General features: G+C 72.4%; 47 protein-coding genes, 2 tRNA genes and 1 pseudogene (2 of these 50 running past the window's edge). 20 read left to right on the top strand and 30 right to left on the bottom strand.

What is annotated here, in order from left to right:
• Nucleotides 1-739, top strand: the 3' portion of a protein-coding gene (locus ACIQU3_RS05585) for a sulfite exporter TauE/SafE family protein (protein ID WP_403727289.1). The gene continues 35 nt to the left of window position 1, outside the view; only the last 739 of its 774 coding nucleotides appear in the window; its start codon lies off the left edge, out of view; the stop codon is at nucleotides 737-739.
• On the opposite strand, the gene ACIQU3_RS05580 is transcribed toward ACIQU3_RS05585, so the two are convergent.
• A complete protein-coding gene (locus tag ACIQU3_RS05580) occupies nucleotides 725-1,525 on the bottom strand; it encodes an HAD-IIA family hydrolase (RefSeq protein ID WP_403727291.1) in 801 nt (266 codons plus the stop codon). The two genes, ACIQU3_RS05585 and ACIQU3_RS05580, sit on opposite strands and share 15 nt — an antisense overlap.
• 255 nt (nucleotides 1,526-1,780) lie before the next feature.
• On the opposite strand from ACIQU3_RS05580, the gene ACIQU3_RS05575 reads away from it, so the two are divergent.
• Entirely contained in the window at nucleotides 1,781-2,521 is a 741-nt protein-coding gene (locus ACIQU3_RS05575; protein ID WP_403727293.1) for a cobalt-precorrin-6A reductase, read from the top strand.
• A 5-nt stretch (nucleotides 2,522-2,526) separates the two neighbouring features.
• Here ACIQU3_RS05575 and ACIQU3_RS05570 read toward each other — a convergent pair whose 3' ends face one another.
• The 3 genes from ACIQU3_RS05570 to ACIQU3_RS05560 form a co-directional block, all read right to left on the bottom strand.
• Nucleotides 2,527-4,602 (bottom strand): MDR family MFS transporter, encoded by a 2,076-nt coding sequence (locus ACIQU3_RS05570; protein ID WP_403923453.1) that lies wholly within the window; start codon nucleotides 4,600-4,602, stop codon nucleotides 2,527-2,529.
• 81 nt (nucleotides 4,603-4,683) lie between these two features.
• Nucleotides 4,684-5,454, bottom strand: coding sequence for a precorrin-6A synthase (deacetylating) (gene cobF / locus ACIQU3_RS05565; protein ID WP_403923451.1), 771 nt, complete (start codon nucleotides 5,452-5,454; stop codon nucleotides 4,684-4,686).
• Between the two features lie 197 nt (nucleotides 5,455-5,651).
• Nucleotides 5,652-6,191, bottom strand: a complete 540-nt coding sequence (locus tag ACIQU3_RS05560) for a DUF309 domain-containing protein (protein ID WP_403727299.1) — start codon at nucleotides 6,189-6,191, stop codon at nucleotides 5,652-5,654.
• Between the two features lie 98 nt (nucleotides 6,192-6,289).
• Here ACIQU3_RS05560 and ACIQU3_RS05555 point away from each other — a divergent pair.
• The 3 genes from ACIQU3_RS05555 (at nucleotide 6,290) to ACIQU3_RS05545 (ending at nucleotide 8,394) form a co-directional block, all read left to right on the top strand.
• Nucleotides 6,290-6,363, top strand: a tRNA-Pro gene (locus tag ACIQU3_RS05555).
• Nucleotides 6,364-6,530: 167 nt separating this feature from the next.
• Nucleotides 6,531-7,514, top strand: a complete 984-nt coding sequence (locus ACIQU3_RS05550) for an aldo/keto reductase (RefSeq protein WP_403727302.1) — start codon at nucleotides 6,531-6,533, stop codon at nucleotides 7,512-7,514.
• 55 nt (nucleotides 7,515-7,569) lie between these two features.
• On the top strand, nucleotides 7,570-8,394 hold the full coding sequence (locus tag ACIQU3_RS05545; RefSeq protein WP_403727304.1) for a DUF427 domain-containing protein: 825 nt from the start codon (nucleotides 7,570-7,572) through the stop codon (nucleotides 8,392-8,394).
• On the opposite strand, the gene ACIQU3_RS05540 is transcribed toward ACIQU3_RS05545, so the two are convergent.
• The 10 genes from ACIQU3_RS05540 to ACIQU3_RS05495 all read right to left on the bottom strand — a co-directional run bounded on the left by ACIQU3_RS05540 (nucleotide 8,360) and on the right by ACIQU3_RS05495 (nucleotide 21,594).
• On the bottom strand, nucleotides 8,360-9,118 hold the full coding sequence (locus tag ACIQU3_RS05540) for a TetR/AcrR family transcriptional regulator (protein WP_403727307.1): 759 nt from the start codon (nucleotides 9,116-9,118) through the stop codon (nucleotides 8,360-8,362). The genes ACIQU3_RS05545 and ACIQU3_RS05540 overlap by 35 nt on opposite strands.
• Nucleotides 9,119-9,250: 132 nt before the next feature.
• Complete coding sequence (locus ACIQU3_RS05535; protein WP_403727309.1) at nucleotides 9,251-10,318, bottom strand: GNAT family N-acetyltransferase; 1,068 nt, start codon at nucleotides 10,316-10,318, stop codon at nucleotides 9,251-9,253.
• A 36-nt stretch (nucleotides 10,319-10,354) separates the two neighbouring features.
• Nucleotides 10,355-11,671, bottom strand: coding sequence for a beta-galactosidase (locus tag ACIQU3_RS05530; RefSeq protein ID WP_403923449.1), 1,317 nt, complete (start codon nucleotides 11,669-11,671; stop codon nucleotides 10,355-10,357).
• A complete protein-coding gene (locus ACIQU3_RS05525; RefSeq protein ID WP_403923447.1) occupies nucleotides 11,668-12,762 on the bottom strand; it encodes a glycosyltransferase family 4 protein in 1,095 nt (364 codons plus the stop codon). The genes ACIQU3_RS05530 and ACIQU3_RS05525 overlap by 4 nt, the downstream gene beginning before the upstream one ends.
• A complete protein-coding gene (locus ACIQU3_RS05520) occupies nucleotides 12,755-14,326 on the bottom strand; it encodes an ArnT family glycosyltransferase (protein ID WP_403727317.1) in 1,572 nt (523 codons plus the stop codon). Before ACIQU3_RS05520 ends, ACIQU3_RS05525 begins: the two co-directional genes overlap by 8 nt.
• A gap of 8 nt (nucleotides 14,327-14,334) precedes the next feature.
• Complete coding sequence (locus tag ACIQU3_RS05515) at nucleotides 14,335-15,159, bottom strand: PIG-L deacetylase family protein (protein ID WP_403923445.1); 825 nt, start codon at nucleotides 15,157-15,159, stop codon at nucleotides 14,335-14,337.
• Nucleotides 15,141-16,946 (bottom strand): glycosyltransferase, encoded by a 1,806-nt coding sequence (locus ACIQU3_RS05510; RefSeq protein ID WP_403727322.1) that lies wholly within the window; start codon nucleotides 16,944-16,946, stop codon nucleotides 15,141-15,143. The genes ACIQU3_RS05515 and ACIQU3_RS05510 overlap by 19 nt, the downstream gene beginning before the upstream one ends.
• The gene (locus ACIQU3_RS05505) at nucleotides 16,943-19,375 is read right to left on the bottom strand and encodes a lipopolysaccharide biosynthesis protein (protein WP_403923443.1); all 2,433 of its coding nucleotides are present in this window, start codon (nucleotides 19,373-19,375) and stop codon (nucleotides 16,943-16,945) included. The genes ACIQU3_RS05510 and ACIQU3_RS05505 overlap by 4 nt, the downstream gene beginning before the upstream one ends.
• Nucleotides 19,372-20,847 (bottom strand): glycosyltransferase family 4 protein, encoded by a 1,476-nt coding sequence (locus ACIQU3_RS05500; protein ID WP_403727326.1) that lies wholly within the window; start codon nucleotides 20,845-20,847, stop codon nucleotides 19,372-19,374. The genes ACIQU3_RS05505 and ACIQU3_RS05500 overlap by 4 nt, the downstream gene beginning before the upstream one ends.
• 6 nt (nucleotides 20,848-20,853) lie before the next feature.
• Entirely contained in the window at nucleotides 20,854-21,594 is a 741-nt protein-coding gene (locus tag ACIQU3_RS05495) for a glycosyltransferase (protein WP_398729408.1), read from the bottom strand.
• Between the two features lie 142 nt (nucleotides 21,595-21,736).
• On the opposite strand from ACIQU3_RS05495, the gene ACIQU3_RS05490 reads away from it, so the two are divergent.
• On the top strand, nucleotides 21,737-23,611 hold the full coding sequence (locus ACIQU3_RS05490) for a glycoside hydrolase family 15 protein (RefSeq protein WP_403727328.1): 1,875 nt from the start codon (nucleotides 21,737-21,739) through the stop codon (nucleotides 23,609-23,611).
• Between the two features lie 121 nt (nucleotides 23,612-23,732).
• Here the strand turns inward: ACIQU3_RS05490 and ACIQU3_RS05485 are convergent, their stop codons facing one another.
• From ACIQU3_RS05485 to iolC, 8 genes are all read right to left on the bottom strand, one after another.
• Complete coding sequence (locus ACIQU3_RS05485) at nucleotides 23,733-26,903, bottom strand: putative bifunctional diguanylate cyclase/phosphodiesterase (RefSeq protein ID WP_403923441.1); 3,171 nt, start codon at nucleotides 26,901-26,903, stop codon at nucleotides 23,733-23,735.
• 127 nt (nucleotides 26,904-27,030) lie between these two features.
• The gene (gene galE, locus ACIQU3_RS05480; protein WP_403727333.1) at nucleotides 27,031-28,089 is read right to left on the bottom strand and encodes a UDP-glucose 4-epimerase GalE; all 1,059 of its coding nucleotides are present in this window, start codon (nucleotides 28,087-28,089) and stop codon (nucleotides 27,031-27,033) included.
• A 92-nt stretch (nucleotides 28,090-28,181) separates the two neighbouring features.
• A complete protein-coding gene (locus tag ACIQU3_RS05475) occupies nucleotides 28,182-28,970 on the bottom strand; it encodes a GntR family transcriptional regulator (RefSeq protein ID WP_403923440.1) in 789 nt (262 codons plus the stop codon).
• Nucleotides 28,971-28,990: 20 nt separating this feature from the next.
• Nucleotides 28,991-30,484, bottom strand: a complete 1,494-nt coding sequence (locus tag ACIQU3_RS05470; protein WP_403728251.1) for a CoA-acylating methylmalonate-semialdehyde dehydrogenase — start codon at nucleotides 30,482-30,484, stop codon at nucleotides 28,991-28,993.
• Nucleotides 30,485-30,526: 42 nt separating this feature from the next.
• On the bottom strand, nucleotides 30,527-32,398 hold the full coding sequence (gene iolD, locus ACIQU3_RS05465; RefSeq protein WP_403727337.1) for a 3D-(3,5/4)-trihydroxycyclohexane-1,2-dione acylhydrolase (decyclizing): 1,872 nt from the start codon (nucleotides 32,396-32,398) through the stop codon (nucleotides 30,527-30,529).
• Nucleotides 32,395-33,288: a 5-deoxy-glucuronate isomerase gene (gene iolB, locus ACIQU3_RS05460; RefSeq protein ID WP_403727340.1), complete on the bottom strand. Its 894-nt coding sequence runs from the start codon at nucleotides 33,286-33,288 to the stop codon at nucleotides 32,395-32,397. The genes iolD and iolB overlap by 4 nt, the downstream gene beginning before the upstream one ends.
• Nucleotides 33,289-33,301: 13 nt before the next feature.
• On the bottom strand, nucleotides 33,302-34,180 hold the full coding sequence (locus ACIQU3_RS05455) for a deoxyribose-phosphate aldolase (protein WP_403727342.1): 879 nt from the start codon (nucleotides 34,178-34,180) through the stop codon (nucleotides 33,302-33,304).
• Nucleotides 34,181-34,193: 13 nt separating this feature from the next.
• A complete protein-coding gene (gene iolC, locus ACIQU3_RS05450) occupies nucleotides 34,194-35,171 on the bottom strand; it encodes a 5-dehydro-2-deoxygluconokinase (protein WP_403727344.1) in 978 nt (325 codons plus the stop codon).
• Nucleotides 35,172-35,492: 321 nt separating this feature from the next.
• Here iolC and ACIQU3_RS05445 point away from each other — a divergent pair, with 321 nt between their 5' ends.
• The 7 genes from ACIQU3_RS05445 (at nucleotide 35,493) to ACIQU3_RS05415 (ending at nucleotide 42,345) form a co-directional block, all read left to right on the top strand.
• Nucleotides 35,493-36,512, top strand: coding sequence for a sugar ABC transporter substrate-binding protein (locus tag ACIQU3_RS05445; RefSeq protein ID WP_403727346.1), 1,020 nt, complete (start codon nucleotides 35,493-35,495; stop codon nucleotides 36,510-36,512).
• Nucleotides 36,512-37,588: an ABC transporter permease gene (locus ACIQU3_RS05440; RefSeq protein WP_403727348.1), complete on the top strand. Its 1,077-nt coding sequence runs from the start codon at nucleotides 36,512-36,514 to the stop codon at nucleotides 37,586-37,588. Before ACIQU3_RS05445 ends, ACIQU3_RS05440 begins: the two co-directional genes overlap by 1 nt.
• Nucleotides 37,589-37,593: 5 nt before the next feature.
• Complete coding sequence (locus ACIQU3_RS05435; protein WP_403727350.1) at nucleotides 37,594-38,505, top strand: ATP-binding cassette domain-containing protein; 912 nt, start codon at nucleotides 37,594-37,596, stop codon at nucleotides 38,503-38,505.
• A gap of 1 nt (nucleotide 38,506) precedes the next feature.
• Nucleotides 38,507-39,409: a sugar phosphate isomerase/epimerase family protein gene (locus ACIQU3_RS05430; RefSeq protein ID WP_403727354.1), complete on the top strand. Its 903-nt coding sequence runs from the start codon at nucleotides 38,507-38,509 to the stop codon at nucleotides 39,407-39,409.
• A gap of 18 nt (nucleotides 39,410-39,427) precedes the next feature.
• Nucleotides 39,428-40,447 (top strand): Gfo/Idh/MocA family protein, encoded by a 1,020-nt coding sequence (locus tag ACIQU3_RS05425; protein WP_403727357.1) that lies wholly within the window; start codon nucleotides 39,428-39,430, stop codon nucleotides 40,445-40,447.
• Between the two features lie 108 nt (nucleotides 40,448-40,555).
• The gene (locus ACIQU3_RS05420; RefSeq protein WP_403727359.1) at nucleotides 40,556-41,191 is read left to right on the top strand and encodes a hypothetical protein; all 636 of its coding nucleotides are present in this window, start codon (nucleotides 40,556-40,558) and stop codon (nucleotides 41,189-41,191) included.
• 350 nt (nucleotides 41,192-41,541) lie between these two features.
• Entirely contained in the window at nucleotides 41,542-42,345 is an 804-nt protein-coding gene (locus ACIQU3_RS05415) for a hypothetical protein (protein WP_403728254.1), read from the top strand.
• A gap of 197 nt (nucleotides 42,346-42,542) precedes the next feature.
• On the opposite strand, the pseudogene ACIQU3_RS05410 reads toward ACIQU3_RS05415, so the two are convergent.
• The 4 genes and pseudogenes from ACIQU3_RS05410 to ACIQU3_RS05395 all read right to left on the bottom strand — a co-directional run.
• Nucleotides 42,543-42,737: pseudogene (locus tag ACIQU3_RS05410) on the bottom strand (gfo/Idh/MocA family oxidoreductase); the annotation flags it as partial.
• Complete coding sequence (locus ACIQU3_RS05405; RefSeq protein WP_403727363.1) at nucleotides 42,734-43,738, bottom strand: Gfo/Idh/MocA family oxidoreductase; 1,005 nt, start codon at nucleotides 43,736-43,738, stop codon at nucleotides 42,734-42,736. The gene ACIQU3_RS05405 and the pseudogene ACIQU3_RS05410, both read right to left, overlap by 4 nt.
• A gap of 118 nt (nucleotides 43,739-43,856) precedes the next feature.
• Nucleotides 43,857-44,633, bottom strand: coding sequence for an SDR family oxidoreductase (locus ACIQU3_RS05400; RefSeq protein ID WP_403727365.1), 777 nt, complete (start codon nucleotides 44,631-44,633; stop codon nucleotides 43,857-43,859).
• Nucleotides 44,634-44,641: 8 nt separating this feature from the next.
• Nucleotides 44,642-45,799, bottom strand: coding sequence for a phytanoyl-CoA dioxygenase family protein (locus tag ACIQU3_RS05395; RefSeq protein ID WP_403923438.1), 1,158 nt, complete (start codon nucleotides 45,797-45,799; stop codon nucleotides 44,642-44,644).
• Between the two features lie 108 nt (nucleotides 45,800-45,907).
• Here ACIQU3_RS05395 and ACIQU3_RS05390 point away from each other — a divergent pair, with 108 nt between their 5' ends.
• Nucleotides 45,908-46,939: a LacI family DNA-binding transcriptional regulator gene (locus tag ACIQU3_RS05390; RefSeq protein WP_403727369.1), complete on the top strand. Its 1,032-nt coding sequence runs from the start codon at nucleotides 45,908-45,910 to the stop codon at nucleotides 46,937-46,939.
• A gap of 63 nt (nucleotides 46,940-47,002) precedes the next feature.
• Nucleotides 47,003-47,614 carry a TMEM175 family protein gene (locus ACIQU3_RS05385; RefSeq protein ID WP_403727371.1) on the top strand — a complete coding sequence of 204 codons (612 nt, stop codon included), beginning with the start codon at nucleotides 47,003-47,005 and terminating at the stop codon, nucleotides 47,612-47,614.
• 9 nt (nucleotides 47,615-47,623) lie between these two features.
• Here ACIQU3_RS05385 and ACIQU3_RS05380 read toward each other — a convergent pair whose 3' ends face one another.
• Entirely contained in the window at nucleotides 47,624-48,787 is a 1,164-nt protein-coding gene (locus ACIQU3_RS05380; RefSeq protein WP_403727373.1) for a Gfo/Idh/MocA family protein, read from the bottom strand.
• A 133-nt stretch (nucleotides 48,788-48,920) separates the two neighbouring features.
• Here ACIQU3_RS05380 and ACIQU3_RS05375 point away from each other — a divergent pair, with 133 nt between their 5' ends.
• Entirely contained in the window at nucleotides 48,921-49,925 is a 1,005-nt protein-coding gene (locus ACIQU3_RS05375) for a LacI family DNA-binding transcriptional regulator (RefSeq protein ID WP_403727375.1), read from the top strand.
• Nucleotides 49,926-50,155: 230 nt separating this feature from the next.
• Here ACIQU3_RS05375 and ACIQU3_RS05370 read toward each other — a convergent pair whose 3' ends face one another.
• A complete protein-coding gene (locus ACIQU3_RS05370; RefSeq protein WP_030840645.1) occupies nucleotides 50,156-50,500 on the bottom strand; it encodes a cupin domain-containing protein in 345 nt (114 codons plus the stop codon).
• 652 nt (nucleotides 50,501-51,152) lie between these two features.
• Between ACIQU3_RS05370 and ACIQU3_RS05365 the strand changes: the two genes are divergently transcribed.
• A tRNA-Pro gene (locus ACIQU3_RS05365) sits at nucleotides 51,153-51,226 on the top strand.
• Nucleotides 51,227-51,480: 254 nt separating this feature from the next.
• Nucleotides 51,481-51,558 carry a 50S ribosomal protein bL37 gene (locus tag ACIQU3_RS05360; RefSeq protein WP_370443954.1) on the top strand — a complete coding sequence of 26 codons (78 nt, stop codon included), beginning with the start codon at nucleotides 51,481-51,483 and terminating at the stop codon, nucleotides 51,556-51,558.
• Nucleotides 51,559-51,640: 82 nt separating this feature from the next.
• Here ACIQU3_RS05360 and ACIQU3_RS05355 read toward each other — a convergent pair whose 3' ends face one another.
• Complete coding sequence (locus tag ACIQU3_RS05355; RefSeq protein ID WP_403923436.1) at nucleotides 51,641-53,008, bottom strand: HEXXH motif domain-containing protein; 1,368 nt, start codon at nucleotides 53,006-53,008, stop codon at nucleotides 51,641-51,643.
• Complete coding sequence (locus tag ACIQU3_RS05350) at nucleotides 53,005-54,228, bottom strand: FxsB family cyclophane-forming radical SAM/SPASM peptide maturase (protein ID WP_403727382.1); 1,224 nt, start codon at nucleotides 54,226-54,228, stop codon at nucleotides 53,005-53,007. The genes ACIQU3_RS05355 and ACIQU3_RS05350 overlap by 4 nt, the downstream gene beginning before the upstream one ends.
• A gap of 257 nt (nucleotides 54,229-54,485) precedes the next feature.
• Between ACIQU3_RS05350 and fxsA the strand changes: the two genes are divergently transcribed.
• Both fxsA and fxsT read left to right on the top strand, forming a co-directional pair.
• Complete coding sequence (gene fxsA, locus ACIQU3_RS05345; protein WP_403727384.1) at nucleotides 54,486-54,680, top strand: FxSxx-COOH cyclophane-containing RiPP peptide; 195 nt, start codon at nucleotides 54,486-54,488, stop codon at nucleotides 54,678-54,680.
• A gap of 123 nt (nucleotides 54,681-54,803) precedes the next feature.
• Nucleotides 54,804-56,340 carry the start of an FxSxx-COOH system tetratricopeptide repeat protein gene (gene fxsT, locus ACIQU3_RS05340; protein ID WP_403923434.1) on the top strand. Its footprint extends 2,090 nt past the window's final position, so the window shows 1,537 of its 3,627 coding nt (coding positions 1-1,537); its start codon is at nucleotides 54,804-54,806; its stop codon lies off the right edge, out of view.

Below are 56,340 nucleotides of genomic sequence, written 5' to 3'. Positions count from 1 at the left end.
GGAATTCGCCGCCCTCGCCCTCGCGGCCCTGCTCGTCGGCTTCTCGAAGACCGCGGTGAGCGGGGCCAACACGGTCAGCCTCGCCATCTTCGCGGCGGTGCTGCCGGCCCGCGCCTCCACCGGCGTGCTGCTGCCCGTCCTGATCGCCGGCGACCTCCTGGCCGTCGCCACCTACCGGCGGCACGCCCACTGGCCCACACTGTGGCGGCTGTTCCCCGCGGTCGCGGCGGGCGTCGTCGTCGGCACGGTGTTCCTCCTCTGGGCCGACGACGCGATCGTACGGACCTCGATCGGCGCGATCCTGCTGCTGATGGCGGCCGTGACGGTGTGGCGTCGGCGCACCGCCGACCGGGAGGAGGAGCCGGAGTCGGTCACCACCCGGTCGGGCCGGCTCAAGGCCCGCTCCTACGGTGTTCTCGGCGGCTTCACCACCATGGTCGCCAACGCGGGCGGCCCCGTGATGTCGATGTACCTGCTCTCCGCGGGCTTCCGCAAGCTCGGCTTCCTCGGCACCTCGGCCTTCTTCTTCCTGATCGTCAACGTCTCCAAGCTGCCCTTCAGCGCGGGGCTCGGCCTGATCGACGGCCGCTCGCTCCTGCTCGACCTCGCGCTCGTGGCGTTCGTCGTGCCCGGCGCGCTGTTCGGCAAGTGGGCGGTGCACCGGATCAACCAGCGGTTGTTCGAGCAGCTCGTCATCGCGGCGACGGTCGTGGGCGGTCTGCAACTACTGCTGCGCTGACCCCCGCAGCAACGCCGGGAGGTCCGCGAAGGAGTCGATCACGTGGTCGGGAGTGCCGTCGGCGGCCCGCAGCGTCTCCTCCTGGAACTTCCCGGTCCGCACGAGCACCCCGGTGAGCCCGGCCCGCTGTGCCGCCAGCACATCGGACTCGACGTCGTCGCCGACCATCACCGCCTCGTCCGCGCCGACACCCAGCCGCGCGAGCGCCGAGTCGAAGAACGCCCGCGCGGGCTTGCCGGTGATCTCGGCCTCCACTCGCGCGGCCCGCTCCAGCCCCGCCAGGAACGCCCCGGAGTCCAGCCGCAGTCCCTCGGCCGTGCGCCAGTACAGGTTGCGGTGCATCGCCACCAGCCGGGCCCCGCGCTGCAGATGCCCGAAGGCGCGGTCGAGCGCCGCGTAGCCGAACTCGGGACCGGCCCCGCCGACCAGGACGACATCCGGCACGGTCTCCGTGTCGCCCGCCTCGACGATGCCGACCCCCTCGAGGTCCTCCGCGATGTCGCCGCTGTTCAGCAGCGCGCAGCGGGCGCCGGGACAGTGCTCGGCGAGGTGCGCGGCGGTGGCGGCGGGCGCGGTCAGGATGTCCTCGGCCGACACGGGGAACCCCGCCTTGGCCAGCGTCCCGGCGATCGACGCCCGGGTGCGGGAGGTGGTGTTGGTGACCAGCAGAACGCCGAACCCTGCCTCCCGGACCTCCCGCAACGCCGCGACGGCACCGGGCAGGGGCCGCCACGAGACGGTGAGCACCCCGTCGATGTCCACGAGCACGGCACGCACGGACTCCATGCGAGGACGATAGCCACCGCGCGCCGGGCGCGCCGCTCGAACCCGTCGCGCAGCCGTCGGCGGCAACCGCCGAGCCCGACCCATCACCACCCCGCTGCCGCTCCCCGCCGACACCTGCCCTGGCGCCTGTGCGGTACCTGCCCTGGCGCCCGTCGGCACCAGCCGCGGCGCCCGCCCCGGCGTTTCCCCGCCCCCGCCCCGCCCCACCGGCACCCGCCCCTGCCCCGCCGCAGCGGACCTCGTACGCTCGACGCCGTGTCCCCTCACGTCCTGATCCTCGGCGGCACCACCGAGGCCCGCGCCCTGGCCGCGGCACTGTCCACCCGTCGCGGCGTCCGCGTGACGACGTCCCTCGCCGGGCGCGTGACCAGGCCCGGGGCACTGGACGGGGACGTGCGCGTCGGGGGCTTCGGCGGGGCCCGGGGACTGGCCCGGTGGCTGCGGGAGGAAGGCGTGGACGCGCTCGTCGACGCCACGCACCCCTTCGCCGAGGCGATCACGGCCAACGCCGCCGACGCCGCGCGCGAGACCGGCGTACCGGCGGTGGTGCTGCGCCGCCCCGGGTGGCGGCCCGGCCCCGGGGACCACTGGCACCCGGTCCCGTCCCTGGACGCCGCCGCGGACCTGCTCCCGCGTCTCGGCCGCCGGGTGTTCCTCACCACCGGGCGTCTCGGCCTGGCCTCCTTCGCCCACCTGACGCGCCTCCGATTCGTCGTACGGTCGGTGGACCCCCCCGAGCCGCCGATGCCGCCCGACACCCGTGTGCTGCTCGCCCGCGGCCCGTTCACCGTCCCCGGCGAGACGGCCCTGCTGCGTGAGCACCGCGTCGACGTCCTGGTGACCAAGGACAGCGGGGGAGCGGCCACGGCGGCCAAACTGACAGCGGCCCGGGACCTCGGGCTGCCGGTGGTCGTCGTACGGCGGCCGTCCCTGCCGGACGGTGTGACGGCCGTACCCGATGTGGACGGCGTGCTGGAACGGCTGGCTCTCGGGTAGGGCGCTCACACCGAGCCGGCCGCGAGTGACCTCTCCCCGCTGCGCGGCAGCCCATGGCTCAGGTCCTCCACCAGGAGCCGTTTGGCGATGGCATCCACCGCCACGCGCAGATCGCTGTCCGAGGGACGTCCGATGTCCCGCCCCAGCCGGTCCTCAAGCCAGTCGGCCCAGGCCCGGGTGAGGACCGCGGCCTCGCGGGCGCCCGCCTCGGTGTGCGACAAGACGGAGCCGGCACGGGTCAGGAAGCCCTCCTCGACCATCCGCTCGAAGACCGGCAGCAGCACCTCCGGAGGCAGCCTGCGCCGCGCGGCGATCAGCCCCAGGCTCGCGTGGCCGACCATCCGCGTGAACAGCTCGACCTGCATCACCGCCCACGCTCCCGCGACGTCGAGCCGGGTGTCGGACTCCTGGACGATCCGGCGCGCGGTGTCCAGATCCGTACCGCCGATGATCTTGCCGACGGCGGCCTCCAGCACCCGCCGGGAGTCCGCACCGCTCGGCGAGCCGAACCCCTCGCCCATGTCGGTCGAGCCCGTCCGCGCGGTGTCGCGCAGCCGGACCTGCTTGAGGAACAGGGCGACCAGGAAACCCAGGGCGGCGACCGGCACCGTCCACAGGAACACGGTCTGGAGCGTGTCGGCGTAGGCGTCGACGATCGGGGCGGCCACGGCCGACGGCAGCTCGTGCACGCCTTCCGGGCTCGTCGCCGCCCGGCCGAGGGTGTCCGGGTCCACCTCACCGGTCCGGGCCGCCCGCGCCACACCGTCACGGAGGTTGGGCGCCAGCGCGTTGGTGTAGATCGTGCCGAACACGGCCGTGCCGAACGAACTGCCCAGCGTGCGGAAGAAGGTCACGCCGGAGGTCGCGGTGCCCAGGTCGGCGTAGTCGACGGTGTTCTGCACCGCGATCGTCAGCACCTGCATGCACAGGCCGATGCCGCTGCCCAGCACGAACATGTACAGCGACTCCAGCCACGAGCCGGTGTCCGGCCCCATGAGCGACATCAGGAACAGGCCGGCCGCCATCACCAGCGCGCCGACGATCGGGAAGATCCGGTACCGCCCGGTCCTACTGACCACGTTGCCGCTGAAGACCGACGCGATGAGCAGCCCCGCCACCAACGGCAGCGTCCGCACACCCGAGATCGTGGCCGAGTCGCCGTCGACGTATTGGAGATAGGTCGGCAGGTACGTCATCGCGCCGAGCATCGCGAAGCCGACGATGAAGCTCAGCACCGAGCAGACCGTGAACACCGGGTTGGCGAACAGCCGCATGGGCAGCATCGGTTCGCGCGCCCGGGTCTCCACCCGGCAGAACAGGGCGAGCGCCAGGACGCCGCCCACGAACAGCCCGATGATCACCCCCGAGCTCCACGCGTACTCGTTGCCGCCCCAACTCGTCGCCAGGATCAGGGCGCTGGCGCCGACCGCGACGAGCGCGATGCCCAGGTAGTCGATGACCGGCCGGGTCACCGACTTCACCACCGGAATGGTACGGGCCGCCGTCACGACGACCACGATCGCGATGGGCACGTTGACGTAGAACGCCCACCGCCACGTCAAATGGTCGGTGAACAGCCCGCCCAGCAGCGGCCCGATGACGGTGGCCACCCCGAACACCGCGCCGATCGCGCCCTGGTACTTGCCGCGCTCGCGCAGCGGGATCACATCGGCGATCAGCGCCATCGAGGTGACCATCAGCCCGCCCGCGCCGATGCCCTGCATCGCCCGCCAGGCGATCAGCAGCGACATGTTCGTCGCCAGACCGCACAGGAACGAACCCGTGATGAACACGACCGCCGAGACCTGGAAGACCGCCTTGCGGCCGAACAGGTCGCCGAACTTGCCGACCAGCACGGTCGCGACGGTCTCCGCGAGGAGGTACGACGTGACCACCCACGACATGTGGTCCGCCCCGCCCAGGTCCGACACGATGGTCGGCAGCGCCGTGCCGACGATGGTCTGGTCGAGGGCCGCGAGCAGCATCCCCAGCATGATCGTCACGAAGACGACGTTGCGGCGACGCGGGTCCAGCACCGGCGGCTGGGAGGCGGGCAGGGCGGTTTCCTCCACGACGGTCACGTCGTCACCTTCACACCTGTGGGCTACGTGCGCATGCCAGAACGTCCGCACGGGTGCCCGGTGATGGACCCGCCAGTCCCGTCAGTCGCGGGGGTGCCGTCGCAGCAGATACGTGTCCATGATCCAGCCCTTGCGCTCACGGGCCTCGGCCCGCAACCGCTCGATGCGGGGGGCGGCCTCGGCGATCGGGCCGGAGACGAGGATCTCGTCCGGGGTGCCGATGTAGGCGCCCCAGTAGATGTCGACGTCCTCCTGCGCGTACTGCCGGAAGGTCTGGTGGGCGTCGAGCATGACCACCACGTCGTCCACGCCCTCCGGGAAGCCCTCCGCCAGCCGCCGGCCGGTGGTGATCTGCACCGGCCGGGCGACGCGGTTGAGACCCGTGCGGTGCCGGGCGACGAGCGCCGAGACGCTGCTGATGCCGGGCACGACGTCGTATGCGAACTCCACGGCGCCCCGCTCCAGCACCTCCTCCAGGATCCCCAGCGTGCTGTCGTAGAGCGACGGGTCGCCCCACACCAGGAACGCGCCGGTCTGCTCCTCGTCGAGCTCCTCGGCGATCAGCCGCTCGTAGATGTCGGCGCGGGCGCTGCGCCAGTCCCCGACGGCGGGGGAGTAGGCCGACCCGCCGGCGCTCCGGTCCCGCTCTGGGTCACGCGCCTCGACGACGCGGTACGTCCCCTCGGGCACGTGCGCGTCGAGCATGTCCCGGCGGAGCCCGGTGAGGTCCGCCTTCACCTCGCCCTTCTCCAGGATGAAGAACACGTCCGTGCTCCGCAGCGCCCGGACCGCCTGGAGGGTGAGCTGGTCGGGGTCGCCCGCGCCGATACCGATGACATGAATCTTTCGCACGCCCCGAGTCTGCCGCACGGGGGTGAGGCCGCTTCCACCGCGGTCCTTCCACCGGTCCCGGGGGCCGGGTACAGCGCCCGGCACCGGCTGCCGCGGCCCGGCGGCCACCCGGCGGCCAGCCGGATGGCCCGGCTGCCCCGCCCGGGCCGCCCGGCCGCCCCGCCCGCAGGCGCGGCGCCGATGTTCCGGGCTCGGGCTCAGGACTCAGCTGCCCCGGTCCGCAGCCGTGGGGCTCGTGCAGCGGCGTCCACCGGGCGGCCGTTCCGTTCCACCTCTCCGGCCAGCTGCCGTGCCCACGCCGCCACGCTCGCGACGTCGATGCCGTGCGGCTGTGCCTGCCCCGCGCCGTACGCCCAGGCCTCGGCCGCCCCCGCCCCGCGCCGCAGCAGCCGGGCCCCGCCGGTCGGATTGCCCCGGGCGGCGTGCGTGAGGCCCACGGCGAGCTGGGCGAGGCCGCGCCACAACTCCCGCTCCTGGTCGGGCCCCGACTTCCACGCGTCCTCGAAGACCTCGTGCGCGTGGAACGGTTTGCCCTCGTCGAGCAGCCGCTGCGCCTCAGCGACGGTCTCCTCCGGGGTGCGGACGACGCCCTCGGGCTGCCGGGGCACACCGCCCGAACCGTACGGCAGGGGCCGCCCGAGTCCGTCCCGGGGCCGGGCGTTGCGCGCCCGCCCCTCGCTGTCACGGTCCCGTGCGTCACCCGGCCCGCCCGGGGAGGTCTCTCCTGTGCTGCCCATACGCCGATTGTCCCGCCCGGCCTGTTTTCGGCGCGGCCAGGGGTGTGGGGTAAGGTGCTGTTCGCGCGATCACGCGGCTCACCGCGGGTGGCGCGCACCGGGACGTGGCGCAGCTTGGTAGCGCACTTGACTGGGGGTCAAGGGGTCGCAGGTTCAAATCCTGTCGTCCCGACGGTGCGAAGGGTCCCGCAGGCCGAAGCCTGCGGGACCCTTCTTTTGCGTGCGTGCGTGCGTGCGTGCGTGCGGGTGCGGGTGCGCAAGCCCTTGACCTCGAGAGCACTCCAAGTTGAAGACTCCCCTGCGTGCCCGAGACCCGGTGCACCGGAGGGAGCGACGCCCATGAAGTACCGCACGATCGGCACGGACCCCACGACCCGCCGCGAGGTGAGTGTCCTCGCGCTCGGCGCGATGCTGTTCGGCTCGGTGACGGACGAGGCGACGTCCTTCGCCCTGCTCGACCGCTACGTCGAAGCCGGCGGGAACTTCATCGACACGTCCGACAACTACGCCTTCTGGGCCGACGGCGGTCAGGGCGGTCAGAGCGAGGAACTCCTGGGCCGCTGGCGGCGCAGCCGCGGCACGGGCGACGAGATCGTCATCGCGACCAAGCTCGGCGCCCGCCCCCTGGCCCCGGGCACCGGCTACGTGGACAATCCCGAGGGCCTGTCCGCGAAGGTGATCCGCGAATCCGCCGAGCGCAGCCGCGAACGGCTCGGCCTCGGGCGGCTCGATCTGCTGTACGCGCACATCGAGGACCACACCGTCGAGCCGCAGGAAACCGTCGAGGCCTTCGCCGCCCTGGTCGCCGAGGGCACCGTCGGCCTGCTCGGTGTCAGCAACCACGCCGTGTGGCGCGTGGAGCGGGCCCGGGCCCTCGCCGCCGCGGCCGGACTCCCCGGCTACGAGGTCCTCCAGTACGCACACACCCACCTTCGCCCCCGCGCCGACGTCCCCGACGGCCTCTTCCCGGACGGCAGTCTCGGCTACGCCGGACCCGACCTGCTCGGCTACCTCAGGGCCGAGCCCGGTCTGACCCTGGTCGCGTACTCGCCGCTGCTGAAGGGCGCCTACACTCGCCCGGAACGGCTGCCCGCCGACTACGACCACCCCGGCACCCCGGCCCGGCTCGCGGCCCTGCGGGAGGTGGCGCGGGAGACCGGCGCCACGGTCAACCAGGTGGTGCTCGCCTGGCAGATCGGCGGCGAACTGCCCGTCGTGCCGCTGGCCGGGGTGTCCTCGGTCGCCCAGCTGGAGGAGAACCTGGCCGCGGTGGACCTGGAGCTGACCCCGGAGCAGCGGGCGCGGCTGGACGCGGCGCACTGAGACCGTGGGACCGTGGAGGGGAACGGCATCCGGACCTCCGGAAGGAGCACCGGCCATGACCACCCACCCGGCCCACCCCGGCGCCCGCTCGATCCGCACCACCCCGGAAGGCCTCATGTGGGAACCCAGCGAGCGCTGGGTGCGCGGCCGCAAGGGCGACGTCACCGTCGTCGACAGCCGGCACCCGGTGCTCGTGTGGGAGCCCCACCTGCCCGTGCCGCAGTACGCCTTCCCGGCGCGGGACGTCCGCACCGACCTCCTCCGCCCCGCCACGAGCCCGCCCACGGGCGCCCACACCGGCTCCCGGGTCTTCTACGACCTCGACGCCGACGGCGAGGTGCGCGAGAACGCGGCCTGGACGTTCCCCGCGGACGACCTGGCCGGCCACATCGCCTTCGAATGGTTCCTGCGCACCGACACGGGCCTCGACCACTGGTACGAGGAGGACGAGGAGATCTTCATCCACCCCCGTGACCCGCACAAACGCGTCGACGCGCTGCCCAGCAGCCGGCACGTGCGGATCGAGGTCGACGGGCAGGTCGTCGCCGACAGCCGCGCCCCGGTCCTGCTCTTCGAGACGTCACTGCCCACGCGGTACTACCTCCCCCGCGAGGACGTCCGCCTCGATCTGTTCGACGCCACCGGGCACCACACCGGATGCCCCTACAAGGGCACCGCCTCCTACTGGTCCTGGCGCGGCGGGGCCGACGTGCCGCCCAACCTGGTGTGGACCTACCCGGAGCCGTTGCCCGCCGTGGCGGCGATCCGGGGGCGTGTCGCCTTCTTCAACGAGGTCGTCGACATCACGCTGGACGGCGAGCGCCTGGAGCGGCCGGAGACGCCGTTCAGCCGGATGCTGCGGAAGGGGCGTCGCTCGTGAAGCCTTCGAGCAGGGCGTCGAGACCGGCCGCGAGGCCCTGAGGACCGCCCTGCTCGACGAGGGCGGCCGCCGTCTCCCGCAACGTCGGCAGCTCCTTCGCCGACAGCCGGTGCAGCCCCAGACGGAAGGCCGGGTCGGTCTCGTCGGGGTTGTCGACCATCGGACGCAGCTCCACGGAGACGTAGCCCAGCAGCCAGGCCGTGAAGGCGCGGAACGCATCGGCCGTCGTCGCCTCGTCGAACCCGGCGCCCCGCAGGATGGCCAGCACCCTTTCGTGATCACGCAGGACCGCGGCGGGCCGCCGGGCCAGGGGGACCGCCAGCAGACGCGTGGCCAGCAGCGGCACCGCCTGCGGGTGCGTGAGACACACGTCGTAGGTCGCCCGGGCGATCCGGTGCAGCCCGGCCCGCCAGTCGAGGTCCTCGTCCGCGTCGGCGGCCAGCCGTTCCTCCAGCTCCAGGTACAAGGCCTCGACCAGCCCGTCCAGCAGGGAGTCCTTGCTCGACGCGTACCGGTAGAGCGCCATGGCCTCCACGCCGAGCTCGGTGCCCAGGCGGCGCATGCTGAGGGCGGAGAGTCCTTCCCGGTCCACCAGCGCCAGGGCGCTGGCCAGCACCCGCTCCCGGCTCAGCCGGCCGTACCGGCCGCGGTCGCTGGCGCGGCGGGCGGGGGCCGGCGCGGCCGCACCGCCCTTGCCGCGGCCTCGGGCTCGCTGCTCGGTCATGGCGGCCTCCTCGTCTCCGGACGGGACTCCCGGTGTGGCCCGGCATCCGCGGGCCCGGCGCGTACACGTGCATCGTAGGTCGCGCGGCCCTGGCCGGCGGGGAGGCCGGACCAGGACGGGGCAGGTCGCGGGTCAGCGCAGACGGTCCACCGCGCCGACGGCCCTAACCACCGCGCGGTGGACCCGCGGGTCGGCGTTGATCGCCGTGTGGGCGGTGCGGCTCGACGCCCTGCGCAGTCGGCCGAGGACCGCCCCGGGGGTGCGCCGGCCGATGTAGCCCTCGGTGACGGTGAGGTCCGCCGTCTTCAGTGCGTCCTTGTAGCGGGAGGTGCCCTTGCCCATGTCGATGTGGGCGATGCCGCGTTCCGCCGCGGCCTCGGCGCACTTGAGATGGAGGAGGATCCCGGGCGAGTACTTGGCGAACCGCGTGTCGTACGCGGGGAACCAGGAGGCGTACACCTCCCGTGAGCACAGTCCGTAGAGCATGGCGACGGGGGTCCCGCCCGCGCGGAGCACGGTCAGCGTGCCCGAGCAGGATTCGGACGGCAGGTCGAACAGCTCCCGGAGGATCGCCAGGAACCAGCCCTGGGCGAGCGGGTCGCGCTGTCCTCGGGCCCGCAGCTGGGCGGACTTCCAGCGGCAAAGCGTGTCCAGCAGGGCGGGGTCTGGTGCATGGAAGTCCAGGCGCAGCGGGCCCACGTCACGGGCCAGCCGGCGTTCGTGGTTCCGCGCGGTGCGCAGCACCGAGGGCCGCAGCCGTTCGAGGTAGGTGTGCGAACCGCCGTTCAGTTCCATCACGGGGGACGCGGCCCGGGCACCGGGCGTGCCCGCCGTCTCGAAGGGCGTCTGGCCCGCGGCCAGATGGTCGTACTCCCACAGCGCGAGACCGCACGCCCTGAGCAGCTCGGCCGGGTCCCAGTCGAAGCCCGGCAGGTGGATCAGGCCCTGGCAGTCGCAGAATCCGGAGCCGATCGGCTTGCCGGCTCCCAGGGCGTGCCGTTCGAAGGGGAAGAACCCCACGGTGCGGCCGCCCTCGCACAGGCGTGCCACCCGGGCGGCGGCGCGCCGGTGGCCCACGGCCCGGGCGAACTCGGGTGCGAGGAAGGGGTTGGCCAGGGTCAGGTCCGCGCGTTGCATGGCCTGCCACACGCCGAGGTCGGCGGCGGTCAGCTCGTCGGGGCGCAGAACCGTGACGTCCATCGGACTCACCTCAGTCGTGCCGGTCAGTGGTGCCGGTCAGTTGTACCGCGAGATCACCGCGGCGTAGTCCGCCAGTGACGAACCCGGGGTGCCGTCGTAGAGGTTGGGGTCGAACGCCCACATCAGGCCCTGCAGTCCACAGGTCTTCATCTGGTGCGCCGCGTCGTTCATGACTCCGGGATAGTAGGGACTCACCTGGTTTCCGGCGCTTTCACCGCTCAGCAGGGAGAAGTGGTAGTACCGCGCGACACGGCTGATCCAGCGCATCGACGACCATGTCTCCGGAACGCGCAGGGGCGGGTCCAGCACGTTCACCCGGCGGTCGTCGGGGTCGCAGCCGTTGTTCTTCGGCTTTCCCGTGCCGTCCACGAGCGAGGTCGGCACGATCTGTACGTTCCGGCGGTGGTGGATCTGGCCCAGGAGTCTGTAGTAACCCACTCCGAGGGCGATCAGCCGGTTCTCGTCCGTCTGGGCCAGACGGCTGGAGACGGCACGGTGGTACTCCTGCGGAAAATAGCCGCGGCCCGGTATCAGGATTTTCAGGAACCCGTGGTAACGCAGCGATTTATAGGCGCCGATCTGCCAGTTCACGGCATCGGACAGGGCCCGTAGATACCAGTCGTACCACTGCCGGACCTGGGCTTCGGTGAATTCCTTTCCCCGGTAGTCGTGCTCTCCCGGTTTCCAGCCCGGGAACGGGTTCGCGGGGACGGTGGACGGTCGTCCCGCCCTGGCTTGCCTCTGGGCATTCACGTCGTACGCCCAGTAGTAGGTGTGACCGGGGCGGTCGGTGTCCCCGGCGGGATAGCTGAACTCGCCGGTGTCGTTCACGACGACCCGGATCCCCCAGAAGTGCTCCAGCCCGATGTCCCGCGCCACCGCGTTGATATAACGCTGAGCCTTCTCGCGCACGGTCTGACTGAAGACCATGTTGGGGGTTTCCGTGAGGTGGTCTCCGTGCTGATTCACATAGGCGGCTTCGGGATACTTCTCGAAGAGCCAGCTCGGCGCGTGGTTGAGGCCGAGGCTCACCTCCACGAGCGACCCCGACCGCTGGAACCGGCCCAGAGCGCGTTTGACGCTGTCGACGTAACGGTAGGAATAGACCCCTTCCCGGGGCTCGTACTTGTTCCAGTAGATCTGCAGATGGGCGACCGCGATGCCCTTGCTCCGTTCCACGCTCGCGCGGTGCGGGTTGGTCTGCAAGGTCCCGAAGTAGTGGCCCTTGTCGTCCTGGGGGACCCGGACGCACGCCATGATGAGGAGAGCGGCCGCGACGACGCCGATGTGCTTCCGGTAGAGGGCTGCCTGACGGAGCGCGCGGCGGACTGCTCCCCGCCGTGACGTTGTCATGCCACGACCTCCTGGTACAGACGCTCGTACTGCGCTCGGAAGCCATCGGGCCCGAACCGCTCTTCAACCGTGGCACGTCCACGCCGCGCGAGCATCTCCCAGCGCTGCGGTTCCGCGAGGAGCCGGGTCAGCAGCTCGCCCGTCCGCAACCGGTCCCCGACGGGAGCACGCAGCCCCGCGTCACCCAGCGCGGCGAACTGCGGAAGGTCGCTGAGGATCACGGGGCGGCCCACGGCCAGCGCCTCCAGGACGATGAAGGGGACGTCCGCCTTTCCGCAGAGCGCCCGCGGCGGAAAAAGCAGAACATCCGTCGCCGACACCAGCCCCGGCATGTCGGGGACATGGCCGCGGATCTCGACCTCCGGAAGCCCTTCCGCGGTGGCCAGGGCCCGCAGCTCCGCCTCCATCGCTTGCACGTCCTGCCCCGGCCGGCCCCGCATGGCCAGCACCAGACGGAACCGCGCCCCCGAGCGGTGTGCCTCCGCGGCGGCGGCGATCGCCTCGCGCGCGCCGCCCCGCGCGTCATGGTGCCCGGCGAACAGCACGACGGGGATGCCCCGGGCGCGCGGCTGCCACGGCCAGCGATCCAGCGGGATCGTCGGCGGAATCACCCGGACGTCTCCGAATCCGGCCCCCCGCAGCTGCCCGGCCGTCGCCTCCGACAGGGCGACCGTCGGGCCCAGCGGCCGCGCCCGCTCCAGCAGACGGTCGTCCATCACCCCGGGAACCGTGTGGATGACCGGAACACCACCGAGCAGGCCCCGCCGCAGCCGGGAGAACAACGGGTACGTCCCTCCGATCGTCAGGACCGCGTGCACCAGATCCGTACGGCGCGCGAGGACGCCGCCGGCGAGGGCCGCCTGAAGCCGCTCCGGAACGTGCGGGGCGCCGTCCCGCGACACGATGGGGATGCCCCTGCCACGTGCCACCCCGGGCGGTCCGTGCGACGGCCACCGCGTGAACCAGAGGAAGTCCCGGTCCGGCATGCTGTCGGCGATCGACGCGGCCAGCTGGGTGTCGGCCCCCGCCCCGCCCTCGCAGGGACCGCTGGTGAAGAGCAGCACCCGGCGCCGCGCCGGCCGGCTAGCCACCGCCACCCCCCGCGTTCCCGGCCCCCAACGGTTGCGAGGGCGGCACCGGCAGCAGGTACACCGCGACCGTGCCGTACGTGCGGCCGTTGAAGGAGAAGAGCAGCGCACCCTGCCGGGTGAGGCTGTGCACCTGTCGCGGGGTGAACCAGGAGTAGCCCTGCTCGACCAACCGCCACGGCACCACCAGGTACGACACCTTCGCCCTTGCCCGGTCCTGGGGCTTGAGCCACTGGCCGATGCGATAGCGGTCGTCCAGGATCAGGTCCACCGAGCTGCTCGTCGAGATGACCGGACTGCCCGCGGGCAGGTGTTCGATCATGTAATGCCGCATCTGCGCGTAACCGTCGTCCGGCTGCGCCCTGCTCCGTGCGTATGCGACCGACGACCATGTCAGGGCCAGCACCAGCGTCAGGACCATTCCGGCGACGGGGAAGGAGACGGCCCGGCGCCGCTTGGTCAAGGTCCGCCGTTCGTGCAGCTGTACGGCCGCCATCGCCACGATCACCATCGTCGGGACGAGCAGCAAGTACGTCACCTGCTCCTCCAGCGTGCCCTTCAGGACGGCGTACGCGGTGGCGAAACCTGCCGACAGATACCAGAGCGCCATGAGACGCTGCGCCGGACCACCGCGGCGCAGCAGCACCACCAGAGCCGGAATGCCGAGGGCGAGCAGCACGTACGTGCTTCCGAAGTTGGTCAGTTCCTCGACGATGCGCTGAGAGAGGGGTGGTGAGCCCCGCGCGTTGAAACCGGTCGCCTGGACCTGGCCCAGCAGCCGTTTGACGCCCAGGGTCTTCACCGTCCAGAAGACGTCGAAATGGCCCGCCGCCGCCACGACGCCGACGTAGATCGCGTACGGCAGGGTGGCGCAGCCCGCGGCGAGCAAGGACAGGGACCGCCGCCGCAGTGGCCAGGCGAACACGGACACGACGAGCAGCGGCAGCACGGTGATGAGGGCAGCCACGTCCTTCGTCAGGATGGCCAGGCCGAAGAGGAGGCCGCCTGCGGCGGCGCGCCGGTACCCTCTGGCCGGCGGATGCCGTTCCGCCAACGGCAGCAGTACCAGGTAGCCCAGCAGCAGCCAGAGCATCATCGACGTCTCAATGAGGACGCGCTGGTTGAGCCGCAGGACGAACGGATCGAGGGCGAAGACCAGGCCCACCGCGGCCGCGGCCCACGTGGACTTGGTGAGTCGCGCCACCAGCAGCACCAGGACCACGACGGTGACACTGGCCAGCAGCGCGTTGAGCAGACGCATCTCGTACACCCCGGAGATCACGTCCGGACGCCAGCCGAAGAGCTGCTCCCAGGTGCCTTCGAGGTAGAAGAAGCCGGGCGGGTGCAGGAAGAACAGGTCACCTTGGTACCGGGGGAAGCCCCCGGCCTCGACGGAGTGACCGATGTGCCAGTAGTAGACCTCGTCGACCCACACGTCCGCCGAACGGCCGAACCCGAGCACGCGAACAAGGCCGGTGAGCAGGGCGGCCGAGCCGGCCGCCATCCAGAGCCTGCCCACGCGCCACGCCCGAAGCCGCGCCACCGACACCGGGATCGCCTTGCTCATGGTGGTCATCATCGGGCATCTCCTACTGGGCCGTAGCTCGCCCGGGCGCTGTCCGGGAACAGATAGATCTCCGGCACCACGGGGAGGGCGCCTTTCGGGAAGAGCGCGTCCGCCTGCGAGCGGTACCCGCGCACCAGCTCCACCTTGGCGGCGAGCTGCCGTGACCACTCCACCTCCACCAGCGCATTGCGCTCGACGAAGCCGAGGTCGGGGCGGTGCTGCTGGTTGTAGGGGAAGTCGCTGTAGTAGACCACCGGCCGGCCACTGAGTTCTGCGGCGGTCCGCACCAGTACGTGGTCCACGTGTCCGCCCACGCCGGAGGGGGCCAGCAGGACCGTATGCGCAGGCGACGCCAGCTGTTCCAGCGACGCCCGTACCCGGCCCAGCGTGTAGGTGTCGTGCGGGGAGATCCGGCCTGCGGCGATGTGCAGCCGGTAGGTGGGATAGATGTACGAGGACTCGGGCAGCACATGACTCACCCAGCCGTTTCGCCCGCCGGACGCTCCGGGCTTACGGCGGAACAGGCAGTCGCTCAGTCCGAGGTGATGCCAGTCCACCCCGAGCCGTTCCATCACCTCGCGGTCCTCCGCACGCCGTTCCCGGTACAGGCGATCGGCGTTGCGCCGGCCGACCTGCCGCAGGTACCGCCGCCCGGAGAGGGTGTAGGGCGGGGCGTCGGCCTCGGTGAAGAACGTCACGACCCGCACCTGGGTGCGCCCGGCGGCGTGCGACATCAACCCACCGCAGGACAGGACCGCGTCGTCGAGGTGCGGGGAGAGCACGACGAGCGGTGTGCCCGCGTCGACCGCGGTGGTCAGTGGATCCGCTGCCATGACCCTGCCCCTTCCCGCTTCGCCTCCCGGGCGGCCGCCCCGGTACCGGTGGACGGACCGGGCGTGTCCAGCAGCCGCTGGACGAGTGCCAGGTACTGACCCGTCGTCCGCTCCCACGAGAAGCACTGCGCGGTCCGGTACGCCATGCGTCCCAGCCGGCGGCGTGTCGGCTCGTCCGCGGCGAGATCCCGCATCTGCCGTGCCAGGGCGTCCACGTCGAAGGCGGGGACGGCGATGGCACCGCCGTCCATCCACCGCAGAGTGGGCAGATCGAAGTGCAGCACCGGCTTGCCGTACGCCATGGCCTCCAGCGCCACGAGTCCGAAGGACTCGCTGCGGGACGGCAGCACCAGGAAGGCGCAGTCCTCCAGGAACCGCTGCTTCCCGGCCCCCGACACCTCGCCCACCCGGCGGGCGTCGGCGCCGGTCGCGGCGATCAGCGCGGCCAGCCCGGCCTCCTCACCACGCGTGCCCGCGCCGGCCAGCAGCAGCGGCATCGACGGCGCGCCGGCGGCGTGGGCGGCCAGCAGGAGGTCCAGCCCCTTCCCCTGGACCTCCACCCGCCCCAGGAAGGCGATGTAGTCGCCCTCGCCGATGCGCCGGGGAGTGACGGGAGGCTGGTCGACGCCGTTGTGGATGACGTGCGTGGCGGCCCGGGGGGAGTGGCGCCGCACGGTCGCGTGGTCGGCCTCGTTCAGCACGACGATGTCCTCGTAGAACCGCAGTCCGAACCGCTCGACGAGGGCGAACGGCAGGTGGTAGCGGCGTGACATCGCCGCCCCGCTGAGCGACTGGGCCAGCCCCACCACCCGGCCGCGGGAGAACAACGGCAGGAACCCCGTGGAGAACGGCGGTGTGAAGCTCTCCAGCCACACATCGTGCGGCAGCCTGCGGGCCATGACCGGCAGTACCGCGTGGTACAGGAGCTGTCCGAGGCGTGGTCCGGCCCAGCCGAGCGGCAGCCGGTGGTAACGCACGCCGTCACGGATCTCCGCGCCGCCGCGCGCCGCCACCGTGACGACCGTGACCCGGTGGTCCTCGGCGAGACGCCGGGCGACCTTGTCCACGAGCAGCGCCCCGCCGCCGTGGTAGTGCGGATTGCGCAGATCGTCGAAGGTCGAGATCACCACGTTCCGCCCGCCGCCGGGAGGCGAAGGAGGCACCCGCGACGCCGGCACCCACGTCAGGGCCTCGGCCGTGACCGCGTCGGGCGACGCGGCGGCGTCCACGAGGCGCACGGCCGGCAGCCGGGCGGCCCACTCGCGGTAGCGGTCCCGGCAGTTCGCCAGCGCGCCGCTCGGGTACTCGCCGTCGCGCTCCGCCAGCACCTCCGGCTCCGCGTCCAGAACCAGGTTGACCTGGTACGTCCTCGCCAGCCGTGCGAAGGCGCCGACCAGCCGCGAGCCGGGAGCGGGGTCGATCTTGACGAGCCCGTCGAGCGGACCACGGTCGGTCACCACGGCGGCCGGCCGCCCCCGGGCGGCAAGACGCGCCCGGCCCCTCGCCCGCGCGAGACCCGCGGCGAGTGCCGCCGCGTCCACCCAGCCGTGCATCCGGCCCACCCACGCACCGATGCCCGAGGAAGCCGACCCGGGCTTCCCGGGGGACGCGGTGAACCGCGACCGCATGCGCTGGGGCAGGCGCCGGCAGACGACGCAGCCGTAGCAGTACTGGGTCGTCACCGCGTACCCGCGTGCGCGCAGGTCCGTCGTCATCCGCGAGACCAGCGACGACTTCCCGGCGCCGTCCGGTCCGGACACACAGACCAGCAGGGGGCGCTGTGTCATGACTGGAGCATCCTTCGCCTCTTGGCGACCACCAGCGGTACCCGCAGGGCGGCCTCCCGCGCCGCGACCCGGGCCCGTCCGTGCCGCAGCAGGTGCAGCGCGTGCACCGTGCCCACGCGCAGGGACGCGCCCACCGGGATCGGCACCGGCAGTCTGACCGGCGCGCCCTCGTCCAGCCGGCGCATCGCCCCGACCGCCACGGACAGGGCCCGGTCGCCGCCGACGGCCCATCCCTCGCCGGCCGCCTCGCGCCGGGCCTCCGCGACGACGCCCGGCGCCAGCAGTTTCCGCACCGCGAACAACTCCGACAGATCGAAGGTGAGGTTCTGGAACAGGCCGTGCGCCAGCCAGATGCGCAGTTCGTCCGCCGGGCACGGCACCAGCCACGGACCTCCGGACGGGACGGCCCGCTCGAAGAGCCGCGCCGTGGACATCACCGGCACGCCGAACCACGACACGGCGGTGTGCAGATGGGCCGCCGGGCCGCTGCGCGGTTCCAGCAGCACCTTCGTCGAACGCTCCAGCCAGTACGTGTCGCGGTCGACGTACCAGCCGCCGAGGACGTCGCACGCCGCTTCCCAGCGTCCCTCGGGCACCACCAGGTCGAAGTTGCCGTAGACGTAGTCGCCGGCCAGGTCCGCCTTGATGAGCACGGTGGGAATGCCGGCCGCGTACAGACGGCCGGTCACCTCCGTCAGGTTCTCCCGGAACAGCTCGTTCGCGGTGTCCACCTCGGCCACCACGTCCGCCAGTTGCCCCGGGTAGGCGCGTGCGAGGCGGCCCTCCACCTGGTTGTCGCGGGCGAGCCGCAGCGCGTGACGCAGCGCGGTGTCGCCGGCCGGAAGGGCGTTGCCCCGCCAGACGGCCTCCACGAGCAGACGGTCGGGCCGCTCCTGTGTGCCGGCGTCGTCAGGGTGGGTTCTCAGATGCGTCATGACTCCGCCCGGTTGCTCGGTGGTCGTCTGTTCGAGGCCGGCGGACCGATCCGCCGACGAGGGCTCGCTGGTGACCTCGTTCTGGTCCTCCGCCGGATCCGGCGCTCCCGGCCGCCGCAGGAACCGCTCCACGGCCCGGATCCCGATGACCGTCGCGGCGATCAGCCACACCAGCGGGAACGGGCGCAGCAGCACGAGCAGCGCCGTGAGCAGCAGCGGTTCCACCAGCGGCGTGTGCCGCAGGAAGGCCGTTCCCTGGCGGCGCACGAGCCGGCCCAGCAGCAGGGCGAGCGCGGCGGTGGCGCCCGCGGCCCCGCCGATGGCGATGCCCTGCACGCCGCCGATGCGCCAGCCCGCCAGCAGCGCGAGCGTGTAGACCACCAGCCCGGCGATCTGCCAGCGCGCGCACGCGTAGTCGTCCACGGCCTGGGAGAAGGTGACGGCGAGGTTGACCGCTCCGAGGGCGAACCCGGTGAGGGCGGTGAAGACCATCAGGGTGCTCATCGAGCTGTAGTCGGCCGGGAAGACCATGCCGAGGACGGGGCCCGGCACGGTGGCCAGTGTCGCCGTGAGCGGCAGGGACCCCAGGACGTACATCCGTACGGCGCTGGCGCTGAGCCGGCTGCCGGCCCGCCGTCGGGACAGGGCGGGGAAGAACGCCAGGGACACCGCGCTGGCCACGAACAGGGGCACGCGCGAGAGGGTGACGCTCGCCTGGTAACTCGCGGCCTGGGCGGGTTCGGTGGGCAGCATCGTCACCAGCACCACGTCGACCGCCGCCATGAGTGCCACCAGCCCCTGCAACCGGGCGATGCCGAGCGCCCGCCGCCACAGGTCCCGGTTGGCCGAAGCGCTGCGCCAGGGCCGTCCGCTGCCGCTGGGCAGCGACGGCCACCACAGCAGGAACGGCAGGGCGCCGATCCCGAAGGCCGCCAGTGCGCCGGTGTCGCCCAGTCCGAGGGCCACGACCAGGAACACCCCGACCGCCATCTTCACCAGCACCTCGGCCACGTGCAGCAGGGACAGCGTCCGCATCCGCTCCACGCCCTGGAGCCAGCCCGCGGTCACCGTCGTCATGTAGATCAGGAAGGTGCTCAGGGCCAGCGCCAGCGTCGTGGCGGGCCCGGCGAACCGGGTGGCCACGGCGGCGACGACACTGCCCATGACGAGTCCGCCGCCGATGCTCGTGATGACCGCGAAGCGGCCGGCGTCGCCGCGTTCGGCATCCGACCGGGCGCGGGCCAGGGCCTGCGCCAGCACCCACGGCACCGTCACCGTCGCCACGGTGGCCGCGCTCAGCAGCAGCCACTGCCCGGCGACGAACCGCGCGTAGGAGCCGACGTCCAGCAGCCTGGTCAGGACAAGGGCGTACCCGTAGTTCACGGCGCCCACGGCGAGGGCGGCCGCGGTGAACCAGCGGGCGCCGTGCACGGCCTTCACCACGTCCGGGCGGCTGGCCGGGCGGTGCATCGTCGCGGAACGGGGGGCGCTCATGCGGGCTCCCGCCGGTTCCGGGCAGCGGGCTCGTCGGTGGCCGGCCACGGCATGGGCTCCTCACCGGGGCCGTCCGTCTCCGGCGCGACGAGTTCCTCGCGCCGGTGCGCCAGCCGGAAGGCCGCGTCGGGCACCCCGAGCCGTCGCAGCGCCTGGAACGCGCGCAACTCGTCGCAGCCGTGCAGCAGCAACTGGAAGGCGTCGCCCTCGCGGGTCCACCGGTCGGTCTCCCGCAGCAGGGTCTTCAGGGCGCGTTCGACGTGGTCGCCGTTCGGGGACCGGAACCGGGTGAGGACCGTCAGGTCGCTGGCCCGCCGGCGCGACCTGCGGTGCCGGCGCACCCGCCCGGCTTCTTCGAGGAGCACCTGGGCGAGCCGCTCGGCGCTGTCGTCCCACGAGAACCGCGCGCTCCAGGCACGGCAGCGACGGTCGGCCCGGTCGCGGGCATCGGGGTCGGACAGTTCGGTGAGGGCCGTGGCGAGCGCGTCGGACAGCGGCCCGCCGTCGGGGACCAGCCAGCCGTTGTGGCCCTCGCGGACGGCGTCGCGCAGTCCGGGGACGTCGAAGGCGACCGCCGGGGTGCCCATGGAATTGGCCTCGATCACGGTCAGCCCCCAGCCCTCGGCGACGGAGGGCACCACGGTCAGCCACGCGCCGCCGAGCAGGGCCCGCTTGCGCTCCTCGGTGACATGGCCGTGGAAGGTGACGGTGGAGTCGAGACCGAGCCGGTGGGCGAGTGCGCGCAGGCCGGGCAGTTCACCGCCGTCGCCCGCGAGATCCACCCGCAGGCCGGGCCACCGTTCGCGGAGTGCGGGCAGGGCCCGCAGCAGCAGGTCGACGCGCTTTTGCGGTGTCATCCGGGTGACGGCGGCGATGGTCGGCGTGGCGGCCCGGGCGACCGGGACGGCGGACGGGCCCGGGCTGCCGTTGGGCACCAGATAGACGGGGTTGCGGAAGCCGAGTTCGGCGCGGACCCCCGCACGGGTGGAGGGGGAGACGGCGACGATGGCGTGCCCGCGGTACACGACGCGGCTGATCTGCTTCTCCAGCAGCCGGCCGACGGAGTTCATGGGCCACCGGAAGAAGAGGTCGAACTGTTTCTGGTGGATGTGGTGGATGACGCACACGTCCGCGGTCCAGCGGGGTGTGAACAGGGGGGAGAAGAACGGTATGCCGTTCTGGAAGTCGACCACGGCGTCGTAGGTGTGCCGGTTCCCGAGCAGGTGCCGGGCCGCGGCGGGGTAGACGCCGTAGGTGCCGCCCTCGCGGAGCACGCGCACACCGTCGCTCCACTCGACGGGGCGGGAGCCCGCAAAGCGCGCGGCGAAGAGGGTCACCCGTGAGCCGGACCGGGCCAGCCGCCTGGCGATCTCGAAGCAGTACGCCTCCGCTCCGCCGGCCTGGGGGTGGGCCGGGTCACGCCAGTTGAGGAACAGGACGTTGGTCCGGGCGAGGTGCTCGAGTGCAGTCATGAAGTGTCACCGTGAGAATGAGATGCGCAGCACGTCCGCCATGGAGCGGATGCCGTCGCGTCGGGGGGAGAACGTCGATCCGGGCATGTCCGTCCAGGCGACCGGGACCTCGACGACCGTGCCGCCGGCCCGCACGATCCGGGCGAGCAGCTCCACGTCGAAGGCGAACCCGTCGACGCGGCAGCCGGCCGCCACCTCGCGGGCGAGCGGACCGTCGAAGAACTTGAAGCCGCACTGGGTGTCGGCGATGTCCGGCAGTGTCAGATGCGTCAGCCGCCGGAACATCCAGCCGCCGCACCGGCGCATCGCCGACTCCTCGACCTCGAATCGGGAACCGTCGACGTGCCGTGAGGCGATCACCGCGGCGCAGCCGTGCCGGAGCAGGGGCAGCACCTTGTCGAGGGTCTCGACCGGGGTCGCGTTGTCGGCGTCGAGGAAACCGACGTAGCGGGCCGTCGAGGTGACGATGCCCCGCCGCACGGCGGCACCCTTGCCGGGCTCGCTGCACCCGATGACATGGACCGGGGTGCCGGGACTGTCGAAACGTTCGGGGACGTCGTTCGTGCAGTCCACGGAGTTGTTGTCGACCACGACGACGGCCGACGACCAGACCTGCCCCCGGAGGTAGTCCACCGTCGTCGCGATGGTGCGCGGCAGACGGCGCTCCTCGTTGACGGCGGGAATGACGATCTCGAGCTCGGCCGGGGGGCGCCTGAGACACGGGGGAATCCCCTCGCGGATGTGCACGGGAGTTCACCTCCGTCGCGATCCGGCGAGCGCGGATGCGTCGCCGTACGTTTACGACGTATACGAGCATCTTGTGCCGATTCGTCCCGAAGCGTCAAGTGGGGGCGGACGCGGGTTGACGGGCACTCCTGTCGGGGCGACGATGTATGTATACGTCGTAAACGTCAGGGATGTCCGTCGTGGTTGGCGGAGGACGGTGATCATGAGCGTACCGATCGAGGACTTTGCCCTCCTCAGCGATCTCCAGACCGCGACCATGGTCGGCCGCAACGGCTCTGTCGACTGGCTGTGCCTGCCCCGCTTCGACTCGCCGGCCTGCCTGGCCGCACTGCTGGGCGACAGCGGCAACGGCCGCTGGCGCGTCGCCCCCGCGGACCCCGGCGCCGACCGCTGCGTGCGGCGCGCCTACCGGCAGGACACCCTGGTGCTGGACTCCCGGTGGGAGACCGCGGACGGCACCGTACGCGTCACCGACTTCATGCCGCCGCGCACCCAGCTGCCCTGCCTCGTCCGCGTGATCGAGGGACTGTCCGGTGCCGTGCGGATGCGCAGCGATCTGCGGCTGCGCTTCCACCAGGGCAGGGTCGTGCCGTGGGTGCGCGACGCCGGGCACTGCACCGTCGCGGTCGCCGGGCCGGACGCCGTCTGGCTCGGCGCCGACGGGCCGGTGACCGCGCTCGGCGACACGGACGCCACCGTGTGGGAGTTCACCGTGCCCGCCGGGCGGCGGCTGGCGCTGACGCTGGTCTGGTCGCCGTCCCACCGGCCCGATCCGCCGGCACCCCTGTCCGTGCCGGCGGAGACGGCCTTGAAGGAGACCGTCGACTTCTGGCGTCGCTGGGCCGGCCAGTGCCGCTACCAGGGACCGTGGCGGGACGCCGTGGTGCGCTCGCTGATCACCCTCAAGGCCCTCACCTACGCCCCCACCGGCGGCATCGTCGCCGCGCCCACCACCTCACTGCCCGGCCGTATCGGCGGCGACCACAACTGGGACCACCGCTACTGCTGGCTGCGCGACTCCACCCTCACCCTGTCCTGCCTGCTGCGCAGCGGCTACCGGGAGGAGGCCTCCGCGTGGCTGGACTGGCTCGTGCGGGCCATCGCCGGCGACCCCGCCCAGCTGCAGGCCGTGTACGGCGTCGGCGGCCAGCGCCTGCTGCCCGAGACCGAGGCCCCCTGGCTCCCCGGCTACGAGGGATCCCGGCCGGTGCGGTTCGGGAACTCCGCCGTTGGCCAGTTCCAACTCGACGTCTACGGTGAGGTGCTGGACACGCTCTGCCTCTCCCTGCGGGCGGGCATCCCCATGCCCGCGCACGTGTGGGACCTGGTCGAGGCGCTCATGGGCTGTCTGCTCCGGCACTGGCGGGAACCCGACCAGGGGCTGTGGCAGGTGCGCGGTCCGCGGCGCCAGTTCGTGCACTCCAAGGTGATGGCGTGGGTGGCCGCCGACCGCGCCGTACGGATGGGGGAGCTCCTCGGCCGCAACGGCTCCTCGGCCGAATGGCGTGCCATGCGGGACGAGGTGCGCCGGCAGGTGCTGAGCGAGGGCTGGGACGCTGGACAGCAGTCCTTCGTGCAGGCCTACGGGTCACCGGACCTGGACGCCTCCAGCCTGCTGTTGCCCCGGCTGGGTTTCCTGCCGCCCTCCGACCCCCGGGTGCGCGGCACGGTACGGGCGATGAGTCATCTGGACCACGGCGGCTTCCTGCGGCGCAGCACGCGTGACGGCGACGGATCGGCCGGCGCGTCCGGCGGAGAGGGCGCGTCCGTGGCGTGCTCCCTGTGGTACGCCGCCGGCCTCTCCGCCGACGGTCACACCGAGCACGCCCGGGAGGTCTTCGAGCGCGTCCTCGCCGTCCGCAACGACGTCGGGCTGCTCGCCGAGCAGTGGGACCCGCAGACCGGCCGCCAACTGGGCAACGCCCCGCAGGCGTTCAGCCATCTCGCGCTGGCGGAGACGGCGTTCGCCCTGTCCGCCGCACCACCGCGCCGGGGCCGCCCCGGGCGCCCGTCCTGACGGCCCCTCCCAGGCCCCCGTCCACGGGGTCGCCCGTGCAGGCCCCCGTGGACGGGCTCGCGCATGCGGGTCCGTACCGGACTCGCCCGTCCCATGATGGGGTCCGTCACCGTCCGATCCGTCACCGGACGTCCGGGACGTCCGGGCGGAACGCGTCACCGTAGTGCCGCCGGAGGGCGAGCGCGCTCTGTTCCACCGTCATGGGCCGGGCGAACAGGTAGCCCTGCCCGAACCGGCAGCCCATGGCCGTCAGCAGGTCCCGCTGCCGGCGCTGCTCGATGCCCTCGGCGATGATCTGCAACCCGAGCGTCCTGGCGAGGGACACGATCCCCCGCACGAGTGCGGCCTGCCGGGGGTCCCGCGGGATGTCGTCGATGTACGTCTTGTCGATCTTGAGGATGTCGACGGGGAAGTCGCGCAGATAGCGCAGCGAGGAGAAGCCGGTCCCGAAATCGTCGACGGCGATCCGCACGCCCAGTTCCTTCAACGACCGGATGACGCGGTCGAGCCGGTCGTCCCGGCGCACCAGCACGGACTCGGTGAGTTCCAGCTGGAGCGAGCCGGGGGCGAGACCCGGGGTGGCGACGGCCCTTCTCACCTCGTCCAGGAAACCGGTGTCCTGCCATTGACGCCCGGAGACGTTGACGCTGACGTATGGTGCCACGCCCGAGTCGGCGGTCTGCTGCAGCCGGGCCATGTCGGCGGCGGCCTTGCGCAGCACCCAGGCGCCCAGGGGCGTGATGTGACCGGTCTCCTCGGCGAGCGGGATGAACCGCACCGGCGAGACCAGTCCGCACCGGGCCTGCGGCCAGCGGACCAGCGCTTCGAAGCCGGTGACCTGCCCGCCGGCGATGTCCACGACCGGCTGGTAGCGCAGTGCGAACTCCTCCCTGGCGATCGCACGGTCCAGCCGCGCGTGCAGGTCGTGCCGCTCGGTGCCCCGGACGCGCAGTCTCGGCACGAAACGGCGCCATTGGCGGTTCCCGGCGGACTTGGCCGCGTAGACGGCCAGTCCGGCGTATGTCAGCAGTTCCTCGGCGTCGGCGCTGTCCAGCGCGGTGGCCACCCCGACGCCCGCGGAGACGCGGACCGTCCCTTCGGGCAGTTCGAAGGGACGGTCCAGCACCTGGATCACCTGCTCGGCGAGGAGTTCGGCGTCGAGGGGCTGCCGGGCCTCCTCCATCAGGACCGCGAACTCGTCACCGCCCAGCCGGGCCACGGTGTCGGTGCGCCGCAGTGTCTCCGACAGGCGCTCGCCCACCGCCTTCAGGATCCGGTCTCCGGCCGCATGCCCCAAGGTCTCGTTGACGCTCCTGAAATCGTCCAGGTCGATGCAGAGGACGCAGGCCAGGGACGACTCCCGGTGGTCGCGCAGCAGGGCCCTGCCGATGCGTTCCAGCAGCAGCGTCCGGTTGGGCAGGCCGGTGACGGGATCGTGGAAGGCGCGGTGGGAGAGTTCGTGCCGCAGCGTCCGCTGCTCGGTCACGTCCCGCAGGGTGACGACGAGACCTCCGACGGTCTCGTCCGTCCGCAGGTCGCGGCAGTGCGCCTCCGCCTCGACGAGACCGCCCCGCCCCGCCACCCTCCAGTGGTCGCGGACGTCCCGGCCCGGACCGCCGTCCAGGGCGGCCAGCGTCCTGTCGACCCGTTGCCGGTCCTGGGGGTCGATCAGGTCCCGCAGTGCGTTCCCGGCCACGTCGGGGCGGCCGAACAGGGCCCGCGCCGAGGGGCTGGCGTAGCGGACGGTGGAGTCGTCGGCGACGACCAGGACGACGTCCGAGGTGCTGTTCAGAAGGGTGCGGAAGTAAGCCTCGCCCGTGGCGTGCGGATCCTGCGCCCGCGCTGCGGCACGCTCCGCCGCTGCCCCCGCGTGCGCGGCGAGAAGCTCCAGCGAGGTGCGTGCCTCGATGAGCCTGCGTTCCGGCCCCCCCACGAGCAGGGCGCCCGCCCGGCCGGACGCCCGGCCCGGGGCTTTCGTGGAGCAGACCAGGGCGGTTCTCGCTCCGGCCAGTCGCACCGCCATGCCGGGCGGCAGCCGGTCGACGGGCAGCAGCAGGGACGTGCGCCCGGCGTCGGGCGGGGTACCGGCCTCGGACGTGGGCCCGGTGCCGGACGCGGGGCCGGCGGACGGGGCCCCGTCGTGACTGGCCCCCGGCGGGAGTGCGGAGGGGGCGTGCGGCTGCGGCCAGGGTGCCTGACCCGCCGGCAGGAGGAGGGACCCGTGCGGACCGTGCGGTCCCAGCAGTGCGGCGACCGCGCTCTCGCAGCACCGGGAGACCTGAGCCGGGGTGTCCGCCGCCGCCAGGGCGGCGAGCGCGGTGCGCAGCACCCGCTCACGGGCCGAGCCTCTGTGGTGGGCCGCGGCCACGCCCGCGAGCCGCCAGACCACGAGCAGGAAGAGGACACAGGCCAGGGCGGCCGGTACCGCCGCGCCGCGGATCCGGTCCGCCTGTCGCTCGACGAGCAGGAACACGGGCGGTATCAGCGTGGCCGTGGCGAGCAGGACCAGCCGGAGCCGCGGCCTGGGGAGGGGCCGCGGCGGCGGCCGGGGCGTCGCCGGCCCGGCCATCGACGGATCCAGCGCGGCCGCTCCCCACGCCGTGCACAGGACGATCCAGCCGAAGCCGGGGAGCGCGTCGGAGGGCAGGCCGCCGCCGAGCAGCAGAAGTCCCGCGGCGAGGTCGAACAGGAGCAGTGCCACCGTGCCCAGGACGAGCAACCCCGCGGCTCGGTCGCGGCCGGTCAGCGGTCTCGGGGGCAGCAGCCGGGCCAGCATCGCCAGCAGCATCATGTCGCCCAGCGGGTACGCGAGGGCGAGGGCCCGCTGCTGCCAGGTCAGACCTTCCCGCGTGGTGAGCGGTTCCACCAGGTGGATCCATGCCACCAGGGCCAGTCCCGTGGTGACCGTCAGCGCGTCGAGCAGCCCGGGCAGGGCGCGCCCCAGCCGGCGGTACCGGAGGAGACCGAACGCCCCCAGGGCGAGCAGCGGGTAGGCGACGAGGCCCAGGGTGTCCGCCGGTGACGGAGCCGGTCCGGAGGCCTGGACGTACGCCCCCTGCGCATGGGCTCGCGTGCCGCCGACGGCGACCACCGTCAGCCCGGCGGCGAGCATCAGCCAGGGCCATCGGTGCCCGGGCCGGTGAGTGCGCACCCCGAGGACGACGGCCGCCGCCCCGGCCAGGACCACGACCGCCCACAGCGGCCCCCGCAGACCGGGCCACGCCAGATACAGGCAGCAGGCTCCCCCGGTCAGCACGATGTGGGCGGCCATCAGCCTGTGGACCTGCGGCATGGACACACGTCTCCTCGGGTCGGTCGGCGAGGACCGCGACAGCCGTGTACCGGGGGGCGGCCCTCAGCCGGGGGCGGCGCTCGCGGTCACGGCCGGTCTGCGGTCAGGTCGGATCGAATCGGGTCACTCAGTACTCCTTGCGTTTGGGGTGACGCGGCGAGTTCGCGTAACCGTGCGGATGAAGCCGGCGGAACCGCCAGGCGTCCCGGCACATGGCGTCCAGGTCCCGGGTGGGCCGCCAGCACAGGTCGCGGGCGGCGGCGCGCGCGTCGGCGACGAACTCGGCCACGTCGCCGAGGCGTCGCGGGCCGACCTCGTACGGGATGTTCCGGCCGGTCGTGCGGGAGAACTGGGTGAGGACGTCGAGGACCGAACTCCCCTCGCCCCTGCCGAGGTTGTACACCCGCATGCCGGTTTGGTCGCCGAGCCGGTCCAGCGCCACCCGGAGCGCTTCAACGGTGTCCATGACGTGCACGTAGTCGCGGATCGCGGTCCCGTCAGGTGTCGGGTAGTCGTTGCCGAACACGCGGAGCCGTTCCCGCTGCCCCGAGGCCACCTGGGCCAGCGACGGCATCAGCTTGCCCGGCGGGTCGTGGGGGGCCTCGCCGAGCAGCCCGCTGGGGTGGGCGCCGACCGGGTTGAAGTAGCGCAGGGACATCACGGCGTACTCGGGCCGACGGGCGCACACGTCGGCCAGGATCTGCTCGCAGACCCACTTGGAGGCGGCGAAGGGGTTGGTCGGCCGGGCGGGCGTCGACTCGTCGAGCGGCCCGTGCGCCGCATCACCGTATATCGAACAGGTGGACGAGAAGATGAGGCGGTGCACCTCGTGCTCCTGCATGGTGCGCAGCAGGGACGTGGTGCCGGCGATGTTGGTGTCGTAGTACTCCACGGGCATCCGCGCCGACCGGCTGGCCGACTTCAGGGCGGCGAAATGCACCACGGCGTCCACGGCGTGCCGGTGGAACACCGCCGACAGGGCCTGCCGGTCGCGGATGTCCAGTTCGTACACGGCTCCCATGAAGCGTCCGGCGACCCGCTGCACCCGTGCGAAGACCTGCGGCGTGCTGTTGGAGTAGTCGTCGACAACGATCAACTCGTAGCCGTGATCAAGGAGTTCGGCGCAGGCGTGACTACCGATGAAACCGGCTCCGCCGGTGATCAGGACGGTGGACGGTGCACTCATGAGCCAGGCCTCTGGGACGCCGTACGTTTACGGTGTATATGTTCGACTTTGCGGCCGGGGGGTGCCCCGAGTCAAGCGCGGCGGGCCACTACTTAGGGCCTGATCAGCAATTGGAAGTCGAACGTGTACAGCGAGGCCCGGTAGATGTGCGTTCCGTACTCGACCGGGCGCCCCGTGTCGTCGTACGCCGTGCGCCGCATCGTCAGCAGCGCCGTACCCTCCTTCTCGTCCAGTCGGGACGCCTCCTGCGCCGTGGCTGCCCGGGCGCCGACGGTCTGGCGGGCGCTGTGCAGGGTGATGCCCGCCGATCGCAGCATGCGGTACAGACCGGTCGACTCCAGGCGGGCGCTGTCGAAGGCGGGCAGGGACGCCGGCAGGTAGTTGCGGAGCAGGGCCACCGGCCGGCCGTGGGTGAGGCGCAGCCGGTCGAGGACGATCACCTCGCCGCCCTCCGGCACCCCGAGGGCGACGGCCACGTCGCAGGGGGCCGGGACCGGCTCATTGCGCACGACCTCGGTCGCGGGCCCCTGCCCGGCCGCCTCCAGGTCGTCGTAGAGACTGCTCAGTTCCAGGGGGCGCCGGACCTGGCTGTGCACCACCTGCGTGCCCACCCCGCGCCGCCGGACCAGCAGCCCCTTGTCGACGAGGGACTGGATGGCCTGGCGGACGGTGGGGCGTGACAGCCCGAGGCGCACGGCCAGGTCCACCTCGTTGCCCAGGAGGTTCCCGGGGGGGAGGGCACCGCGCTCGATCGCCGCCTCCAACTGCTGCGCGAGCTGGTGGTAGAGCGGCACGGGACTGCCCCGTTCCAGGGCGAAGTCCAGCGGGCCGAGCGCCGGGGCGGCCGTGGTGCGGGCCGCCCGGCCACCGGTCTTCGCCATGGACGAACCCCCCTCGGGTGTCAGGAGTTGCTCGGGAAACCGAGGTTGATGCCGCCGTCGGACGGGTCCGGCCAGCGGGTGGTGACGACCTTGCCCTGCGTGTAGAAGGCGATGCCGTCGCCTCCGTAGATGTGCAGGTCGCCGAAGAGGGAGTCCTTCCAGCCGCCGAAGGAGTGGTAGCCCACGGGGACCGGGATCGGCACGTTGACGCCGACCATGCCCGCCTTGACCTCCAGCTGGAAGCGGCGGGCGGCGCCGCCGTCCCGGGTGAAGATCGCCGTGCCGTTGCCCCAGCGGGAGGAGTTGATCAGCTGGATGGCCTCGTCGTACGTCTCCGCACGGACGACCGCCAGCACCGGCCCGAAGATCTCGTCCCGGTACGCGTCCGCCGTCAGCGGCACCCGGTCCAGCAGGGAGACGCCCAGGAAGAAGCCCTCCTCATGGCCTGCCACTGAGAAGCCCGTGCCGTCGACCACGACCTCCGCGCCCTGCTCGGCGGCCGAGGACACGTACGATGCCACCTTGTCGCGGTGCTCACGGGTGATCAGCGGGCCCATCTCCGAGTCCGGGTCGTCACCGGGGCCGATCCTCAGCTTCTTCGCCCGCTCGGCGATCTTGCCGACCAGCTCGTCAGCGATGTCACCCACGGCCACGACCACCGACACGGCCATGCAGCGCTCGCCGGCCGAGCCGTACGCCGCGTTGATCGCCTGGTCGGCGGCGAGTTCCAGATCGGCGTCGGGCAGCACCAGCATGTGGTTCTTGGCACCGCCGAGCGCCTGCACCCGCTTGCCGTGCTCGACGGCCGCTCGCTGGATGTACTTGGCGATCGGGGTCGAGCCCACGAAGGACACCGCCTCGATGTCCGGGTGCTCCAGGATGCGGTCCACCGCCGTCTTGTCGCCCTGCACGATGTTCAGGACGCCTTCCGGCAGACCCGCCTCCGTGGCCAGCTCCGCCAGGCGCAGGGCCGCCGACGGGTCCTTCTCCGACGGCTTCAGCACGAAGGTGTTGCCGCAGGCGATCGCCAGCGGGAACATCCACATCGGCACCATCGCCGGGAAGTTGAACGGCGTGATGCCCGCGACCACGCCCAGCGGCTGGCGGATCGAGGCCACGTCCACCCGGGTGGAGACCTGCGTGGAGAGTTCGCCCTTGAGCTGGACGGAGATCCCGCACGCCAGCTCCACGATCTCCATGCCGCGCGCGACCTCGCCGAGCGCGTCGGAGTGCACCTTGCCGTGCTCGGCGGTGATCAGCTCCGCGATCTCGTCGCGGTGGGCGTCGAGCAGTTCGCGGTACTTGAACAGGATCGCCGTGCGCTTGGCCAGGGAGGACTCGCCCCAGCTCGCGAAGGCGGCCTTGGCGGAGGCGACCGCGGCGTCGACCTCCTCGACGGTCGCGAAGGTGACCTGCTTCTCCTGGGCGCCCGTCGCCGGGTTGTAGACGGGGCCGAACCGGCCGGAGGTGCCCTCGACGGGCTTGCCGTCGATCCAGTGGGTGAGGGTCTTCATGGTGCGCAAGGGCCTTTCGTGGAGCTTGAGTTCAGGGGGAGTTCAGAGATGGCGGCGGCGGTCCGCGACCTGCCGGTCGTAGCGCTCGCGGGCCTCGACGGCGGCCGCGCGGGAGGCGGTCTCGGCGACCGGCACGTCCCACCAGGCCTCGGCCGGGGGAGCGGTCGGGGCCGGGTCGGTCTCGACGTACACGCACGTCGGGCGGTCGGACGCGCGGGCCGCGGCGAGCGCCTCGCGCAGCTCGCGCACGGTCTTCGCGCGCAGCACCTCCATACCCAGGCTGGCCGCGTTGGCGGCGAGGTCGACGGGCAGCGGTGCGCCGGTGAAGGTGCCGTCGGCGGCCCGGAAGCGGTAGGCCGTGCCGAACCGTTCGCCGCCGGTCTCCTCCGACAGGCCGCCGATGGAGGCGTAGCCGTGGTTCTGGATCAGCACGATGTTGACCGGCAGGCCCTCCTGGACCGCGGTGACGATCTCCGTCGGCATCATCAGGTACGTGCCGTCGCCCACCAGCGCCCAGACCGGGGCGCCGGGGGCGGCCTGCTGGACGCCGATGCCGGCCGGGATCTCGTAGCCCATGCAGGAGTAGCCGTACTCCAGGTGGTACTGGCGCGGACTGCGGGCACGCCACAGCTTGTGCAGGTCACCGGGGAGCGAACCGGCCGCGTTGATGACCACGTCGTCCTCGCCGACGGTCGCGTCGAGCGCGCCCAGCACCTGCGTCTGGGTCGGGACCGCGCTGTCGTCGTCGGCCCGGTAGGCGGCCTCGACGATCTCGGCCCAGCGCTCCCTGCCGGCGCGGTACTCGGCCTCGTACGCCTCGGCCACGCGGTGCCCGGCCAGCCCCTCGGCCAGCCTTTCCAGACCGGACCGCGCGTCGCACACCAGGGTCCGCGCGGCCAGCTTGTGGGCGTCGAAGCCGGTGATGTTGACGTTGAGGAACCGCACGTCAGGGTTCTGGAAGAGCGTGCCGGAGGCGGTGGTGAAGTCGGTGTAGCGGGTGCCGACGCCGATCACCAGGTCGGCCGTACGGGCGAGCGCGTCGCTCACCGCGGTGCCGGTGTGCCCGATGCCGCCGAGGTCGGCGGGGTGGTCGTGGCGCAGCGAGCCCTTGCCGGCCTGAGTGGAGGCGACCGGGACGCCGGTGGCCTCCACGAACGCCCTCAGCGCCTGCTCGGCCTCGCTGTGGTGGACGCCGCCGCCCGCCACGATCAGCGGCCGCTCGGCCGACCTGATCGCCTCGACGGCCGCCGCCAGTTCCACCGGGTCCGGCGCGGGACGCCGTACGTACCAGACGCGCTCGGCGAAGAAGTCCTCCGGCCAGTCGTACGCCTCCGCCTGCACGTCCTGAGGCAGGGCGAGGGTGACGGCGCCGGTCTCCGCCGGGTCGGCCAGCACCCGCATCGCCTGGAGGGCCGAGGGGATCAGCGCCTCGGGGCGGGTGATCCGGTCGAAGTACCTCGACACCGGGCGCAGGGTGTCGTTGACCGACACGTCGGCCTCGGCCGGGTGCTCCAGCTGCTGGAGCAGCGGGTCGGGAGCGTGTGAGGCGAAGTAGTCGCCGGGCAGGAGCAGCACCGGCAGCCGGTTGATGGTGGCGAGCGCGGCTCCGGTGACCAGGTTGGTGGCGCCCGGGCCGATCGAGGTCGTCACGGCCTGCGCGGACAGGCGGTTGAGCTGCCGGGCGTAGCCGACGGCCGCGTGCACCATGGACTGCTCGTTGCGGCCCTGGTGGTAGGGCATCACCTCGGCGTACTCGACCAGCGCCTGGCCGACCCCGGCAACGTTGCCATGGCCGAAGATGCCCCAGGTCCCCGCGATCAGCCGGCGGCGCACGCCGTCCCGCTCGGTGTACTGGGCGGACAGGAACCGGACCAGCGCCTGGGCGGTCGTCAGTCTGCGGGTGGGGGCGCTCATACGGAGGTCTCCGGGGCGGTGTAGAGGGGGAGCCGGGGGTCGACCGGCTGGTCCGGCCAGGTGTCGCGGACCCAGGCGTGGTCGGGGTGGTCGCAGATCAGCCAGGCGCGCTCGGCCTCCGGGCCCGCCATGACGTTGAGGTAGTACATGTGGTGGCCGGGTGTGGCCATCGACGGCCCGTGCCAGCCGTCCGGGATGAGGACGACGTCGCCGTCGCGCACCTCCGCGAGCACGTCGGTGTCCCGGCCCGGGCCGGACGGGGAGACGCGCTGGTAGCCGAGGCCGGGGATGCCGTCGTGGCCGGCGAACTCGAAGTAGTAGATCTCCTCCAGCACGGACTCCTCGCCCGGCCGGTGCTCGTCGTGCTTGTGCGGTGGGAACGACGACCAGTTGCCGCCCGGGGTGATCACCTCGACCGCGATGAGCTTGTCGCACTCGAAGACCCCGGCCGCGCCGAAGTTGTTGACCTGCCGGGAGCAGTTGCCGGTGCCCCGCAGTTCGACGGGCACCTCGGAGGCCGGTCCGTAGCGGGCGGGCAGCCGGCGGGTGCAGCGCGCGCCGGTCAGCGCGAACCGGCCGCCCGCTGCGGACGTCACGGTGACGCGGGCGTCGCGCGGCACGTACGCGAAATCGCTGACGCCGCTGAACACGTCGGCGCGGCCACGGAGTTCAAAGGTGTCCTGGCCGAAGTCGTCGGCGGCGGCGACGGTGCAGCCGCCGCTCAGCGGCACGACGATCCACTCGCTGTCTCCGGTGCCGAAGGAGTGCGCGCCGCCCGGCGGCAGCTCCAGGATCCGCAGGCCGGCGTGGCCCCAGCCGGCCTTCTCGGGCGTGACGTCGACGGCGTAGGGGCCGCCGAGGGCCTTGCCGGCGGGAAGGTGGTACGTCATTGATTCCTCCGGATCACAGCAGACCGACGGCCGTGTCCACGGCCTCTTCCACGCTGCCCCCGGCCGGGTAGAGCAGCGACCGTCCGACCACCATGCCCTGGACGGTGGGCAGCCGCAGGGCCTTGCGCCAGCGTTCGTAGGCGCCTTCCTGGTCCTCGCCCACCTCGCCGCCGAGCAGGACGACGGGCAGCGTCGAGGTCTGGAGGACCTCGGCCATGTCGTCCGGGTCGTCGGTGACGGGCAGCTTCAGCCAGGTGTAGGCGGAGGTGCCGCCCAGTCCCGAGGCGATCGCGACGGACCGGGTGACGGCCTCGGCGGACAGGTCGTTGCGGACCCTGCCGTCGACCCGCCGGGAGATGAACGGCTCGACGAAGAGGGGGAGCCCGCGCGCCGCCATCGCGTCGATCGCCCGCGCGGTGGACTCCAGCGTGGTCAGCGAGCCCGGGTCGTCGTAGTCGACGCGGACCAGGAGCTTGCCGGCGTCGAAGCGGAGCCGTGCGATGTCCTCGGCGCGGTGGCCGGTGAAGCGGTCGTCCATCTCGAAGGAGGCCCCGGCGAGTCCACCGCGGTTCATCGAGCCCATGACGACCTTGTTCTCCAGCACCCCGAGCAGGAGCAGGTCCTCCAGGATGTCGGCGGTGGCGAGCACCCCGTCGACGCCGGGCCGCGACAGCGCGGTGCACAGCCGCTCCAGCAGGTCCGCGCGGTCGGCCATGGCCAGATGCCGGTCGCCGACCCCGAGGGCGCCGCGCGCCGGGTGGTCGGCGGCCACGATCATCAGGCGGCCGCTGTCACCGAGCAGCGGTCGGCGCACCCTGCGGGCCGCCGCCTCGGCGACGGCCTCGGGGGTGCGGGCTCTGACCGTGGTGAGGTCGGGGATGCCGATGTTCAAGGAAGGCTCCGTTTCAGTGGCTCGTGCTCGGCGACGGCACCCCGGCGAGGAGCTCCTCGACCTCGGAGGGGGTGGGCATCGCGGACGAGCAGGCGAGGCGGGAGGCGACGAGGGCGCCGGCGGCGTTGGCGTGGCGCATGGCCCGCTCCAGGTCCCAGCCGGCGAGCAGACCGTGGCACAGCGAGCCGCCGAAGGCGTCCCCGGCGCCCAGGCCGTTGACCACCTCGACCGGCACCGGCGGCACCTCGGCACGGGTGCCGTCGCGGTGCACGGCGAGGACCCCCTTGGGGCCCTGCTTGACGACGGCCAGCTCCACGCCCGCCTCAAGCAGCGCGTCCGCACAGGCCTGCGGCTCGCGCACACCGGTGGCGATCTCGCACTCGTCCAGGTTGCCGACCGCGACGGTGGCGTGCCGCAGGGCCTCGCGGTAGTAAGGGCGGGCCTCCTCGGGGTCGCCCCAGAACATCGGGCGCCAGTCGAGGTCGAAGACCGTGGTGCCGGCCTTGTCGCGGGCCTTGAGGGCGGCGAGGGTGGCGGAGCGGCTCGGCTCCTCGCTCAGTCCGGTGCCGGTGATCCAGAAGATCCGGGCGTCGCGGACGGCGAAGAAGTCCAGCTCGTCGGTGTGGATCTCCAGGTCCGGCGCTTTGGGGCGGCGGTAGAAGTACAACGGGAAGTCGTCCGGCGGGAAGATCTCGCAGAACGTGACCGGCGTCGGGTACGCGGCGACCGGGGTGACCCAGCGGTCGTCGACACCGAAGCCCTTCAGCTCCTCATGCAGATACGTGCCGAACGGATCGTCGCCGGTGCGCGTGATCACCGCCGTGCGGCGTCCCAGGCGGGCTGCGGCGACCGCCACATTGGCCGCGGAACCTCCCAGGAACTTCCCGAACGTCTCCACCGACTCCAGCGGCACGCCGGTCTGCAGGGGGTAGAGGTCGACCCCGATGCGGCCCATCGTGATCACATCGAAATACTGGGCTGGCTCGGCCATGCGCGACCTCCTCGGGAAGCTGGGGATGCGGGTCCTGGGGCGCCCTGACACGGTGGGGACGTGGATCCACGGGGCCTGCCGCCTCCCAGGTGTAGGTCTCCGAGGGCGGTGCTGTCAATAGTTTGTACTTACATTCGGACCTGCTTGTGAAATGATGTCTTAACAAAGTATTGACAGCGGGCTCGGCAGGGACTTGTATCCCGTGCCATCGCAACAGTCGGTTTGCGGCATCATGATCCGGACTCCGTAAGGCTCCGGGACCACGGATCCCTTCGTGATCCCTTCCTTTCCCCGCAGTAGCACAGTGAGGTGCCAGGAAAGATGGACCGCTCTTCCCACCCCCGCTCTCGCAGGCTCGCGCCCGTCGTCGCCGTCGCCGCGGCAGCGGCCCTGACCCTCGCCGGCTGCTCCAGCAGTTCCGGGGGCAAGAAGTCAGAGGAGGGCGCCGCGAACGCCTCGGCGGGCAAGGCGACCACGCCCCGCATGACCGTCGCCCTCGTCACCCACCAGGCGCCCGGCGACACCTTCTGGGACACCGTCCGCAAGGGCGCCGAGGCCGCGGCAGCCAAGGACAACATCAAGCTCGTCTACTCCGCCGACCCGAACGCGGGCAACCAGGCCAACCTGGTCCAGAACGCGATCGACCAGAAGGTCGACGGCATCGCCGTCACCCTCGCCAAGCCGGACGCGCTCAAGAGCGTCATAGGCAAGGCCGAGAAGTCCGGCATACCCGTCGTCGGCCTCAACTCCGGCCTGAGCGACTGGAAGAAGCTCAATCTGCTGGAGTTCTTCGGCCAGGACGAGTCCGTGGCGGGCGAGGCCTTCGGCAAGAAGCTGAACGAGGTCGGCGCCAAGAAGGTCCTGTGCGTCATGCAGGAGCAGGGCAACGTCGGCCTCACCCAGCGCTGCGACGGTGTCGCCAAGACCTTCGAGGGCAAGGTCGACCCGCAGAACGTCAACGGCACCGACATGCCGTCCGTGAAGTCGACGATCACCGCCAAGCTGAAGCAGGACCCGTCCATCGACTACGTCGTCACGCTCGGCGCGCCCTTCGCGCTGACCGCGGTGCAGTCGGTCTCGGACGCCGGCAGCAAGGCGAAGGTCGCCACCTTCGACCTCAACAAGGACCTCATCAAGTCCATCAAGGGCGGCGACATCCAGTTCGCCGTCGACCAGCAGCCCTACCTCCAGGGCTACTTGGCCGTCGACGGCCTGTGGCTCTACAAGAACAACGGCAACTACAGCGGCGGTGGTGAGCAGCCCGTGCTGACCGGCCCGGCCTTCGTCGACAAGTCCAACGTCGACAAGATCGGGGAGTTCGCCGCGAAGGGCACCCGGTGATGAGCATGACCCAGCAGGCTGAGCCGGCGGTGGACACACCGCCGGCCCCCGGCCAGAAGCAGACGGACGGCCGGACGCGGCGGCGCCCGCTGGCGCTGCGGCTGCTCGCCCGGCCCGAGGTCGGCGTGTTCCTCGGCGCCGTGGCCGTGCTCGTGTTCTTCCTGTTCGCGGCGCCGCCGGTGCGCGACGGCAGTTCGATGGCCAACATCCTCTACCAGTCGTCGACCATCGGGATCATGGCGCTGCCCGTGGCCCTGCTGATGATCGGCGGCGAGTTCGACCTCTCGGCGGGCGTCGCCGTGGTCACCTCGGCGCTGACCGCGTCGATGCTCAGCTACCAGCTGACGCTGAACGTCTGGGTCGGCGTGATCGTCGCCCTGCTGGTGTCCCTCGCGATCGGCGCCTTCAACGGCTGGCTGCTGGTCAAGACCGGTCTGCCGAGCTTCCTGGTCACCCTGGGCACCTTCCTGATCCTCCAGGGCGTGAACCTCGCGATCACCAAGCTGGTGACGGGCAACGTCGCCACCGACGACATCAGCGACATGGACGGCTTCACCCAGGCGCAGAAGCTCTTCGCCTCGACCTTCGAGGTGGGCGGGGTCAACGTCAAGATCACGGTGGTGTGGTGGCTGGTCTTCGCAGCCCTGGCCACCTGGGTGCTGCTGCGTACCAAGTACGGCAACTGGATCTTCGCCGTCGGCGGCAACAAGCACTCCGCCCGGGCCGTCGGTGTGCCGGTGACCTTCACCAAGATCTCCCTGTTCATGCTGGTCGGCTTCGGCGCCTGGTTCGTCGGCATGCACCAGCTGTTCTCGTTCAACACCGTGCAGTCCGGCGAGGGTGTGGGCCAGGAGCTCATCTACATCGCCGCAGCCGTCATCGGCGGCTGTCTGCTCACCGGTGGCTACGGCTCCGCGATCGGCACGGTCTTCGGCGCCTTCATGTTCGGCATGGTGCAGCAGGGCATCGTCTACGCCGGCTGGAACCCCGACTGGTTCAAGGCCTTCCTCGGCGTGATGCTCCTCGGCGCCGTCCTCATCAATCTGTGGGTCCAGCGCACGGCGACCCGGAGGTGACCGCGATGACCAGCGAAGAAACCGGCACCCACGGTGCCGTCCTCAAGGACACCCCACCCCCCGGCGAGCGTCCCCTCGTCGAACTCCGCGGCGCCGGCAAGTCCTACGGCAACATCCGCGCCCTGCACGGCGTGAGCCTCGAAGTCCACCCCGGCAAGGTGACCTGCGTCCTCGGCGACAACGGCGCCGGCAAGTCCACCCTCATCAAGATCATCTCGGGGCTGCACCAGCACACCGAGGGCGAGTTCCTCGTCGACGGCGAACCGGTGCGCTTCTCCACCCCGCGCGAGGCCCTCGACAAGGGCATCGCCACGGTCTACCAGGACCTCGCGGTCGTCCCGCTGATGCCGGTGTGGCGCAACTTCTTCCTCGGCTCCGAGATGACCAAGGGCCCCTGGCCGCTGCGCCGTCTCGACATCGAGACGATGAAGAAGACCGCGGACGAGGAACTGCGCAACATGGGCATCGTCCTGGACGACATGGAGCAGCCCATCGGCACGCTCTCCGGCGGCCAGCGCCAGTGCGTCGCCATCGCCCGCGCCGTCTACTTCGGCGCCCGCGTCCTCATCCTGGACGAGCCGACCGCCGCCCTCGGCGTCAAGCAGTCCGGTGTGGTGCTGAAGTACATCGCCGCCGCCCGCGAGAAGGGCCTCGGCGTCATCTTCATCACCCACAACCCGCACCACGCCTACATGGTCGGCGACCACTTCAGCGTGCTGCGCCTCGGGACCATGGAGCTGTCCGCGTCCCGCAGCGACGTCTCCCTCGAGGAACTGACCAACCACATGGCCGGCGGCGCCGAACTGGCGTCCCTCAAGCATGAGTTGTCCCAGGTCCGCGGCGTCGACGTCGACGAGCTCCCCGAAGAGGGGGACCTCACCGCTCCCGTAGCCACGTCCTCGGAAGGAAAGTCCTGACATGGCCCACGCGCTCGACCGCATCCGGGTCGGCTCCGCCCCCGACTCCTGGGGCGTCTGGTTCCCCGACGACCCCCAGCAGGTCCCCTGGGAACGCTTCCTCGACGAGGTCGCCGAGGCCGGCTACTCCTGGATAGAACTCGGCCCGTACGGCTACCTGCCCACCGACCCGGCCCGGCTCACCGACGAGGTGACCAGGCGGAACCTCAAGGTCTCCGCCGGCACCATCTTCTGCGGCCTGCACCGCGGCCCCTCCGAGTGGGACTCCACCTGGGAGCAGGTCAGCAACGTGGCCGCCCTCACCCAGGCCATGGACGCGGGGCACCTCGTCGTCATCCCGTCCTTCTGGCGCGACGACAAGACCGCCGAGATCCTGGAGGCGCCGGAGCTCACCACCGAGCAGTGGCGCAACCTCACCACCGGCATGGAACGCCTCGGCCGCGAGGTCAAGGACACGTACGGCCTGGACATCGTCGTCCACCCGCACGCCGACACCCACATCGACACCGAGGAACACGTCGAGCGGTTCCTCGACTCGACCGACTCCGACGCCGTCAACCTCTGCCTGGACACCGGGCACTACGCCTACTGCGGCGGCGACAGCGTCAAGCTGATCGAGACCTACGGCGAGCGCATCGGCTACCTGCACCTCAAGCAGGTCGACCCGGAGATCCTCGCCGACGTCGTCAAGAACGAGGTCCCGTTCGGCCCCGCCGTCGCGCGCGGCGTGATGTGCGAACCGCCCGCGGGCGTGCCTGAGTTGGGCCCGGTCCTCACGGCGGCCCAGAAGCTCGGCGTCGACCTGTTCGCCATCGTCGAGCAGGACATGTACCCCTGTGAGCCGGACAAGCCGCTGCCCATCGCGGTGCGCACCCGCAAGTTCCTGAGGTCCTGCGGCGCCTGACGACCCGAAAGGACGGCCATGACGGAGCGCGCCCCCCTGGGCATCGCGGTCATCGGTACCGGAAGGATGGGCGCCGACCACGTGCGCCGCATCCGCGACGTCACCAGCGGAGCACGCGTGGCCGCCGTCGTGGACGTCGACGCGGAGCGCGCGAAGGCCGTCGCCGCCCGTGTCGACGGCTGCACCGCGCACACCGACCCGGCGGCCGCGATGGCGGCGGCCGACGTCGACGCCGTCCTGATCGCCTCCCCGGGCCCGGCCCACGAAGCCACCCTCCTCGCCGCCTTCGAGCACGATCTGCCCGTCCTGTGCGAGAAGCCGCTCACCCCCGACGCGGCCTCCGCCCTGCGCGTCCTCGAAGCCGAACTGCGCCTCGGCCACCGCCGGGTCCAGGTCGGTTTCATGCGCCGCTACGACCCCGAGTACGCGAAGCTGAAAGCCCTGCTGACGACCGGTCAGCTGGGCCGCCCGCTGATGGTGCACAACCGGCACCGCAACGTGGCCAGCCCGCCCTTCTTCACCAGCTCCATGCTCATCAGCGACTCCGTCGCCCACGAGGCCGACGCGACCCGCTGGCTGCTGGGCCAAGAGATCACAGCCGTCACGGTGCTGCGCCCCACCCCCTCGGCCAGCGCCCCGGACGACTTGCAGGACCCCCAGTTCGTCGTCTTCGAGACCGACGGCGGCGCCCTCAGCGACGTCGAGATCTTCGTCAACTGCGGCTTCGGCTACCAGGTCCAGGCCGAGGTGGTCTGCGAACGCGGCACCGCCCGCATCGGCGACGGCCACGCCCTGGTCACCAACATGGCCGGCCGCTGGGGCGGCACCATCGCCCAGGACTTCACCGAACGCTTCGAGACGGCCTACGACCAGGAGATCCAGGCCTGGGTCGACGCCACCCGCCGCGGCGAGACCACCGGCCCCAGCACCTGGGACGGCTACGCCGCGGCGGCGGTGTGCGAGGCGGGGGTGAGGGCGCTGGAGGACGGCGGCCGGGTGCGGATCGATCTGGTGGAGAAGCCGGCGCAGTACAGGTGACGTCGAGGTCCGTCCAGCCCTCTTTCGTTCGCTCCGTGGCGGGCCCTACGCTCGGGGAGCGCTCCGAAGGCCGGAGCCGCTCGTTCGCAAGCGGGGGAAGCCGTGGACGTGCCGACGCTGATCCTGCTGGGCGGGGCGGGCGGCGTACTGCGGGGTCTGCTGGACGTCTACACCCGGTTCCTCGACTGGCACACGGACCGACGAGGACACCGCCGATTACCTTCCGCGCAAGAAGGGGAACCTCCGCGCTTCCAGCAGTACTTCGACCCTGTGGGTGATTCCGTCGCGGCTGTCGTGCACAGCGCGATGGGTGCGGGCGCCGCGGTGCTCCTCGGCACCACCGGCCAGATCAGCGGTGCCTACGCGGCACTGGTCGTCGGCATCTCCGCACCGGTGATCCTGACCCAGCTGGGCCGCGTTCAGTCGGTGAGCGACGCGCTCACCGGCGGGCCGCAGCCCGAGGCGGGCGTCGGGGCCCAGGCGGTGCCGGAGCCCGCGCCGCAGGCCGCGGCCGCGGCAGCGCCCTCTCCCGTACCGGTGGCGCTGTCCGGGCCGGCCGTCGTGCGGCCGGTGTCCGGCGAGAGCGACGGGACAGCGAGGGAGACGGGGAACGTCACACCGCACACGGCACGCTCGAACGACCGGCCCGCCGATGCCGCGGACAGCCCGGCCGGAGAACGCCACCGCCGTGAGACTCCGCCCCTCCCTCGGAGGCCGGCCGTCGGCGAGGAGGGGACCGGATGACGCAGCGACCCGGTGCGCGTCTGCGCATCGCCGCGAGCATCCTGGGCGTGGACCGACGCTCGGAACGCCGGTCCCCCACGCTCGAACAGCGGCGTCGTCTCTCCCCCGGGCGACGGGTCCTCGCCTCGCTCCTCGGAATCGGCGTCCGCCCGGCCGCGCCCACGACCCGTACCCAGGCAGCCGTGACGCCGCGGGCTCCCGAGCATGCTCCGGAGCCCGCGGTGCCGGAAAGAACCACCGTCGCGGCCCGTACCGAGCACCCGGACCACGCCCCCGAGGCGGTTCCCCGTGCTCAGTCGACGAGTTGGCGCGCCACGCGGGCCGCAGCCCCGGCCGGCGACCGCTTCACCGTGCCCGTCCACTTGCTGAACCAGGACCGCTCCGACTACGAGCGAACCCTCGACGCGGCGCTGCGCTCCGCACCGCACCGCCCGGAACTGGCCGCTCTCGGGCGGCGGCTCGACGTCGCACAGGTGCGCACCATGGCGCTCAACGCCACTGCGGTCATCACGGCGGCAGCGGGGAGCGAGTACCGCCACTACGTGAAGGTCCGCGAGGAACAGCTCGGTCCTGCGATGTCCGCACCGTCCTGGCGCGCAACCGCCCCGGCGGAGACGGACCCGAGCGCCCCGGGCGCCGCCACGACGGCAGGCGAGGTCACCGAAACCGACGGAGCCGGCCCGGCGGCCGTCATCGCGGTGCTGGGGCCCCTCCTCGCGGGCACCGGCGCGGCGATCTTCCTGCTGGTCGGCTACATCCTGCGCATGCTCAACCCGGAGACGGCCATCGCCCGGACGATCATCACCACCGGCTGGCTGTTCGGCGCGGTGACCGGGGTCTCGCTCCTCGTCGCCGCCGTCGGACTGCTCCTCACGGCCCTGCGCAACAGGACGGACCGTCCTCCCGCCGAGCCCCTCGAGGTGACCCGGGCCAGGGACGCCTGGCTCGAGGCCCTGCTCGAGCGGGGCATCATGCCGTTCCTGCGGGAGGCGCTCACCGACCCGGCCTCGGCGGAAGCCGTGCAGCATACGGTGCCACCCCCACCGACCGGCCGTACGCCCGGCTACACCAGCCCGGACTTCACGAGCCCGGACTTCACAAGCCCCGATTTCCCGAGTACCGGCCACGGCGGGCCGGAGCACCGGCCGGACTGACCGCTGGGTGCGTCGGGAAGGAGCCGCCGGAGAGCAGCGGCCCGGCCGCTGTCACCGCACGACGCGGCGCGAACGCGGCGCGAACCCCGCTCCGGTAGCACGCGTCGATGGGCTGCATCGTCGTCACCGCGTCGTCCGCGTCCAGCGGCAGTGAGGCGTTGCGGGGTCGGCGATCAGTTCTGCGTCCGACGAGGCCACAGTTCTGCGTATGAGGAGGCCACCCGCTCCACGCCGTGCCCGGCGGCGAACGCCTCGGCGCGGGCGGGGCCGCGGGCGGCCACCGCGACGAGGCGGTGGCCGGTCGCCCGGGCCGGGGCGATCAGGGAGCGCTCGGTGATCCGCGCGGCTCCCAGCGCGCCTGTGCGCAGGGGTTCCCGGCCCGTCCCGCTCATGCCTGCCGTACCTCCTCGATCGTCACCGGACGGTGCTCGTGCAGCGACAGGGTGCACGCGTCGGCGATCCAGCCCGCCTCCAGGGCGTCCTCGATCGTGCACGGCGACGGTCGGGTGCCGGCGACGACCTCGGTGAATGCGGTCAGTTCGGCGCGGTAGGCCTCGGTGAAGCGGTCCATGAAGAAGTCGTGCGGCGTGCCCGCCGGGAAGGTCACCCCGGGCTCCACCGAGCGCAGCGGCAGCTTGTCCTCCAGGCCGACGGCGATGGAGTCCTCAAAGCCGTGGATCTCCATGCGGACGTCGTAACCGCGGGCGTTGTGACGGGAGTTGGACACGACCGCGATGGTGCCGTCGTCGAGGGTGAGAATCGCGCCGGTGGTGTCGGCGTCACCGGCCTCCTTGATGTACTCGGCACCCCGGTTGCCGCCGACCGCGTACACCTCCCTGACCTCGCGTCCCGTCACCCAGCGGATGATGTCGAAGTCGTGCACCGAGCAGTCGCGGAAGATGCCGCCGGACGCGGCGACGTATGCGGCCGGCGGGGGCGCCGGGTCGAGCGTGGTCGAGCGGACCGTGTGGAGCGTGCCGAGCTCACCGCTCTGCACGGCGGCCCGGGCGTTGACGAACCCGGCGTCGAAGCGGCGGTTGTAGCCGATCTGGATCGGCACGTCCCGGCCCGCGACGGCCTTGAGCACCTCGACCCCCTCGGCCATGGTCCTGGCGACGGGCTTCTCGCAGAAGACGGGGACACCCGCCTCGACACCGGCCAGGATCAGTGCCGGGTGGGCGTCCGTGGCGGCGGCGACGACGATGCCGTCCACACCGGCGGCCAGCAGCGCCTCCGGAGAATCCACGACATCGGCCCCGAACCGCTCGGCGGCGGCCTTGGCGGCGTCCGCGAACGGATCGGTCAGGACGAGGGAGTCGACGGCGTCGAGTCCGGAGAGGGTCTCGGCGTGGAAGGCGCCGATGCGGCCGAGGCCGAGGATTCCGATGCGCATGGGTGTTGCTCCTATAGGTAAACGGGGGGGCCGCGCCCCTGTTCTTCGGGGGCGCGGGGGCCGGCGCGATCAGCCAGGACGGAGCCGCACACGACCGACGACGATCCGCGGCAAATCCCTAGTCGAGTCCCCCCAACACGTTCTGATCCCAGTCGATCACCGACCCCGTGACCACCCCGGACCGCTCCGACAGCAGGAACACCACGAAGTCGGCGATCTCGTCCGGCTGGCCGAGCTTGCCCATGGGCAGCTTCGCGGCGGCTTCGTCGCGCCAGTCGTCCCCGGCCCCGTGAAACGTCTTCTGCGTGGCGTCCTCGCCCTCCGTGGCCGTCCAGCCGATGTTGAGCCCGTTGATCCGGATCCGGTCCCAGCGGTGCGCGTGCGCGGCGTTGCGGGTCAGACCGATCAGTCCTGCCTTGGCGGCGACATAGGGCGCGAGGAACGGCTGCCCGCCGTGCGCCGACGAGGTGATGATGTTGACGATCGTGCCCGGCGCCTGACGGTCCACCATGTCGGCCACCGCCGCCTGCATCGAGAAGAACGGGCCCTTGAGGTTGATCCCGATGTGCTGGTCGAACAGCTCGGGCGTGGTGTCCAGCAGCGTCCCCCGGGACGTCAGACCGGCGGAGTTCACCAGGCAGTCGACACGGCCGTACGTCTCCACGACCCGGGCCACGGAGGCCTTCGCCTGCCCGGCGTCCGACAGGTCGGCCCGCACGTACAGGGCCTTGCCGCCCGCGGCGGTCAGTTCCGCCACCAGGGCCTCACCCGGCCCGGGGCGCCGCCCGGTCACGGCCACCACCGCCCCTTCGCGCACCGCGGCCCGCGCGATGGCCGCGCCGACCCCCTGGCTGCCGCCGTTGACCAGGACGACCTTGTCGTCGAGAAGTCCCATCGAATTCCTCAGCTCTCTCGCCGTTCGGCACCGGACCGCAGTTCCGCCCGGAGCGCCTGCGGTGTCCACTCCTCGCGCAGCGCCCGCCGCACCAGATCCGCTTGCGAGGGCGGGGCCAGGCCGTCGACCGGAGGGTCGCTGTCGAGGTTGGTGGGGAAGGGGTAGCCCTCGGCGCTCGCCGCGATCACGTGGTCCAGCCACGCCTGGTCGGCGCCTTCGGCCTTGCGCTCGAGGAGGACCGGGTACACCGCGTTCGCCACGGCCTCCCGGTCCACCGTCTCCATCGCGCGGCCGAAAGCGGACGACACCTGGAGCAGATTCGCCATGCGCCGGACGTCCGCCGAGCGGTTGGTGCCGGCCGCGTGGAACAGCGCCGGGTTGAAGAACACGGCGTCGCCCTTGGCGAGCGGCAGCTGCACCTGGTGCGCCTCGAAGTACGCCCGGAACTCCGGGAGCCGCCAGGCGAGATAGCCCGGCTGGTACTTCTGCGAGTGCGGCAGGTACATCGTCGGCCCGGACTCCACCGGCATGTCGCAGTGCGCGACCGCGCCCTGGAGCGTCAGCACGGGGGAGAGGCGGTGCACGTGCGCCGGATAGGCGGCGGCGACCTCGTTCGACAGGAAACCCAGGTGGTAGTCCCGGTGCGCCCTCTGGGCGGCGCCGCCCGGGTTGACCACGTTCAGCTGGGAGGTGACCTGGTAGCCGGGGCCCAGCCAGGCGGTGGCCACCAGCGCCAGAACGTCGTTGGCGTAGTAGTCGGCGAACGCCTCCGGGTCGTAGAGGGCCGCCTTCTCCAGCGCGTTCCACACCCGGTCGTTGGCACCGGGCCGGGCGAAGTGGTCACCGGCCGCCGCGCCCGAGGCACGCTGCTCGGCGATCAGCGCCTCGAACACGGCGGTGGTCCGGTCCACGACGTCCGGGTCGGGGAAGGCACCGCGGAAGACCACGATGCCGGGCCCCTCCGCGAGCGCCCGCACCAGCTCGGCCTGGACCACCCGGTCGCCTTCGAGCAGACCGCAGTCGTAGACGGGTACGTTCCGCTCGACCGCGCCGGCGTGCGGATAGTCGGCGGGGTCCGTAGCCCGTTCCACCAGGTCGCGGAACGCATCGAGATCACAGTCCTGCTCGGACAGCCAGGCACGGTGGTGTACGGACGTGAAGGACATCGTCGTCCCTTCGGGGTCACGGAGCGACGCAGCCCTGTCATTCTTGTCAGTACAAACCCTTCGAACAACCAGCAGCAAGCCATCAAAAACCCCTCAAGGAGCCGGCGCATGGGACACCCATTCCCGATCCGGGAGATCGCCCGTCAGGCCGGTCTGAGCGAGGCGACCGTCGACCGGGTGCTGAACGGCAGGGGCGGAGTGCGTGAGAGCACCGCCCGGGAGGTCCGCCAGGCCATCGCCGATCTCGACCGGCAGCGCACCCAGGTGCGCCTCGTCGGCCGGACGTTCATGGTCGACATCGTGATGCAGGCGCCCGAGCGCTTCACCACGGCCATCCGAGCCGCCCTGGAGGCCGAGCTGCCGTCGCTGCGCCCGGCGGTGCTGCGCTCCCGCTTCCACTTCCGCGAGACCGGCCCGGCCGCGGAGCTGGTGCGGACCCTCGACCGCATCGCACGGCGCGGCTCGCAGGGCGTGATCCTCAAGGCCCCGGACGTCCCCGAGGTGACCGCCGCCGTCGGCCGGCTCGCAGCCGCAGGCGTCCCGGTGGTGACGCTGGTGACCGACCTGCCGGCCAGCGCCCGCCTCGCCTACGTCGGCATAGACGACCGGGCCGCGGGTGCGACGGCCGCGTATCTGATGGGCCAGTGGCTGGGGGAGCGCCCGGGCAACATCCTCACCAGCCTCAGCAGCGGGTTCTTCCGCAACGAGGAAGAGCGCGAGATGGGCTTTCGCAGCGCGATGCGCGCCCGGCACCCGGGGCGCACACTGGTCGAGATCGCCGAGGGCCAGGGACTGGACACCACCCAGTACGACCTCGTCCGGGCCGCACTGGAACGCGACCCGGACATCCGCGCGGTGTACTCGATCGGCGGCGGCAACATCGCCACGCTGCGCGCCTTCGACGACCTCGGCCGCGACTGCGCGGTGTTCGTCGCGCACGACCTCGACCACGACAACACACGCCTGCTGCGGGAGCACCGCCTGTCCGCCGTACTCCACCACGACCTCCGCCGGGACGTACGCGAGGCCTGCCACACCGTCATGCGCGCCCACGACGCGCTGCCGCCGGCCGGACCCGCCCTGCCGTCGGCCATCCAGGTGGTGACGCCGTACAACATGCCGCCGCAGGCGGCCGTGTGATCCCCGGGGCGCCACCGGGCGTGGATACGTAACGAGGCCCGGCTCCGCGCCTACCGTCGGCCCATGTGGACCTCGCGCCCGGACGGCGGCCCCGAGCGGTTGGTGACCCTGGTCGACGGCGTGTTCGCCATCGCCATCACGCTGCTCGTCCTCGACCTCTCCGTGCCACGGGAGCTCGAACCCGCCGCGTACCGCGCGGCCCTGCGCGAGCTGCTCCCGGACCTCGGGGCCTACGCGCTGAGCGTCGCGGTGCTGGGGAGCTTCTGGCGCGACCACCGGCGGATCTTCCAGGACGTGCGGGAGATCGACGGCCAGGTGATCGGCATCTCGATGGTCGGCCTCGGTGTCGCGGCCCTCGTGCCGTTTCCCACCCGGCTGCTCGCCGAGTACGGCGCCCAGCCCGTGTCGGTCGCCGTGTACGCGGGCGCCGTCGCCGCGCTGGGCGCCTGCCATCTGGGGGTGGCCATCGTGCTGGCGAAGCGCCCCTGGCTGCGCCACGACACGCCCTCCGAGGCGGCGAGCACCCTCTACCTCCTGGACAGCGCCTCGTCCGTGGTGGTCTTCCTCGCCACCGTCCCGCTGGCCATGGTGGCCGGCCCCAGGATCATGTGGATGTGGCTGGCCCTCGTGCCGGTGAAGGTCTACCTGGGCCGCAGGCTCACCAGTCCCACCTGACGGCGGGAGTCACGCCCGGCCGGTGACCTCCGCCCAGCTCCCGCTCTGCGCCGACCGCGCCATCGCGTCCAGCGCGGCCGCACTGTGGACGGCGTCCGTGAGCGTCGCTCCGTGCGGGGTGCCCTCGGCGATGGACCGCAGGAAGCGGTACGCCTCGACGACCTTCAGGTCGTCGTACCCCATGGCGTTCGCCGCGCCGGGCTGGAACGCGGCGAACTCGCCGTGGCCCGGGCCCACGTACACCGTGGTGACGGACTGGTCCTGGTACGTGGTGCCGCGGCTGACCCCCAGCTCGTTCATGCGGCGGAAGTCCCAGAACACCGCGCCCTTCGTGCCGTGCACCTCGAAGCCGTAGTTGTTCTGCTCGCCCACCGACACCCGGCAGGCCTCCAGGACGCCGCGGGCCCCGGAGGCGAAGCGCAGCAGGCAGCCGACGTAGTCCTCGTTCTCGACCGGGCCGAGTTCGCCCCCGGCGGCGCGGCTGTGGCCGGCCGTGGCGCCGGACGGGCGGGCCCGCTCCGGGACGAAGATCGCCGTGTCGGCCGTCAGGGACGCGATGTCGCCGACCAGGTGACGGGCCAGGTCCACGCCGTGCGAGGCGAGGTCGCCCAGCACCCCGCTGCCGCCCCGCTCCCGCTCGTAGCGCCACGTCAGCGCGCCTTCGGGATGCGCCGCGTAGTCGCTGAACAGCCGGATGCGCAGATGCGTGACCGTGCCGATCTCGCCGGCGGCGATCAGCTCGCGGGCCGCTTCGACCGCGGGCGCGTTGCGGTAGTTGAAGCCCACCGTGCCCTGCACACCGGCCGCGGCGACCGCGTCCGCGACCGCGCCGGCGTCCTCGGCGGTCAGACCCACCGGCTTCTCGATCCAGATGTGCTTGCCCGCCTCGGCCATGGCGACGCCGATCTCACGGTGCAGGAAGTTCGGCGCGGTGATGCTGACCGCCTGGACCCGCGGATCGGCGGCCACCTCGCGCCAGTCCCGGGTCGCCGAGGCGAACCCGAACTGTGCGGCCGCCTCCTCGGCCCGGCCCGGCACCTCCTCGGCGACCGTGACCAGCTTCGGGGCGAGGGGGAGCTGCGGATAGTGGTGCCGCACGCGCGCGTAGGCCTGGGTGTGCACCCGCCCCATCCAGCCGAATCCGATGACGGCGACGCCGAGCGTGTCCACCATGAGAGCCCCTCTTTGGACCGTTCCAGAACCTGTCCAGGCCACCCTGGGCGGGGTCTGCCGACGCTGTCAACCCTTTGACGGGCCGTGCCGCCTCCTTTGACAAGCCGTACCACCCCATGGAACGGTCCATCCCATGAGACCGCCGACGATCCGGGACGTGGCCGAGCGGGCCGGTGTCTCCAAGTCGCTGGTCTCCCTCGCGCTGCGCGGCTCCGACCAGGTGCGCCCCGAGAAGCGGGACGCCGTGCTCCGGGCGGCCCGGGAGCTCGGCTACCGGCCCAACGCCGCCGCCCGCAGCCTCAGCGAGCGGCGCACCCGCACGGTCGGCGTCCTCCTGAACGATCTGCGCAACCCCTGGTTCGTCGACCTCCTCGACGGCCTCAACTCCCTGCTGCACGCCAACGACCTGCGCATGCTGCTGGCCGACGCCCGCCTCAACCGCCGCACCGGCCAGGACCCGGCCGACCCGCTGCTGGATCTGCGCGTCGACGGCCTGGTCGTGGTCGGCACACTGCCCGACCCGGCGGCCCTCGGGGACGTGGCCGCGCGGATCCCGGTCGTCCTGGCCGGCTCCCGCGAACCGGCGCCGCCGGGCGTCGACGTCGTGGCGGGCGACGACGAGCGGGGGGCCCGGCTGGCGGCCGAGCACCTGATCGGCCTCGGGCACCGCCGGATCGCCCACATCGCGGGTTACGGAGCGGTCGGGGAACTGCGGCACCGGAGTTTCGAGGCGACGATGCGCCGGCACGGGCTCGCCGAGCAGGCCGTGGTCGAGCCCAGCGACATGACCGAGGAGGGCGGTTACCGGACGACCGTCCGGCTGCTCAGCCGCCCCGACCGGCCCACGGCCATCTTCGCCGTCAACGACATCGCCGCCATCGGCGCGCTCTCGGCGGCCGAGGAACTGGGCCTGCGCGTCCCGCACGACCTGTCCGTCGTCGGCTACGACAACACGAGCATCGCCCGCCTGCGGCACGTGTGGCTGACGACGGTCGACAACTCGAGCCACGAGGTCGGCCGCCGCGCGGCCCGCTGCCTCCTGGAACGCCTCGAGGGCCCCGGCGGAGCGGGCCGCGTCCAGCTCGCCTCGCCCACCCTGGAGATCCGCGGGTCGACGGCGCCCGCGCCCGGCCCCTGATCACGCGGGCGCCGCTCACGGCCGGCGCGGGCGCTGTGCGCGTCGGGCGCTCAGCCTGCACACGGGCGAAGTCGCCGCAGTGCGGCAGAGCGTGCGGCGCTGAAGGACAGAACGTGCGCTGCTCAAAGGCACCTGCGGTGTTCGAAGGGCAGAGCGTGCGCTGCTCAAAGGCACAGCGTGCGGTGTTCGAAGGCAGAGCGTGCGCTGCTCGGACATCGCGCGGGTGATGTTCAGAGGTTGATCGCGTACGCCTTGCGCAGGGTCTCGTGCACCGTCCACGTCGTCCGGTCGCCCTCGCGCAGCACGGCCATGTCGCCCGGCCCGACCGTGAGGGTCGGCCCGCCCTCCACCTCGATCGTCGCCGACCCGCTGATCACGACGAACAGTTCGTCGGCCTCGGTGTCGGTGACCACGCCGGGGGTGATCTGCCAGACGCCCCGCACCTGACGTCCGTCCTCCGACTCCCAGACCACCTTCCCGGTCACCTCGGGCGTCCCGGAGACAATCTGCTCGGGCGCGAGGGGCTCGGGTTCGAGCTCGGCGTCGGGGATGTGCAGTACGAAGCTGTGCGTCATGCGGTGACCCTAGCCCTGACCCACGGGGGAACGGCCTGGACACAGTGTGGGGTGCCGGCCGGGTCGGGCGGACACTTCGTCGTCCCGGTGCACGCGTCGGGGTGCCCTCGCCCGGTGTGGACACGGACGCGTCGGTGAGGCCCCCGCTGTCCGTCTCAACCCCTGTGCCCTGGTGGGGAGTTCCCGCGGACTCGCGTATTGTTTGCGGCATATGCCCGGTCGTTGCGACGGCCGGTGCGGGCGAGCGTGCGGGCGAAGGGGAGAAGGACGTGGACGAGACGCGGGGACAGTCCGCCCGGCGGGCCGAACTCACCGGAGGCGCGGCCACTGTCCTTCTGGGCGTCACGGCCTTCGCGGGGCACGCCACCCAGGCGGGACTCCCCTGGTGGGCCGTCCTCGCCGTCACCGTCTCGACCGTGGGTCTCGCGGGATGGACCCGGCGCCCGGACCGCCCGTCGGTACGGGTCGCGGAGCGTGCTCGGGCGCGGGTTGGAGAAGAGGCTTGGGCGGGTGCGGGTGCGGGTGCGGGTGCGGGTGCGGGTGCGGGTGCCGGTGCGGGCGCGACTGCCGGTCGGGGGCCGGGCCGGGGCACGCGTCCCATGCGGTAGGGTTGACCTGCGTGATCACGCGGTTTCACCCGTGCGGCACGCATCGGGACGTGGCGCAGCTTGGTAGCGCACTTGACTGGGGGTCAAGGGGTCGCAGGTTCAAATCCTGTCGTCCCGACTCGTATGAGTCGAAGGTCGGGCCGGTTCTCGGAGGTATCCGGAACCACCGCCGACCGGAGCGAACCGCGCGCATCCGATGAGGTGCGACGGCGGACTGCCATGCGGCCGACCATGGCCACCAACGTGACATAGGCCACCCGTGTGCAATCGCACCACGTGTGTTTGCGTTCGCGTCGGCTGGAAAGTGGCCCTGTAGCCACCGGACGCGGCGATCCGGTGGATGGTGACCGAAAGCCGGAATGAGGAGGTTCGATGTCCTCGAAGCGACGTCGCAAGAAGAAGGCCCGCCGCAAGAACGGCGCGAACCACGGCAGCCGTCCGCAGTCCTGAGGTCTGCGGTTGCGCTGATGCAAACGGGTGGGCGGCATCTGCCGCCCACCCGTTCGCATGCGCGGGCGCCTCACGCCGGCGGTCAGATCAGCTGTGCCTCCGGCACCCCGTTCCTGCGGACCCACTCCGTTCGGTGCTCGGCCGCCAGGGCCAGGCCCCGGCGGCGGGCCTCGGCCGGGAGAGGAAGCCGGCACAGGGCGTCGAGCGTGCCCAGCATCGTCTGCGCGAAGTGCTCGCCCAGGGCCGTGAGCCGACCGGAGGCCAGCAGGACCTCCGTGGCCTGCCGGGCGCCCACCCGCCAGCGGGCGAACTGCGCCTCGGCCAGGGCGCGTTCGGCGGGATCCTGCTCCACGGCCCGGCGGCGGTTCCAGAAGTCCGCCACGCCCAGGTGAGCGTACGCCCCGTGGAAGAGGCCGAGCAGGGGCCGCGGGTCGGGGCGCCACGGCGCGTAGTAGAGCTCCTCGCCGTCCGGCTCGAAGAGGTCGAACAGGTGCAGTACGGCGGCGAACTTGCCGTGCTGCATCTCGTGGGCCATGGACAGGGCCAGGCCCCGCGCCGAGCGCGGCCGGGACAGCGCCATGGCGCCGAACGCCTCCGCGCTGCTGCCGCTGAAGCTGCCCGGGCGGTCGACCGGGACCAACGTGCGCGGACCGGCGACGAGTTCGGCGTAGGTCTGCGGATGGTGGGCCCGCAGCAGTCGGCAGGCCTCCCGCGCCGTGCTCTGCCACCGGCGCAATTCGTCCTCCGGCAGTCCCAGCGGCCGCGCGGGCACACCGGGGAAGCGCAACGGGTCGGCGTCGTCCAGGAGCAGCGGCGCGCCCGCCTCCGGCACCACGAGCCGGTGCGCCGCCCGCCACCGGCCCGACGGTCCGGACGGGACCCGCGGCACCTCGACCTCTCGGTCCGTGCGACCGCCTCCGGCCACCCCGATCCTGGCCGCGCCATCCGCGTCGACCACCACCTCGGCCAGGTCACCGGGCCGGGCACCGGGGAAGCGGGCACCGCCGAGCGAGGGCAGGAACACCTCGTCCGTCGCCAGGGTCCACCGCACCCGTCCGGGCACGCCCGCGCGCACCGCGGCGGCCGCGGCCAGGGCGCTGAACCAGTGGACCGGCGGCGCGCACGCGCCCCCCGGCCCGCCTGCGACGACCCTGTCCAGCCGGGCCAGCAGACCCGTCAGCGCGGTACCCGCCGACGGATGGGACAGGACCGCGGCCACAGCCACCGGATCCGTCCGGTGGGCGGCGGTGAGCACCTCCCACGCGCGCGCGGCGGCATCGGCCACGCCACCGCCGGCCTCAGCGGCGGTCTCCGCCACCGCCACCGCGCAGGCCAGCCGGCGGCTGTGCTCGGCGCGGGCCAGCAGACGCAGGGCATCGGCCCCGCCGCCGCCCGAAGCCAGTGCGGTGAAGAGCCTCCCCGGCACACGAAGCGGAACCGGCCCCCTCATGCCGCTTCCGCCGCAGCGGCGCGCAGCCCGTCCAGGTCCGCGGCCAGCCGTGCCCTGACCCGCGTGATCAGAGCCGCCAGGTCGGCGCAGTAGACGCTGGGGTTGGCGAACCCCGTGGCCGCACGGTAGCGGTGGGCGTAGTGCCCGCCCCCGCACACCTCCCGCAGCCGGCACGCACGGCACTGCGCGGACAGGCCGTCGACTCCCCACTGCCGGGCCGCGACACCCGGATGGCGCAGCAGCGCGTCGAAGGAATCACGCCCGACGTGCAGACCCGTCCGGGCGGCGCCGTGGTACGCGGTGCGCAGCGTGTCGTCCTGGGCGAGCGAACCGTCCGTCTCCACCACCGCGTACCTCACCGGCGCCAGGCCCAGCACCTCGGTCTGCGGTGTCCCGCCGAGCAGCAGCGCCATCATGTCCTCGAGCAACCGCACCCGGGTCTCCCGCCGTCCCGCCCCGTACCACCGCTCGAACACCCGCCACAGCCAGTCCGCGTACGGCGTGCCCGGGCGCAGCCCCGGTGGGGGAGTCCCCCAATTGCCCTGCGGCAGCAGGAAGTCCACGGACGGCGGGCGGTACATCAGCAGGTGCTCGTAGCAGCGCACCGGATCGTTGCGCAGGTCGATGGTGCACAACAGGCCCGCGAACAGCTCTCGATGGGGCCCGTCGGCCAGGCGGCGCAGCGCCTCGGTGACCCGTGTGTGACTGCCGCGGCCGTCCGCGCCGCGGCGGTGCCGGTCATGAGCCGCGCGGTCCCCGTCCAGGCTGACCGAGACGCGGATGCCGTGCTCGGCGCACAGGTCGAGCCAGCGCTCGGTCAGCCGTACGCCGTTGGTCTGCAGGGCGAAGTGCAGGCGTACGCCGGGACCGGCCGCCGCGCGCAGGACCGAGACGGTGCGTCCGACAGCGGCCTCACCGGCCAGCAGTGGCTCACCTCCGTGCAGCACCACCGCGGCCTCACGCACACCGTGCGCCGCGAGGTGCTCCGCGATGCGGTCGGCCGTGCGGTCCACCGTCTCCGGCGCCATGGTGCGCGGTTGCGTACGCCAACTCTGGTCCTGGGAGCGGTACATGTAGCAGTACTGACAGGCGAGGTCGCAGCGGCTGTGCACCTTCAGGACGAAAGAATGGAACGGCGCGGGCACCCAGCCGGCCGCCTCCCTGGCCACGACGTCGGCCGTGACCGGCCACGGCGGCTCCGCATGGCGCAGCCGATTCATACGCACCCCCCGGTCGCATGCCCGCCCGGCCCGTGCCCGCCAGGCCGGGCCACGCCAGTGGGCCCAGTATTCGGTGGGGGTGACAGGCCGTCAACATCGAGAATCCGTCGTCCCGGGCCGCCACCGCCCGAAAGTCGCCGTTTTCCCGCGGCACCCCGTGGGGACGTCAACACTGGACACCGAGTCCCGGGACACGCATGCGCCGGGCGTGGAGAGCCGCCACACGGCGGTCCGTCGGGCACCGCGGAGGATGGGCCATGGCAGAGCTCGAGGAAGCGGGTGCCGAGCGGGACGAGGCCGCCCTGGAGTCCGTCGTACTGGACCTCACCGACGTGCCCCTGGACGACCTCGCCGTGCTTCCGTCCTCCGTCCTGGGCGAGACCCTGCGCAGGCTGCGGACCGGCGGCGACCCGGACGAGCCCTTCGTCACCGGCCACAACGAGAGCCAATGACCGGCCCCCGTGCCGACGCGGCCCTCGCGCGAAACCGTCTGATCAGGGGCAACCCGTCCTATACTGACCGTCCCTGACTGTCGTGCCCACCGTCCAGCACCTGCCGTCCGAAGCGGAGTGGCCATGCCCGACATCCACGCAGCCGACCGCTCGGGACGGTTCGCCCTCTTCTGCTCCACCGCGGAGAACCTCGGCGTCAGCACGACGGTGCGCAACGTCGCGGACCTGCTGGCCGCCGGCAACCGCAGCGTCCTGATCGTGGACGGCCGGGCCACCGCCACGCCGGGCGACGCCCCGGTGCCCGAGCCCGAACCCGGGCGCATCCACGCCGTCGCCCGCCCGGACACCTCGTCCCTCCTCGCCCTCACCTCCGACCCACGGGCCCTCGGCCATGACCACGTGCTCGTGGAGGCGCCGCTGCCCGACGCGCTCGACGCGCCGGCCGAGGGCAGACTCGGCTCGCTCGCCGATTCCCTCGTGCTCTGCTTCGCCATGACCGCCTGGTCCATCGACGGCGCCGCCGCGCTGGCCGAGCAGATGAGCGGCGGCCGGTCCGGCCGGCCCGTGCGGCTGCTGGCCCTGGGTCTGAAGAGCAACGTCGAGTCGCACGACCGGCTGCGCGGCGCACGCGAACGGGTGCGCCGCAAGTTCGGGCCCCTCTCGCGGGCCTCCCGCACCTCCGAGGTCGCCTTCCTGGAGATCCCGTACCACCCGCTCTACCTCGACACCAGGCAACTGGCGGTCGAGAGCGAGCCGGAGGGCTCGGTGACCGGGCTGCGTCCCTACTACGAACGGCTGGCCGACTGGCTCCGCAACCGGCGCCCGCTGCCGCTCAGCCGGGTCACCCTCGTCCACTCCCAGCGCCACGCGCCCTGGGCGGCCTGGCTGGAGGACCAGTTCCGGCGCGGTGGCATCCGCACCGAACTGCGCGCCCTGGACGCCTACTCCGGCGACCGGCCGGCCCCGGGCACCGCGCTGCTCTTCCTCTCCCCGGCCGACATGGACCACGCCGGTCTCGCCCAGCTCGCCGCGCTGTCCCATCCCGACGTCCGGATCGTCCTGGCCGACGAGCCCTTCCCCGACCCGGGCGCCGCCCACCACGAACGCATCGATCTGCGCGGCACCGACGAGGACGAGGCGGTGCGGCGGCTGTACGCCGGGCTCGGCCTCGGCGCACCACCACCGGCGGACGGCACGCCCGGCGCCCGTTTCCCGCGACTGCCCGCGGTCACCAACGTTGCCCCCCGCTACAGCGGCTTCGTCGGCCGGGACGACGTCCTCGGCGCTCTCCTGGAGGAACTGCACGCGGCGGGCCGGGACCACACCCCGCTGGTCGTGCACGCCGCGAGCGGCTGGGGCAAGAGCGAGATCGTCCGCGAGCTGTGCCACCGCTTCGGCTCCGCCTACGACGTGGTGTGGTGGGTGCGTTCCTGGGAGATCCCGCGCGCCCGCCGCGGCCTGCACCGGCTCGCCGGCCGGCTCGACCTGATCACCACCGGCGACGGGGCCTCCCCGGCCCTGTTCGAACACCTCTCCCGCACCGACACGCAGAGCTGGCTGCTCATCTACGACGGGGCCGAGTCCCCCGACGGGCTGCAGGACATGCTGCCCACCCCGCACACCCGCGGGCATGTGCTGATCACCAGCCGCAGCGCCCCGG

This window comes from Streptomyces sp. NPDC101110 (assembly GCF_044759525.1).
GTDB lineage: Bacteria > Actinomycetota > Actinomycetes > Streptomycetales > Streptomycetaceae > Streptomyces.
The sequence above is the reverse complement of the archived record's forward strand: the minus strand, read 5'-3'. Positions and strand labels throughout refer to the sequence as shown.

Coding starts and splice junctions, on each gene's coding strand:
- ACIQU3_RS05580 (WP_403727291.1), bottom strand. CDS start 1,525: ATGGAGTCCGTGCGTGCCGTGCTCGTGGACATCGACGGGGTGCTCACC.
- ACIQU3_RS05560 (WP_403727299.1), bottom strand. CDS start 6,191: ATGGGCAGCACAGGAGAGACCTCCCCGGGCGGGCCGGGTGACGCACGG.
- ACIQU3_RS05550 (WP_403727302.1), top strand. CDS start 6,531: ATGAAGTACCGCACGATCGGCACGGACCCCACGACCCGCCGCGAGGTG.
- ACIQU3_RS05545 (WP_403727304.1), top strand. CDS start 7,570: ATGACCACCCACCCGGCCCACCCCGGCGCCCGCTCGATCCGCACCACC.
- ACIQU3_RS05540 (WP_403727307.1), bottom strand. CDS start 9,118: ATGACCGAGCAGCGAGCCCGAGGCCGCGGCAAGGGCGGTGCGGCCGCG.
- ACIQU3_RS05535 (WP_403727309.1), bottom strand. CDS start 10,318: ATGGACGTCACGGTTCTGCGCCCCGACGAGCTGACCGCCGCCGACCTC.
- ACIQU3_RS05530 (WP_403923449.1), bottom strand. CDS start 11,671: ATGACAACGTCACGGCGGGGAGCAGTCCGCCGCGCGCTCCGTCAGGCA.
- ACIQU3_RS05520 (WP_403727317.1), bottom strand. CDS start 14,326: ATGAGCAAGGCGATCCCGGTGTCGGTGGCGCGGCTTCGGGCGTGGCGC.
- ACIQU3_RS05515 (WP_403923445.1), bottom strand. CDS start 15,159: ATGGCAGCGGATCCACTGACCACCGCGGTCGACGCGGGCACACCGCTC.
- ACIQU3_RS05510 (WP_403727322.1), bottom strand. CDS start 16,946: ATGACACAGCGCCCCCTGCTGGTCTGTGTGTCCGGACCGGACGGCGCC.
- ACIQU3_RS05505 (WP_403923443.1), bottom strand. CDS start 19,375: ATGAGCGCCCCCCGTTCCGCGACGATGCACCGCCCGGCCAGCCGCCCG.
- ACIQU3_RS05500 (WP_403727326.1), bottom strand. CDS start 20,847: ATGACTGCACTCGAGCACCTCGCCCGGACCAACGTCCTGTTCCTCAAC.
- ACIQU3_RS05490 (WP_403727328.1), top strand. CDS start 21,737: ATGTATGTATACGTCGTAAACGTCAGGGATGTCCGTCGTGGTTGGCGG.
- ACIQU3_RS05485 (WP_403923441.1), bottom strand. CDS start 26,903: ATGCCGCAGGTCCACAGGCTGATGGCCGCCCACATCGTGCTGACCGGG.
- galE (WP_403727333.1), bottom strand. CDS start 28,089: ATGAGTGCACCGTCCACCGTCCTGATCACCGGCGGAGCCGGTTTCATC.
- ACIQU3_RS05475 (WP_403923440.1), bottom strand. CDS start 28,970: ATGGCGAAGACCGGTGGCCGGGCGGCCCGCACCACGGCCGCCCCGGCG.
- ACIQU3_RS05470 (WP_403728251.1), bottom strand. CDS start 30,484: ATGAAGACCCTCACCCACTGGATCGACGGCAAGCCCGTCGAGGGCACC.
- iolD (WP_403727337.1), bottom strand. CDS start 32,398: ATGAGCGCCCCCACCCGCAGACTGACGACCGCCCAGGCGCTGGTCCGG.
- iolB (WP_403727340.1), bottom strand. CDS start 33,288: ATGACGTACCACCTTCCCGCCGGCAAGGCCCTCGGCGGCCCCTACGCC.
- iolC (WP_403727344.1), bottom strand. CDS start 35,171: ATGGCCGAGCCAGCCCAGTATTTCGATGTGATCACGATGGGCCGCATC.
- ACIQU3_RS05445 (WP_403727346.1), top strand. CDS start 35,493: ATGGACCGCTCTTCCCACCCCCGCTCTCGCAGGCTCGCGCCCGTCGTC.
- ACIQU3_RS05440 (WP_403727348.1), top strand. CDS start 36,512: ATGAGCATGACCCAGCAGGCTGAGCCGGCGGTGGACACACCGCCGGCC.
- ACIQU3_RS05435 (WP_403727350.1), top strand. CDS start 37,594: ATGACCAGCGAAGAAACCGGCACCCACGGTGCCGTCCTCAAGGACACC.
- ACIQU3_RS05430 (WP_403727354.1), top strand. CDS start 38,507: ATGGCCCACGCGCTCGACCGCATCCGGGTCGGCTCCGCCCCCGACTCC.
- ACIQU3_RS05425 (WP_403727357.1), top strand. CDS start 39,428: ATGACGGAGCGCGCCCCCCTGGGCATCGCGGTCATCGGTACCGGAAGG.
- ACIQU3_RS05405 (WP_403727363.1), bottom strand. CDS start 43,738: ATGCGCATCGGAATCCTCGGCCTCGGCCGCATCGGCGCCTTCCACGCC.
- ACIQU3_RS05400 (WP_403727365.1), bottom strand. CDS start 44,633: ATGGGACTTCTCGACGACAAGGTCGTCCTGGTCAACGGCGGCAGCCAG.
- ACIQU3_RS05395 (WP_403923438.1), bottom strand. CDS start 45,799: ATGTCCTTCACGTCCGTACACCACCGTGCCTGGCTGTCCGAGCAGGAC.
- ACIQU3_RS05390 (WP_403727369.1), top strand. CDS start 45,908: ATGGGACACCCATTCCCGATCCGGGAGATCGCCCGTCAGGCCGGTCTG.
- ACIQU3_RS05385 (WP_403727371.1), top strand. CDS start 47,003: ATGTGGACCTCGCGCCCGGACGGCGGCCCCGAGCGGTTGGTGACCCTG.
- ACIQU3_RS05380 (WP_403727373.1), bottom strand. CDS start 48,787: ATGGTGGACACGCTCGGCGTCGCCGTCATCGGATTCGGCTGGATGGGG.
- ACIQU3_RS05375 (WP_403727375.1), top strand. CDS start 48,921: ATGAGACCGCCGACGATCCGGGACGTGGCCGAGCGGGCCGGTGTCTCC.
- ACIQU3_RS05370 (WP_030840645.1), bottom strand. CDS start 50,500: ATGACGCACAGCTTCGTACTGCACATCCCCGACGCCGAGCTCGAACCC.
- ACIQU3_RS05360 (WP_370443954.1), top strand. CDS start 51,481: ATGTCCTCGAAGCGACGTCGCAAGAAGAAGGCCCGCCGCAAGAACGGC.
- ACIQU3_RS05355 (WP_403923436.1), bottom strand. CDS start 53,008: ATGAGGGGGCCGGTTCCGCTTCGTGTGCCGGGGAGGCTCTTCACCGCA.
- ACIQU3_RS05350 (WP_403727382.1), bottom strand. CDS start 54,228: ATGAATCGGCTGCGCCATGCGGAGCCGCCGTGGCCGGTCACGGCCGAC.
- fxsA (WP_403727384.1), top strand. CDS start 54,486: ATGGCAGAGCTCGAGGAAGCGGGTGCCGAGCGGGACGAGGCCGCCCTG.